We start from the raw sequence: 54,540 nt of genomic DNA on the forward strand, positions 1-54,540 counted from the left end.
TCAGGCTGCTGGCGCTTGAGGTTGCCGAAACGGGTCGTGTTCGCGTCGAAGGCAAGGGTGACGCGGCCAATCGGGCCGTGACGCTGCTTGCCAATGATGACTTCAGCGGTGCCGAGAACCTCATCCATACGCTGGCGCCATTTGGTCCATTTCTCCGCAGATGCCGGGTCCTCACCGCCAGACTGGGGCTCGGTCCGCTCCAGATAATAGGACTCACGGTAGACGAACATGACGACGTCAGCGTCCTGCTCAATCGAACCGGATTCGCGAAGGTCAGAGAGTTGTGGGCGTTTGTCCTCGCGCTGTTCGACCTGACGCGACAGCTGAGAGAGGGCTATGACCGGGACGTTCAGTTCCTTGGCGAGTGCCTTGAGACCCATCGTGATTTGCGTGATTTCCTGCACGCGGGAATCGCTGGCCTTGCCGGTCGTGGACGTCAGAAGCTGAAGATAGTCGATGACGACCATGTCGAGGCCGCTTGTACGCTTCAGGCGGCGGGCACGCGCAGCAAGCTGGCTGACCGAGATGCCGCCCTGGTCATCGATATAGAGCGGCAGGTTCTGAAGCTCTTCGGTTGCCTGGCGGATCTTTTCAAAATCGCTGGCATCAAGGTCGCCCTGACGGATGTGGTGAGCGTTGAGGCCTGTGCGGTCTGCGATGATACGCGTGGCGAGCTGCTCACACGACATTTCGAGAGAAAAGAAAGCAACGACAGCGCCTTCGACGGTCTTTTTCGAACCGTCAGGTTGCGCTTCGCGGCGGCAGGCCTGCGCAGCGTTGAAGGCAATATTGGTGGCGAGCGTCGTCTTACCCATGGAAGGGCGGCCAGCGAGGATGACGAGGTCAGACTTGTGAAAGCCGCCAAGCATCGTGTCGAGGTCGTCCAGCTGGGACGCGACACCAGCAATCTTGCCGTCACGCTTGAAGGCCGCTTCAGCCATGGCGAGCGACTCTTTGAGAGCCGTCGAGAAAGAATGGAAGCCGCGTCCGGAAGAGCCGCGGTCTGCTAGGTCAAAGAGCTGGCGCTCGGCGAGCTCCAGCTGCTTGTCGCCGTCTTCTTCAGGGGCTGGCTTGAAAGCGCGGTGCTGGACTGTCGCCCCGATGTCGATCAGGTCGCGGCGCATCGCGAAGTCTCGGATCATGCGGGCGTAGTCTGAGATTTCCGGACCAAAGGCGGCCGAGTCGAGCAGCTCTGCCAGATAGGACGCGCCTCCGATTTCCTGCAGCTTGTCGGCTTTCTCAAAATGCTCGCGCAACGTGATGCCATCAGCGACACGGCCGCCCTGGATCATGGTCGAGCAGACTTCGAAAATTTCCTGATGGGGGATCGAGTAGAAGTCAGTAGAGCGCAGGATGTCTGCGACGCGCTGGAACGCATTATTGTCGTAGAGGATCGCACCAAGGACGCCAGCTTCTGCCGACAGGTTGTGCGGTGCTTCGACCGACTTGGGCGTATTGGACATATCGTTCATGCGCGTGTCCTCGAAAAGGTTCTTACCGATGGGTTAACTTTACGCCTGAGCGGGGAAAGATTGCAGGCTTGACTTGCACACAAACTGCCATCGTCCACAGCTCTAATGGGACCTGTGGAATACCGCGATTCGGGCGTGAATGATTCGTGGCTGCTTTTGCGGGGAGGCCGGTTCAGGGCTTTAGCTCTCCGCAAAGAAAAAGGCCGCACCCGATGGGCGCGGCCTTGATTAAAGTCTGGCGTAAAACGCCTGGAGACTTATTCGTCGTCGCCGCCGTCGCGGGTGGCTTCCTCGCGCTCTGCGCTGGCTTCAGCCAGTTCAGCAGATTGCTCGGCAGCTGCGCCTTGCTGTTCGGCCTGAATCGTCTCGATGACATTCTCGCCTGCAGCCTGACGCTCAGCTTCTTCCATCGAACGGGCGACGTTCACGGTGATCTCGACGAGAACTTCCGCGTGAAGGCGAACGCCCAGCTCGTAGATGCCGATCGTCTTGATTGGCTGGTCGAGCTTGATCTGGCCGCGGCGGACCTTGAAGTCCTTCTCAGCCAGCGCATCAACGATGTCGCGGGTCGAGACGGAACCGTAGAGGTTGCCGGTGTCGGAAGACTGGCGGATAAGAACGACTTCTGCGCCGTCCATGCTGTTGCCGGTCGACTGTGCTTCGTCGCGTGCGTCTGCGTTGCGCTTCTCGATGAGCTCACGCTCTGCAGCGAAACGGGCGCGGTTGCGATCGTTTGCGATCAGCGCCTTGCCGCGTGGCAGCAGGAAGTTACGGGCAAAGCCGTTCTTCACGGTGACTTCTTCGCCAAGCTCGCCAAGGTTTTCGACGCGTTCAAGAAGGATGATGTCCATGTGTCAGTCCTCCTATTTAACGGTGAATGGCAGGAGCGCGAGCATACGGGCGCGTTTGATGGCGCGGGCAAGCTTACGCTGGTTCTTGACGTTCACTGCAGTGATCCGCGACGGGACAATCTTGCCCTTCTCGGAGATGTAGCGCTGCAGCAGTTTGACATCCTTGTAGTCGATCGCCGGGGCGCCTTCGCCCGAGAACGGATCAACCTTGCGGCGGCGGTTGAAGGTGCGCCGGGCAGGGATGTTGGTGATGTTGATATCACCCTGATTGTTTTCTGAAGACATAACTCTCGCTCCCTAGTCCTTGCGGCCCTTGCGGCCCATCATCGGGGACGGCTCTTCGTCCAGCTCTTCGACCTTGATCGTCATGTAACGGATGACGTCGTCGGAGATACGGTGACGACGCTCAAGCTCGTGCACGGCGGCTGCTGGACCGTCGATGTTGAGCAGGGAGTAGTGTCCCTTGCGCTGCTTGTTGATCGGGTAGGAGAGGTTGCGCAGACCCCAGTATTCGGTCTTGCCGACCTTTGCGCCCTGGCTTTCCAGCCATTGGCCGAGCTCTTCGATCTGGCTCTCGACCTGTGCAGGCGAAATGTCCGGACGCGAGATCAGCACGTGTTCATAAAGTGCCATAATGGTCTTTCCCTGGTGTTCAGAATGCGGCGCTGGAACGCGGGAAGACGTTCCGGCGATGGCCCCCAGTCATCCGGCTCATTCCGGACACCAGGACCGCACCCCGTGTGAAGAGGCGGCTTAAAGCCCAAACTGCCAAAAGAATCAAGCAGACTTGCGAGTCTGCGAGCAGCCATCTAGGCAGTCGGCCAAATCAGAATCCAGAGATCAGACTGAAGGGCAGGACCGCATGACCAAGTTCGCGTTCATTTTTCCCGGACAGGGCAGCCAATTCATCGGCATGGGCAAGGACCTTGCCGCTGCGTATCCAGAAGCGCGTGAAGTCTTCGAGACGGTGGACGCGGCGCTCCATCAGGACCTTTCGAAATTGATCTGGGAAGGCGATGAGGAAGAGCTGAAGCTGACGGCTAATACGCAGCCAGCGCTCATGGCTGTCAGCGTTGCCGCCATCCGCGCGCTTCAGACCCATGGCATCGGTCCGGACAAGGCTGCTTTCGTGGCAGGCCACTCGCTTGGTGAGTATTCCGCACTGGCCGCGAGCGGTGCCATCGAGCTCGCAGACGCGGCGCGCATTCTGCGTATCCGCGGCAATGCCATGCAGGCGGCTGTGCCTCCCGGTGAAGGTGCGATGGCGGCCCTGCTTGGTGCCACGCCGGAACAGGCAGTCTCGCTTTGCGAGCTTGGCCGCGCTGATGGCGGTGCCTGTGAGATCGCGAATGATAATGCGCCCGGGCAAATTGTGATTTCAGGCGCGAAAGCGGCTGTTGAACTCGCTGCTTCCAAGACCGGAGAAGTCGGTATCAAGAAGGCAATGATGCTGCCAGTCAGTGCGCCATTCCACTGTTCCATGATGCAGCCTGCTGCCGACGAGATGATGAAGGCGCTTTCGGACATCGAGATCAAGGCGCCCTCCGTGCCTCTGATCGCAAATGTTACAGCAGAGCCGACGAGCGACCCGGTCGCGATCCGTAAGCACCTGATCGAGCAGGTTTGCGGCCAGGTCCGCTGGCGCGAGAGCGTTGAGTTCATGGCGGCCCAAGGTATTGAGCTGACGGTCGAGGCGGGCGCCGGAAAGGTGCTCAGCGTCATGAACCGCCGTACCGCCAAGGACATTGAGGGGCTGACACTGGGCACGCCAGAAGACATAGAATCGGTTGCTAAGCGTCTCGGCTAGGGCGACAAGGGTCGAAACCGAGAACGAGACGGCAGAAGCCGCAAGCAAGGAAGGACGAGAGCCGCATGTTTGATCTCAGCGGACGCACAGCGCTAGTGACCGGGGCCTCAGGTGGCATCGGCAGCGCAATTGCGAAATCCCTGTCTGAAGCAGGCGCCAAGGTTGCCCTGTCCGGCACGCGTGAAGGCGTTCTGGAAGAGGTGCGCTCCGGCCTGCCGGGTGAGGGCGTCGTCGTTACGGCAAACCTGTCAGACGCAGAATCGGTCGACAGCCTTGTCGGGCGCGCCGAAGAAGCGCTGGGCGGCGGTCTCGATATTCTCGTCGCCAATGCAGGCATCACGCGCGACAAGCTGCTCATGCAGATGAAGCCTGAAGACTTTGATGATGTGATGAACGTCAATCTTGGCTCTTACTATCGCCTGACCAAGTCAGTGGTGCGGGGCATGATGAAGCGCCGCCACGGCCGTATCATCGGTATCACGTCCATTGTCGGTGTGACCGGCAATCCGGGACAGGCAAACTACTGCGCGTCAAAGGCCGGCATGATCGGCTTCACCAAAGCGCTTGCCCAGGAAGTCGCGAGCCGCGGCATCACCGCGAACTGTATCGCGCCGGGCTTTATCGAATCGCCCATGACGGATGTGCTGCCAGACGCGCAGAAAGAAGCGCTGCTTGGTCAGATCCCGTCTGGAAAACTCGGCCAGGGCAGTGATATTGCTTCGGCTGCGGTCTATCTTGCTTCATCGGAAGCCGCCTATGTCACGGGGCAGACACTGCACGTGAATGGTGGCATGGCGATGATCTAGGCAAAGGCACCCAACAGTTGCAGCCCTTGGCGTTCTCTTTATCAGTGTGCTAACGGGCAACCCAAGACGAACAGTCTTCCTATCAGACATTATGAGAGAGGTTTTCCATGTCTGACGTTTTCGAGCGTGTAAAAAAGATCGTTGTCGAGAATCTCGACGTTGAAGCAGACAAGGTCACGGAATCGGCGAGCTTCATCGACGATCTCGGCGCTGACTCCCTCGACCTGGTCGAGCTGGTCATGGCTTTCGAAGAAGAGTTCAACATCGAAATCCCTGACGACGTTCAAGAGAACATCCGTACCGTTGGTGACGCTGTCACCCACATCAAGGCTCACGTCTCTTAATCGGGAGTAAGCTGATGCGCCGCGTAGTTATTACTGGAATCGGCCTGGTGTCGCCGCTCGCTAATGGGCGCGAGGCAACCTGGGAGAGGCTTCTTGAGGGCAAGTCGGGGGCAGGTCCTATCGACCTGTTCGATACCAAGGACGTGCCCTGCAAGATTGCCTGTCAGGTTCCGTGGAATGATGGACGCGGCGGCGGTAGTGCCGACGATCCTCACTCATTCGATCCGGACAAGGCGGCGAGCGCCAAAGAGCGCCGTCGCATTGACGAGTTCATTCTCTATGCACTCGCAGCAGCCGACGAATGTGTTGAGGATTCAGGCTGGAAGCCCGAAACCGACGAGCAGAAAGAGCGCACAGGCGTTCTGATCGGCTCTGGCATCGGTGGCCTACAGTCCATCTACGACACCGCCATTACACTGCACACACAGGGCGCACGCCGCGTGAGCCCGTTCTTCATCCCGTCCGCACTGATCAACCTCGCTTCTGGCCAGGTCTCGATCCGTCACGGGTTCAAGGGGCCGAACCATTCTGTGGTGACGGCCTGTGCAACCGGTGCCCACGCCATCGGCGACTCGGCCCGTCTCATCCAGTATGGCGACGCGGACCTGATGCTTGCTGGCGGTGCAGAGGCCGTGATCTGCGAGATCGGCATTGCCGGTTTCTGCGCAGCCAAGGCCATGTCCACCAGCTTCAATGACACGCCTGAGAAAGCATCCCGTCCTTATGACAAGGACCGCGATGGCTTCGTCATGGGCGAAGGCGCAGCGATCCTGATGCTCGAAGAGTATGAGCATGCAAAGGCACGCGGCGCGAAGATCTATGCAGAGGTCGCAGGCTATGGCCTGACGGGCGATGCCTATCACATCACGGCGCCTGCTGAAGGCTCCGAGGGCGGCTACCGCGCCATGAAAATGGCGCTGGATCATTCCGGCCTCGACGTGAGCGACATCGATTATGTGAACACGCACGGCACCTCGACGCCGAAAGGCGACGAAGGCGAGATCGGTGCGGTCGAACGTCTGTTCGGTGAGCATGCGAAGAACCTGTCGCTGTCATCGACCAAGTCCGCTGTCGGTCACCTTCTAGGGGCTGCTGGTGCGATTGAGGGCGCTTTCTGTGCGCTTGCGCTGCGTGACCAGGTCATGCCGCCGACGCTCAATCTCGACAATCCGAGCGTCGACACGCAGATCGATCTCATTCCGCACAAGGCCAAGAAGGGCAAGGTTCGTGCAGCCATGTCGAATTCCTTCGGTTTTGGCGGCACCAATGCGTGTCTTATCCTCAAACAGGCTGACTAGTTCCCTAAGCGATAAAGCTCAGGCAAGGTAAGGCCAGCCTGTATAGTGGGGGAGTAGATATGCGGTTCATCAAGGCGCTTCTGGCGATTGTATTCGTGCTGGTCGTGGTCGGCGCAGCTGCGGCTGTTGGCGGCTGGTTCTGGCTGCAGAACGAAATCAGCGAACCCGGGCCTCTCGCCGAGAGCGCTGTGTTTGAAGTGCGCCAGGGCGACCATGTCGGCGGCGTTGCCCAGCGGCTGGAAAGCCAGGGCATCATCTCCAATGCAGATGTGATGAAGCTGCATGCGCGGCTCTCTGAACAGCAGGCCGGGCTGAAAGTCGGAGAGTACGCCATTCCGCCCCGCGCGAGCATTGCCGGCATCATGGAGCTGCTCGTGTCCGGCGATGTCATCAAATATCGGATCACTGTGCCTGAGGGGCTTACCACGGCACAGGTGCTTCGCATCGTCGAGAACCATCCGGAGCTGGAAGGCGACATGCCGGAGCGTGAGATTGGCGAAGGCACGCTTCTGCCAGACACCTATATTTTCTCGGCCGACAAGTCGCGCGCCGCGATGATCGAGCGGATGGAGAAGGCCCAGGACGACCTGCTCGAAGAGCTCTGGCCGCAGCGCGCAGATAATCTTCCAATCTCGACCATTGAGGAGGCGATCATTCTGGCTTCCGTCGTCGAGAAGGAGACCGGAAGCGCCGATGAGCGCCCGCTCGTGGCTGGACTCTTTACCAACCGCCTTCGGCGCGGCATGCGCCTCGAGAGCGACCCGACGGTCATTTATGGCGTCTCCCGCGGTGAACCGCTTTACCGGACGCTGAACGGTCAACGCGTCCGCCGCACGCTCTATCGCTCTGAGCTCGACCGTGTCACCGACTGGAACACGTATGAGATTGACGGTCTGCCAAAGACGCCGATCTGCAATCCGGGGCGTGACGCGATCGCGGCTGTGCTGGATCCGCCGGAAACCGATTACATCTTCTTCGTTGCCGATGGCACGGGCGGACATGCCTTTGCCGAAACTCTGTCGGAGCATAACCGCAACGTCGCTGCCTATCGTGCCTATGAGCGCCGTGAGATCGCGCGTGAGCGAGGCCAGGAGTGAGCGCACGCGTTTCATCAATGACAGGCTTTGCCCGGGTCTCTGGCGAAGCAGACTGGGGCAGTTGGGCAATCGAGGCGAAAAGCGTCAATGGCCGCTCCCTAGATGTGCGCGTGAATGTGCCCGGCGGGTTTGAAGAGGTGGAGCGCGCGATAAAGCAGGCGGCATCCAAGCTGTTTGCGCGCGGGAATATCCAGATTGGCCTGCGGATAGAAGTGTCTGGCGGCGTAGAGACGCTTAGCGTGAATCACGATGCGCTGCAGCAGCTGCTACGGGCTTTTGAGAAGGCGTCCGGCCGGGCCGCAGACCTTGGGGCTATCGCTTCGCTCATGGGCATCAAGGGCGTCGTGGAGACGGGCCAGAGTTCAACCCGAGCTGTCGCGAGCGAGGAGGCTGTCGCGGCATTACAGGCTGGCGGTGATGATCTCGTGGCACAGCTCAACGCCGCGCGTCTGGAAGAGGGCGCCGCGCTGGAAGAGATGCTCAGCGGGTATCTCGCTGAAATGGCGCGTGTGGTTGATGAGGCAGAGGCGCTTGCAGCTGACCAACCCAAGCTTCTGAAAGCCCGGCTCGAGAAGCAGCTCGCAGAGCTGGATGCCAGCGACAAGGTAGATGGCGAGCGGCTAGCGGCTGAGATTGCGCTGTCGGTCGCCAAGGCAGATGTGCGCGAGGAAATCGACCGGCTTCGGGCCCACATTGAGAGCGGCAGGGGCCTCCTGAAACAGGGTGCACCGATCGGCCGCAAACTCGATTTTCTCGCGCAGGAGTTCAACCGCGAGGCCAACACGCTCTGCTCAAAATCGGCCAGCCTCGATTTGACGAATGCGGGACTCGCGCTCAAAGGGCTCGTAGATCAGTTCAAGGAGCAGGCAGCAAATGTCGAATAGCGGCCATCCGAAAGACGAGGGCGAGCGCAGAGGCCTGATGCTCGTCATTTCCTCTCCATCCGGCGCAGGCAAGACTACGCTCTGCAAGAAGCTGATGGAGGAGTTTTCCGACATCAAGCTGTCGGTCTCCGCGACGACGCGGCCAGAGCGGCCGGGCGAAGTCGATGGCAAGGACTATCACTTCAAATCGGTGGATGAATTCCGCTCGATGATTGCGCAGCGGGAGTTTCTGGAATGGGCGCTGGTGTTCGATAACCTCTATGGCACGCCGCGCGCAGATACCGAGGCGCTGCTTTCCAGCGGCCATGACGTTCTGTTCGATGTGGACTGGCAGGGCGCTGATGCGCTGCATGATCAGATGCCGCGCGATGTCGTGTCAGTCTTCATTCTTCCGCCAAGCATCGAGGCGCTGAAGTCGCGTCTCGCGGCGCGTCCAGGTTCAACCGATGAGATCGTCGAGCGGCGCATGCGCGATGCAAAAGCCGAAATGCGTCATTGGCGGCGCTATGACTATGCCATCGTCAATGATGACCTCGAGATTGCCTATCAACGACTGAAGCGCATCCTGCTGGTCGAGCGACTGAAGCGTCTGCGTCAGCTCAGCCTGGAAGACCATGTGCGCGAGCTGATGGGCGAGGCCTGAGCCTGTATTGGCTGACTGAAAGAAATTCTATTCTGGGGGGCGTAAGCCAAAGCAATGACGACATATTTCAATAGCCGCACACCAGCGCTGGACGGTATCTACACCGCGCTCTTTCTCGCATCAGAGAAGATCTATGCAGAGTTGAAGAAGGGCGCCGGGCTCAAATTCGCGACTTCAAGCAATGAGTCGGGCGACGACCAGATCGAACTCGACGTTATCGCGGATGAGGCGTTTTTCAACGCGCTCAAGACGGACAACAATGTGCGTTATGTCGTGTCTGAGGAACGTCCCGGTCTGAACAAGATTTCTGACGGACCTTATAGCGTTGCGCTGGACCCCCTCGATGGATCGAAATCTGCGCTCGTCGGCATTCCATCTGGGGCGATTTTTGCGATCTTTGAGAACGCCGAAACCGATGCCGATTTCAACGGCAGGAACATCGTCAGCGGTGGCTTCTTTGTCTTCGGGATGAATCTTGAGGCCTATTTCGCCGATGGTGACAAGGTTTACAAAGGTCTTTTCGACGGCACGGACTGGACCGTCATGCCGATTGAGGGCGGGCTTCCTTCGGCCGACGTGCTGGCCATCAATGGGCAGAACCAGATGGTCTGGCCCGAATGGCTGCAACGCCATTATGCCAGCCTGCTCGATACGAGGGGCGGCACGGTAAAGCCGCACAATATGCGTTGGTACGCCTCCATGGTGTCGGACATGAAGCGTATGGTGCTGCAGGGCGGCCTGTTTGCTTATCCATCGGCGAATATCAAAGGGTATGAAGAAGGAAAGCTTCGCCTCGTCTATGAAGCCATCCCGATGGCCTTCCTTATTCAGGCGATGGGCGGCGCATCAACGAATGGTGAGCAATCAATCCTGGAAATGCCGGTTGAAAAGCTGCACCAGAAGACACCTGTCTTCATCGGTGAGAAGAGCAAGATCGCTGCTGTCGAAGCGGCCCGGAAGGCCGGCCCAGTCTGATAACTCCACCACCATGCGATGCACGAGAGCTGGTGCGCGCTACTACTCGGTGGTGGGGTCAACGACTTCAGGGCGCATGAGCATATAGGACCGGTCCTCCAGAATGCGGTAGACACCGGCGATGTTCTGCGCGCGCCAGTCTTCGTAGTTGCGAAGGTCACTATATGCGTCGAGCCTGAGCTCCCCCTGCAGCGTTTCGAGAGACTGGCCGGCGATCATGCCGTTGCGGACACCGTCATAAAGCTGTGTAATGTAGCCAAGATAGTGTTCGACGCCCTCGCGCCCGCCAATGTCAGCATGGCCGCCGACGAACATGTCCCAGTCGAGCTTCAGGATGTCCTTCGTTGAGCGGATCATGCCTTCAATGTCGTAGCCCTTCATGTCCTCATAGGGCATCCGGCCGATCAGCGCCCAGTCGACCACGAACATGACGTCCTGATCTTCGAAATGCATGCTGACTGAGCCATAGCCATTATTGGGGCCATGATAGCGAAGGCGGAGCGTTTCACCGTCGAGTTTTAGCGCCAGCTCATCCTCGAATGTGATGTCGGGAAGTATCGTTTGCGCCCCGCTCATGGCCAGGTTTTCTGCAGCCATCTCATGCGCCACAAAGACGGTATTGGGGGCGTCAAAGACCTCGGCGCCATAGGCGTGGTCGTGATGGTTGTGGCTATAGACGACATAACGAACAGGCAAAGCGAACTGGCGGTCCAGTTCCTTCTTAAGCCACGTTGCCGCTTCGGTGTTGAGCGTATCGATGAGGAGGATTTCCTCATCTCCCACCCAGACCATCGACCGGTAGCTGCCCGCCACGAACCGGTAGAGATCTGGCTTCACCTCTTCGAGGGCGTAGGTCGTTTCGTCTGCCTGTGCTGAGGCCAGTTGGATGGGCGCAAGGGCGATGGCGATCAGGGCGAGGCTGGTGCGGGGCATTGAGGGCTCCTTGAAACGGGAATGACGTTTCTGGAGCTATGGCGGCGCGCTTGCCTCTCAAGCAGCAGAGTTAGCCGGCGTTCCCGAGATAGGTGGCGAGCGCCCTGAACTCATCCTGGGTCAACGTTTCGGCGCGGGCGGTGGGGTCGATGTTGCAGCTCTCCAGCCAAGTGGTGGCGTCAATGCCGCGCGTCTTGGCGAGCGCCTTCAGACTTGCGCGGAGCATCTTGCGGCGCTGGCCGAAGGCTGCGGTAGACACCTTCTCTAGCGTATCAAGATCAGCAAAGCGCCTGTCGGGCGCTAGCGGGGTTAGAACAGCGACGGCGCTGTCGACCTTGGGCGGCGGGCGGAAGGCACCGGGGGGCAGGGTGAAGGCGATATGAGCATCGCAGACAGCATGGGTGAGAACCGCGAGCCGGCCATAATGCGGCGTGCCAGGGCCAGCGACGATGCGCTCAGCCACTTCCTTCTGGAACATGAGCGCCATCTCACCGCGCCAGTCACCGGTCTTGAGCCAGTCGACCAGAAGGGGGGTGCCGACATTGTAGGGCAGGTTGGCGACGATCATCGCAGGCAAGGTGCCGCCTGACTCTTCGATGATGCTGGTCCAGTTTATTTTACGGGCATCGTGCTGGTAAACGTGCAGGCGTCCCTCTGCGGCTTCAGGCCAGGTTTCGAGTGCGTTGGCAAACCGCTCATCGGCCTCGACGCAGATCAGTTTGGCGACGCCTTCGTTGAGCAGCGCGCGTGTCAGGCCGCCGGGGCCGGGCCCGACCTCGATCACTGTGCGCCCTTCGACGGGGCCGGAGGCGAGCGCCGTGCGTCGCAATATGTCCGGGTCAAAAAGGAAGTGCTGACCGAGTGCCTTGCGGGCAGGGGCCTCAGTAAGGCGGGGTGTTTCATCCGTCATGGCGGGCTCTCTGTGCGGCCATCTCGCTGGCAAGGCGAATCGCGGCGATCAGGCTGTCGGGGCGCGCCTTGTTCTCGGCGGCTGCATCATAGGCCGTGCCGTGATCGGGACTGGTACGTATGACGGGTAGGCCAAGCGTCGTGTTCACACCGCCCCACATATCCAGCGTCTTTACGGGGATCAGGCCCTGATCGTGCGTCATGGCAATGACGGCATCGAAGCGGCCAACCAGCGTTTCTGCGAAGATCGTGTCCGCTGACCGCGCGTCGGACACGTCGATGCCCTCCTTGCGCAGGCGGTCTGCAACGGGGTTGATGATGTCGCGTTCTTCAAGGCCGATTGTGCCGCTTTCGCCCGCATGGGGGTTGAGGCCGGTCAGCCCGATACGCGGAGTGTCGATGCCAAAGTCTCGCGTCAGAGCCCGTGCTGTCGTGCGGATCACCGTCTCCAGCGTAGTCGGCGTGAGGTAATCGAGAATGCGCATGAGCGGAACATGGATGGTGGCAAGCGCAACCCGAAGCCCGCCGCCAACGAGCATCATGACGGGGGGACTGGCCTGACCGGTTTCAGCCTCACAGAGCTCGGCCAGGTACTCAGTATGCCCAGGGTGACGAAAGCCAGCGCTGTAGAGAACGGCCTTTGAAATCGGGTTCGTGACGACGCCGCCAGCGAGGCCAGCGAAAGTGTCGGCCATAGCCCGGTCGATACTCTCAACGATAGCCGGGGCTAGCGCGCTATCGGGCGTGCCAGTGGTAAATGGGGGCAGGGGGTTGCTGAGCGACAGGACGGGTAGCTTATGCTTGAAAACGCGCGAGGCATCGGCTGGACTTTCAATCGTAGCCGCAGCCTCCCCGTAGATGGCGGGATCACCGGTCACATAGAAGGGTGTGGTGCCAGGGTCTGCAGACAGGGCGTCCCAGGCGCGCAGCGTGATCTGTGGCCCGCAGCCAGCCGGGTCGCCCATGGTGACGGCCAGCGGCAGGTCCTCAGAATTGGCCATGGAAGTGTCCGGACTGCTTTAGCTGCCGCGCTGGATGATCGTCGCTTCACGGCGCAGGTTGCGCAGCGAGCGCTGGGAGATCATCTGCAGCTCACGGCCAAACAGACGGTCTTCCATCTCCTCACGGGTCGGCACGGCGGCGCCAGACTGGCGACGGTCGCAGACATACATGACGGCGAGCGTACCGGATGTCGCGAAGACCTGCGTAGGCTGACCAATACCGACTTCGGAGATCATGTTCTGGCCTTCAGAGCCGAGGTCCTCGACGCGAATGTCAGACAGCTCGTTAGCGCTGAGATTCGGGTCACCATCTGCGGCAGCGACAGCCGCCTCGCAGCTATTGGCCTGGCTTGCGGCATCGCGAAGGGCGTCTTCCGACCCGTCGACCACGGCGAGACGAACGAGGTCGACGCGGGTCTCAAGCTCGTTAGGGTCGCGCTTGGCCTTGTAATTGATCAGATAGATGCCGTCCGAAACGGTGATCGGTTTGGAGATACCGGGGCCGGACATGCCACGCACGGCATCGGCCACCTCAGGATCAATATCATCGAGAGCCACCCAACCCATATCACCGCCAGCGGCGGAGGTTGGCGCTGACGACAGGCGTTGCGCAGCCAGTGAGAACGGCGCGCCAGCTTCGAGCTGTTCGAGAATAGTGCCCGCGCCCTGAATGGCCTGTGCCTTGTCCTGCTCGGTCGGGGCGTAGAGGAAGATTTCGTCCAGATTGTATTGAACCTGCGTCAGCGCGGTGCGCTGCTGTTCGATGGCTTCATCGATCTGGTTACGTGAAACGCGGATGCGCGAACCGTAGAGACCGCCCATGATACGGCGCCATGCAATCTCTGCGCGCATCTGGTCTTCGAGGCTGGATGGGTTCACGCCGGACTGGAGCAGGACATTGACGAGGCCATCACGGTCGAGACCGGACTGGCGTGCCATGTCAGCGATTGCGCGGTTGATGTCGTCTTCGGACACTTCAACCTCGTACTCGGCCGCTTCCTGAAGCTGTAGCTTCTCGTCGATCAGTTCATCGAGTGCTTGCGATGTAATCTGCTGGATCTGCTGCTGCGTTGGCTGTTGCGCACCGAGGGTGAGCAGCAGAAGGCTGCCGCGCTCTCGCACGTCGCTGTAGGAGATCGGCTGATCGTTCACGATCGCCACAATGCCTTCAATTGTCTGCGTTTCTTCCTGCGCCATGGCTGGTGCTGAAAGAGAGACGGTTGTGACGGCGACGAGCGCGGACGTCATAAGTGTTTTCATCATCGCAAACCTCCAAGGTGACGCGGTAGACGGTGCTGTTCCCTTGCCCGCGCGAAGCATACCCAGCATCACATGACGCGCAACGGTGTGCGTTCAGTGATGCTGGATGAAGCGCATCGCGGACTAGTCGAAATTGCGGGACCCCAATTCACCGATGGTCTTGAAGCCAAAGCGGAACACGATGGATTCCGAAGGCCCAAGCTCCCGGTTCGTTGTGCCCTGGCGCTCATAGACGAGCTCGAAGCGCGAGCAATCGTCTTCATAACCAATGCCGATGCCCTGGCGGATGTTGAGGTTCTGCTCAAATTCGCGCTGAAGCTCGAACAGGATCAGGATATTGTCGCGCACGAACACTTCACCGAGTAGGAAGAGACCTTCCTGGCGCACGCCCGAGCGCGTGATGCTCTCGTCGATCCGGTAATAGATCGCTTTCGTACGGGCGATATCTTCGATGTTGACGTTCAGAGCGGTGTCGAGCCGGTTGATATCCAGGCTGTCATCGTCGAGGCGAAGCTTCGTATCGATGCTGAAATAGTCATTGAACTCAACCGACGCGCTGACCAGCCAATCGCTGACGGTACCGTCCAGATTGCTCGGAACGTCGAAAGCCGGGTCGGCTTCGCTGCGCCACCGACGACCAACGAGACCGGAAATCTCAAACCCGTTCTTCCAGCGAGCGGTTGCCGAAATCCCTGCGCCCAGCTTTTTGTCGCCTTCGTAAAGGTCGTAACCGGCCTGCGCATTGGCATCGAACAGAGAAGATGTATCGAGCTCGAAGAAGGCGCCATCCTCAATCGGGATTGGCTCATCGTTCGGTGTACCCGTCGACACCGCACCCATGACGATTGGTTCTACCAACAGGTCTACATTGCGGCCCGGACGATAGAAGGGCATCGACAGCTTGACGCCCGTGGAACCGACACCGCGTGTGATGGTGTTGCTCTCATCCACAGTCGGAAAGTCATTGATGTTGTAATAGTCGAAGCGTGCTTCGGCGAAAGGCTCAACGATGAGGCCGCCTGGAATGATGCGCTGGGTAGACCAGTCAGCACCCGCAGACGCGCGGCGGCTGTCCACGCCTTCAACGCGCTCGAGAAAGGCTGCGGAGCCAGTTAGGCTGAGATAGCCGTACTTGCCGAAATCGACATCATACTGCGAGTTGATCAGCGGCAGGACGTCAGCGATGCGATCCTCTGCAATGCCTTGCGCTTGCAGGTTGTCAAAGGTCTGGATGGACGCATCGACATACCAGTTCTTTGCTTGGCCTTGCGTGTAGAGCTGCGACAGCAGCGTCTTGGGCTGGCTGTAATAGATGCCGCGGCGATCGTTCTCACCGTCAACGTCGTAGCGGTCTGTGTAGAGGTCATCGCTGGCCTCTTCGACGGCGAAACCCCAGTCCCAGTCTTCGGAAATGCGGAAACGGCCATCGGCGAAGAAGTGTCCTCGGAAGGCCTTGTTGTTGAGCCGCTCACCATCATCATCGAAACGTGCTTCGTTGGTGAAGCTGAAGTTCATGTTCACATCGCCGCTATAGAAGCGTTTGCGATAGTCAAACTCCAGGCGCGGATCGATTTTGGTGTAGAAAGCTGGCGCGACGACGAGGTCCTGATAGGGCGAAATCGCCCAGTAATAGCGCGGCTGGAGGAAAGCACCGTACTTCGTGGATGCGCCAAAGCGAGGCACCAGGAAGCCGGAACGGCGCTCTGACTGCGGATCCGGGTGCGAGAAATACGGGAAGTAGACAACCGGAACGCCCGCAATCTCGAACACGGCATCCCGGTAAGTGAACATGCCGGTTTCTTCGTTCAGCACTGCCTTGCGAGCGCGGATCGACCAGGTCGGTGTGCTCTGGCCTTCGCAGAGCTCACACGCGGTGAAGACGGCGCGGTCCAGCTCAGTAATAGTTTCGTTGCGGCGCTCCGCCGTGTTTGCGGCGGCGGTTTCGCCTTCCGGGGTGCGAAGTGAGAAGCCCGTGGCGAAACCATCAACGAGGCGAGAGTCGGTTTCAATCTCTTCGGCGAAACGCTCGGTGCCATCAGGCTCGGTGATAACGATGTCGCCCTGAGCACGAACCCGTCCGGTTTCGCGGTTATAGGTCAGCTTGTCAGCGGTGAGAACGCGTTCACCATATTCAGCGCGGACGTTTCCTTCAGCGACAACCAGGTTTTCGTTTTCAAGTACGTAAGCATTGTCGGCGTCGAGAATGACGCGCTCTTCCACAACAGCATCGTCCTGTTCGGAAACCTCTTTCGTCTCCGTATCCTGGGCAATAGCCGGAAGGGCGGCTGTCGCGACAAGTAATGACGCAAGAGAAATCTTCAAACTGGCCATGCCGCCTCCCCTCGATACGAACAGGTTACCTTGAATTCGCATAAGCGCAGTCCCGGCACAGGTCTACACTTCTAACCAGCCTGAAAGGGACTTTCCTGAATTTCTAGCTGATTTGTAAGGCGCAGCTATTAACTATACCTTTGAGGCCAGTCCACCCGCATGGGTCAAGGCGCGTCCTTCCAATTCGAGCTCCATCAACCTCGCCGCGCACTGTCTGGCCGTGCAACCGCTGGCGCGTGCAATATCGGCGATGGGAAGAGGGGTTGGCGAAAGGGCTTCCACGATGCGCTCTGTCAGGCCGTCATCCTCTGCTTGAGAAGTGTCGGGCGGGTCTAGTGGTAGTGTCGGGTGGAAATGGACAGTCGTGTCCTCAATCTGTGAGGCGACGGCTTCGAGGACGTCCTCTGCATGGCGCACCAGGGTTGCGCCTTCGCGCAGCAGCCGGTTGGTGCCAGCCGCGCGCCTGTCCAGCGGTGAACCGGGGACGGCCATCACTTCGCGGCCCTGCTCACCAGCCATGCGGGCCGAGATGAGAGAGCCTGAGCGCTCTGTTGCTTCGATGACGACGGTGCCCACGGCGAGGCCCGTAATGATGCGATTGCGGCGGGGAAAATCCTGCGCAGTGGCGCGGCGGCCGAAGGCGCGTTCAGACACGACGAGGCCTGACTGCTCAATCTCATGGTAGAGCGCCTCGTGCTGCGGCGGGTAGATCTGGTCGACGCCGCCAGCGAGCACAGCGATTGTGCCCGTATTGAGGGCAGCCTGATGCGCTTCACCGTCAATGCCGCGGGCGAGGCCCGATGCGATGACGAGGCCTGCCTTGCCAAGCGCGGCAGCAAGTTCTCTCGCGATCTTGCGACCTGCAGCAGAGGCGTCGCGCGCGCCGACGAGCGCAATGGCGGGACGTTGTAACAGGGTGGTGTCGCCCAGCACGGTGAGCACGGGCGGCGGCGGCGACAGTTCGCCGAGAGCGACCGGATATTCCTCGTCTTCGGAGAAGATCAGCTTCGCGCCACGATTGGATGCTATGTCCATTTCGCGTCGGGCTGCATCGAGGTCAGCCCGGTTGCCGGCGCGTTTTACGGCGTCCTGCGGCGAGCCGTATTTTGCCAGCAGCTGGAAGAAAGTAACCGGCCCGACCTGCGGCGCCCGCGCTAGCGCGAGCCAGGAGACACGGCGCTCCTCGCTGGAGCCGCTGTTCAAGCGGCGTCCTTCTTCTTCTGTCCGAATTTCGGTTCGGTGCCAGAGAGAAGACGTTTGAGGTTGGCGCGGTGGGTCCAGAAGACCAGCGCACTCAGCACGACAAGCACGCCGACGGCGAACTGCGTCTCACCCAGTAGCCAGCCACCGATCGGGACCAGCGTTGCCGCTGTGAGGGCTGCCAGTGACGAGATGCGTGAGAAGAAGAAGACGGCCAGCCAGATCGGTGCGGCAATCAGGAAGCCTTTCCAGGAGGCGAACAGAAGCAGGCCTGCATATGTCGCAACGCCCTTGCCGCCCTTGAAGCGTAACCAGATCGGGTAGCAGTGGCCGATGAACGCGAAGACGCCAGCGATCAGTCCGACATTCCGGTCACCGAAAACGAGGGCGAAACCGACAATGGCAAGGCCCGCCTTGAAGCTGTCGAGGAGGAGGGTGGCGAGCGCCAGATCCTTGCGCCCCGTGCGCAGGACATTGGTCGCGCCGATATTGCCCGACCCAATCTCGCGGATGTCGCCTAGACCTGCGGCGCGCGTGATAAACAGGCCAAACGGGATTGAGCCGAGAAAATAGCCGCCGAGAGCAGCGATGATGAAGGCGATGCCATCCATGATATTGTGTCCTGACAGGATACGAGCGGCGGGGAGGGGTTTTGTGTGCGTGTCTGGGAGTGAGGTCAAGACGCGGTGCGAAAGACGCAAATGCCTTTAACCATCGCTTTGCCCTTGATCATTATAGGATCTGTCGATGATGACAGCTGACACTGAAGCCGTTCAGACTGTGCCTGCACGGGAGAAAATCCTGCAGGCGACCCTAGACCTCATTCCAGACTGGGGGCCGGACCGCATCACGCACCGGCTGGTTTCAGCCGAAGCCGATGTGTCTCCGGGCACGATCACCTACCATTTCGATACGATTGATGCGCTGCTGTCAGACGCCTTCCGGCTCTACATGGCTGACTATGAGGCCGGGCTGGATGAGGCGCTTGAAGCGCGACCATTGCGGTCATCCCGCGATGTCGTGCAATTCCTGATGATGCTGATCGCGACCTCGCCAGAGCGCGCTGACTTGGCGCGTATCGAATATGCGATGATCGCCTATGCGCAGCGTGACGAGCTTCTCCAGCAGGAGGTGACAGCTTGGGCGGAGCTCTTGCCAGCACGCCTGTTTGATGCGCTACGCCGGATTGGCGATCGGTATCCAGATGTGTCGGTGTCGCGGCTCGTGCGCTATTGCCGGGGCGTCGAATTTGACGTGCTCTCGCGCGGGCTCAGCATCGATCTTGTCGAGCTTGAGGGTGAGCTTCTTTCTCTGCTCGACGTCTGAGACCTATCTCTGAAATACGGTCTCGCCGCCGATAATTGTGTGCATGACGCGGCCAACCATCCGGCGCCCGTCAAAGGGCGAGTTGAGGGACCGCGATAGCAGGTTCTCGCGCTCGCAATGCCAGGGTTTGTCCGGGTCGAACAGGATGAGGTCTGCTGGCAGGCCCGCGGCAAGTCGGCCTTGTGGTACGCCGATGAGCTTGGCCGGTGAGGATGTGATGGGGCGCAGCGCGTCGAGCAGGCTGAGCCGCTCATCCTGAACCAGAACGAGGAGTGCCGAAAGGACCGTCTCAAGGCCGGCGGCACCAAAGGCAGCTTCGCCGAATGGGAGACGCTTTTCTTCGGGCGGCTGTGGGTCGTGGGCGGAGACGACAGCATTGATTTCACCGGCTGCGAGGGCATCGATCAGTGCCTGTCGATCATCCTCATTGCGGAAGGGTGGATTGACCTTGCAGTAGGTCAGGTAATCGCCGACGTCGGTTTCGTTGAAGAAGAGGTGATGGGCGGCAACGCTGACATAGACTTCGACACCGCGGTCCCGGGCCTCACGGATGATGTCGAGGCTGCGCGCGGTCGAGACCTGATCGACGAGAAGGCGGCAGCCTGTTGCTTCAGCAAGAAGCAGGTCACGGGAGAGGCCAATCCATTCGGCTTCGCGTGGCAGACCAGAGAGCCCCATTCGCGCGGCGCGGGCGCCTGAATTCATGACACCCTTCGCAGAAAGGGCGTATGTGTCGGCGCGGCTTGAGACCATGACATCGCAGCTGGCGGCATAGGCCATAGTGCGGCGAAGGACTGAGGTGTCCTCAATCGGCCAGTCGCCATTCGTGAAGAAGACAGCGCCAGAGCCCTGCATCAGGCTGATTTCGGACATGGCCTTGCCCTGAAGCCCCATGGTCAACGCGCCTGCTGGATAAATCCTTGTCTTAGATGTCTCGCGGCCGCGATTGGTGATGAACTGGACGAGGGCGACGTCGTCAATGACCGGTTCGGTGTCCGGCATGACGACCATGCTTGTCACACCGCCAGAAACGGCTGCGCGGGACGCGGTTTCGAGCGTTTCGCGTTGTTCGCCGCCGGGTTCACCGGTCTTGACGCGGAGGTCTACGAGGCCGGGTGAAAGGCAAAGGCCTGACGCATCGATCAGCGTATCGGCGCCGCCGCTGACGTCTCCAACAGCGGAGATTTTGCCGTCCTCAATGAGCAGGCTTCCCAAGTCATCGAGGCCGGATGCCGGGCAGAGCAGGCGGGCATTTGTGATCAGGGTCCGGCTCATACGCTTCTTCCTGCGAGCAGTTTGAGCACAGCCTCGCGGACCGCGACGCCCATCTCGACCTGCTGTGTGATGACAGAGCGCTCACCGTCAGCGATGGCGCTCTCGATCTCGATGCCGCGGTTCATTGGGCCTGGATGCATGACGGTCGCGTCGCTGGCGGCGCGAGCGAGGCGTTCTTTCGTGAGGCCGAAATTGCGGAAATATTCGCGCTGGCTTGGAAGATAGGCGCCGTTCATGCGTTCCATCTGCAGGCGAAGCATCATGACGACATCTGCGCCCTCAATGGCGTCATCGAAGCTATGCGTGGTGCGCGCGGCGCCCCAGTGTTCTGTGCCCGATGGCAGAAGCGTAGCCGGGCCGCAGAGTGTGACTTCGGCGCCAAGCAGGTGCAAGGCGAGTGTTGTCGAGCGGGCGACGCGTGAGTGCAGGATGTCCCCGCAGATCGTGACTTTCAGCCCTTCGATCCGCCCCTTGGTGCGCCGGATGGTGAGCGTGTCGAGCAAGCCCTGCGTCGGGTGCTGGTGGGTGCCGTCGCCGGCATTGATGACCGCGCAATCCACTTTCCGGGAGAGTAGCTTGACCCCGCCGGAGGCCGAATGACGGATCACGATCGCGTCGGGGGACATCGCATTCAGCGTCATCGCCGTATCGATCAGTGTCTCGCCTTTCTTGACGCTGGACTGGGCGATGGGCATCGCCACGACGTCGGCGCCAAGGCGTCTCGCGGCGATTTCGAAGCTGGACATGGTGCGGGTCGAATTCTCGAAGAAGAGATTGATGACCGTCATGTCCTTGAGGTGCGGCTCCGGCCGACGACCCGCGCGCGTTGCCTCGGCAAACTCTTCGGAAAGATCGAGAATATGTTCGATATCGAGCCGGGACAGATCCTCAATGCTCAATAGATGCTTGTGACCAAACTTGTAGCTGTAGCCCGGAATGGACATGCGCTGCCTTTCGATTTTCGGCGGTTTAGGCGCGTTTCCGCCCCCCCGCAAGGCCTAGAACAGCGCGAAGCTGAGACAGGCAAACCAGATGACCGGCATGGTGATGAGAGAGAGGACCGTCTGCATCGCGATGAGATTGGCGGCAAGCGGCGCATCACCGCCGAGCTGGCGGGCCAGGATGTAGGAGCTGGTCGCAGTCGGGACCGATGCACTGATGACGGCGATGGCGAGCGGCGTGCCGCTGATACCGAGGACGAGCGCGCCGCCTATGGCGAGTATCGGCAAGCCGATGAGGCGCACGAGCGACCAGGTTACGGTCTTGAGGCCCGAACGGCCAAGCGCGGCGATGTCCATTCCGGCACCTGCAGCGAGCAGGCCGAGCGCGATCGTTCCCTGACCAAGAAGATCTATGGTGAGGTCGAGGAGGGGAGGGATTTCGATGTTGAGCGCAGCAAGAAGGCCGCCCACGGCGCAGGCGATGATGAGCGGATTGCGCACGAGCTCCTTGACCGGGTTTCGCTTTGGCAGGCCTTCGCGTTCGGCGTGGCTGGTGAGTGCTGCGACGCTGAGCACATTGGCGGCCGGGATCATCGCGGCCGCTGCGATAGAGACGAGGGCGAGGCCTTCATCACCGAACAGGGCGCTGGCGATAGATAGGGCGACAAAGGTGTTCCAGCGAACATTCGACTGGATGATCGAGCCGACTTCCGGGCGTCTTATGCCGGGCCAGCGGCGGGCCAGCAGCCCGAACGCGCCGAGCAGGCCTTGCGCGGCGATCAGCAAGGCCATGAGTGCCCATGGCGCCTCTTCAAAAGGCGCGTTGGCCAGTGCGCGAATGATCAGGGCTGGAAAGAGGACGACATAGGCGAGGCGTTCGATCGCGCGCCACCCATCATCCGTGATGGTCTTGCGCCAGCCTAGAAACCGCCCCAGCGCGACGATCAGGATCACTGGAACGAGCGCTGAGAGGAAGGCGCTCATGAGGCGTTTGCCAGCCTGTCGATGGCCGTCTGAAGGATGATGGCGGCCGCCGAAGCGTCGATGAGTTCTGCGCGCCGCGCACGCGAGAGGTCGCCTGCGATCATGGCGCGCTCGGCCTCGCTGCTGGATAGTCGCTCATCCTGAAAGGCGATGGGAATGTCACGCCGCGCAATGATGTTGCGGGCAAGAGCGCGGGCCGACTGGGCGCGCGGACCTTCACTTCCATCCATATTGAGCGGCAGGCCCATGACGAGGCCGACCGTCTTTCTCTGATCGATGATTTCGAAGAGGCGGTCGAGGGAAGGGCCAAGCTTGCGGCCCTTCTTGATGGTCTCGATGGGCGAGGCGATCAGGCGGCCTGCGTCACAGGCGGCGATGCCCAGCGTTTTGGAGCCGGGGTCAATGCCGATCAGCGGCCCGCTGGGTGGAAGATCGAACAGGTCGATGGTCGCCATGTGAGGCTCTGTGCCCCCTTCTCTTGAATTTGCCCTGCCTAGCGCGTATCGCACGGTTCTGTCGATTGGAGACCCGCTCATGAGTGTCACGAAGGAAGATGTCCGCAAGGTAGCCCGCCTGTCGCGCATTGCCGTGAGCGAGGACCGTCTGGAGCCGTTGGCCAACGAGCTCACCTCCATCATGGGCTGGATCGAGCAGCTGAACGAAGTGGATGTCGATGGGGTCGAACCGATGACCTCTGTCGTCGATGCAACGCTGCCGATGCGCGATGACGTTATTACCGACGGCAACATTCAGGACCAGGTGCTGGCAAATGCGCCAAAGAGCGAAGACGGCTTCTTCGTCGTTCCGAAGTCGGTCGAATAAGAAAGTAATTTAGGCGTTTGCTCGGCACTTGCTTTCTGGGCGGTGCTGACCCGAAACCCCGTAACAGGCGCGCGGCGTGGCGCCGACCAACGATTTATTCGGTCGGATACTTCTGACAGCAATCAGAAAAAAAAAGCCCCGCAGACGTGAACGCGTCTGCGGGGCTTTCTCGTTTCAAATTGTTCAATTCTACTGGAGTGAAGCGACCTCAGTCGGCAACTGATGCTCGTTCCATTCATAGATCGCTTTGATCTTGCAGCTGCTCTGGAACCCTGAATCGGGAATACCAGCGGTGAAACCGCTATAGGACTGGGCCACAAGACGCTGTTGATTGCTCAGGCATTCGCCATTTCGTTCACGCTCAACAGCGAGATTCAATGTGCCAGCGAGCTCGCTGCATGGATCATCAGTTTCAATCAGATATTCCTGCCCGGTTGATGCTCTTACGATCACGGTCCGATCTGTCGTTTCGCGGTAGGCGAAGGTCGGTTGAATGCCACACACTTCCGCCCGTTCGGTGCCTATGCGAGAGTCTGCGAGGTACGACATGGATGCGACTGATGTTGGTGCAACTGCCTGAGTGTTCGTGCATGCTGCGAGCGTAGCTGCCGCAAATGTCGCTGGAATCAGAGTACGCATGGACGTCTCCTTTACTGAAGGCCTCAATCGACTGAAGCGACGTCCGTGCTCAGCGCGTCTTCATTCCATTCGTAAATGGCTTTGATGCGGCAGAGATAGGCCGGGTCGCTTGCGTTGCCAAAAGTGTTCTTGGAGGCGGAGAAGCGGTCATACGAGGTGACGCAGCGTCCGCTTGAAAAGGCGTTGTTGAGCGAGATTGTCTGCGCGCCGTCGAGTTCATTACACGGCTTGTCGGTCTGGATCAGGTAATCCTTCGCGCCGCGCTCGACGATGATCGTGCTCTCTGTGCCTTCGCGGAAATCGTTGATCTGATCGCGAAAGCAGATGCGGTCGACCTTTTCGCCGAGACGCACATCATTGAGATAGTCATCCGGTCCCGCATTCGGAGCTTCAGCCATCGCTGCAGCACCAAACATCATGGACGCCGCTGTTGCCGCGCTGATCGTTGCGAAGGTTTTCATGGGATAACTCCTCATTGCTCAAGAGCTGCAAACCGCTTGCGCTCAACCCCTAATGTATACCGAATAGCATAGGCATCAAAGCGATTAATCGAAATGTTAGGGTTTGACGGCCGTTGGGCACGACGATGCGCCAGCATCCACTTCGCTATTCCTGCTCGCCCTCAGCTGCATCTTCATTCCATTCATAGATGGCTCTGATTGGACAACGTGCCGGTGGAATGTCCGTCCGGTCAGGGCCAAATGCGCTGCGGTAAGCATAGATCGAATCGCCTTTCGTGACGCAGCTCGCACCGGGAAACGTGTCGAAGCTGAGCGAGTTGGCGCCGTCGAGGTCGTAGCAGCTGCCCACTGTCTCGATGAGGTATTCATCGTTCACGCCTTCTTCGACGATGACGCTATTGCGCGTTGTCATCCGGAAGCTGTCGATGTTCGACGCAAAGCAGACCCTGTCGACCTGTTCGCCAAGGCGTGCATCGGTTCGCCAGGCTTCAGGCTCGTCTTTGCCGGCGTCCGGCTGCGAGGTGCAGGCGGCAAGGGCGAAGAGGGCGCTGGCCGGAAGGGCGAAGAGAAGTTTCGTGCGGTTCATGTGTTTCCTCCGATCTGCAACTGGCGCGAGAGTGCGCAGTCTATATCGCAACTAAACGACTGGGTAGCATCTCCAGTTCAAATGCGTCGTTTCAGTCACCGGGACTTGAACTCTCCAGCCCGGCCAGCATACGAAGGCGCAAACCTATTCTTGTGGATCCTTGCCAGATGACCGACCTCACGAAACTCACGCTTGCTGCGGCCCTCGATGGGCTGTCTGCCAAGGCTTTTTCCTCGCGCGAACTGACCGAGGCTTTCATCAAGGAGATCGAGGCATCGAACGACACGCTGAACGCCTATGTCGTGAAGACGCCTGAAAAGGCGCTGGCAATGGCGGATGCGGCAGATGCGAAGATCGCTGCGGGTGAGGCACGAGCGCTCGAAGGCGCCCCTCTTGGCGTGAAGGACCTTTATTGCACCAAGGATGTCCGCACTACGGCATGTTCGAACATTCTGGGCGAATTCACCCCGACCTATGAGTCGACTGTGACGCAGCAACTCTGGGATCGCGGCGCAGTCATGCTCGGCAAGCTCAACATGGATGAGTTCGCCATGGGCTCATCGAACGAGACATCTCGTTTTGGCCCGCCGGCAAACCCTTGGCGCCGTGAAGGCTCTAACCAGAATTTGACCCCGGGCGGGTCTTCGGGTGGCTCTGCGGCAGCTGTGGCGGCAGATCTCTGTCTCGGTGCCACGGCGTCGGACACGGGCGGCTCCATTCGCCAGCCTGCAAGCTTTACCGGGACTGTCGGCATCAAGCCGACTTATGGCCGCGCGAGCCGCTATGGCATGGTCGCGTTTGCGTCCTCGCTTGATCAGGCTGGCCCGATCGCCAAGACGGTCGAGGACAGCGCCATCCTGCTGGAAGCCATGTGTGGCCATGACGCAAAGGATTCGACTTCGCTGCCAGAGCCTGTTCCGGCCTGGCGCGAAAGCGTAAAGCAGGGCGTCAAAGGCATGAAGATCGGCATTCCAAAGGAATACCGCGTCGACAACATGCCTGACGAAATCGAAGCGCTGTGGACCCAGGGCGTAAAGTGGCTGGAAGAGCAGGGCGCCGAGATCGTCGACGTTTCGCTGCCCCACACGAAATACGCGCTGCCAGCATATTACATCGTGGCCCCGGCTGAGGCCTCATCGAACCTCGCGCGTTACGATGGCATGCGCTATGGCACGCGCGTTCAGGGCGACAATCTGGTGAATACCTATGAGGGTACGCGCTCTGAAGGCTTTGGCGCGGAAGTCCAGCGCCGCCTGATGATCGGCACCTATGTTCTCTCGTCCGGCTATTACGACGCGTATTACCTGCGCGCGCAAAAGGTCCGCACGAAAATTCTCAATGATTTCATTGAGGCGTACGAGAAGTGTGATGCGCTCCTGACGCCGACCTGTCCATCTGCTGCCTTCGCTTATGGCGAGAAAGCCGACCCGGTTCAGATGTACCTCAACGACATCTTCACGGTGACCGCAAATCTTGCCGGCCTGCCGGGCATTTCGGTGCCTGCGGCGCTGGATAGCCAAGGACTTCCGCTCGGCCTGCAGGTCATCGGCAAGGCGCTGGATGAGGCGTCCTGCTTCCGCGTGGCTGGTGCCATCGAGGAAGCGGCAGGCTTCGTGGCAAAGCCTCAGAAGTGGTGGTAGTCTGGAGGCCATGTCGACGCGTGGCCACCGCAACTTTCTCGAAAAGATCACAACCGGCCTGTTCTCGCTGAGGCTTTTCCGCTCTCGCGCGGTCCGCTGGCCTCTCGCGGCATTGCTTGCTGGGCTTGGTGTTCATGCTGCCACTGTGCAGTCGGCGACGGATGGGCCGAGAGGCTTTGCCGTGCCTGCTATCCTGTTCCTGTTCGCGCTATTCCTGGTGCTGTTGCCTCTGCTGCCCATCGCCGATGGCTGGGACGAACGAGACTGAGCCTCGTAACGCATCTGTGAGCGTGACGGCCTGTGCAGGCGAATGCTAGAAGGTCTTCATGTCGAGAAAAACCAGAACCGCGCTCTACGCCGTCCTTGCCTTTGTCTTCATGGTCCTGCTGATCCTGTCGATGGCCTGGTACAATGGGGTGAACCCATTCCACCCACGCACGCGGATGTACTGGCTCGCTGCCGTTGTCGCTGCGCTTTACATCTCGCTACGCGGCGCAATCTTCGTTGAGCGGATCCAGTATCGCCGCGAACGCAAGGCTGAAGAGGCTGAGACGCCAAGCCGCCTTAGCGCTAATATCAAGGACCGGATGGCGGCCCGTAAGGCGCGTGTGGCGGCGGCGCAGAAGAAACAGGGCAAATAGGCCCTGCCGGGAACGTAATCGTGATTTGAGGTTCTGCTCCGCCCGGCCCACTTAGGTCGCAAATCTGGAGGCTGAACCATGAAATCCATTTCCTTGTTGCTGATGCGCGCTGGCACAGGTCTGTTGCTTGTGATCTGGGGGCTCATCAAGATCATGTCGCCCGCCGCTGCTGTTGGAGTCTCCGATAAGTATTATGGCGGCACCGTCAGTATGGACTGGTTGCAGCTGCCGTGGGGCATTCTGCAAGTGGTAATCGGTCTTGCCGTGGTCGCCGGACTGTTTCGCAAATATGTATACCCAGCCCAAGCGGTTATCCTAGGCCTCGGGGTTCTCGTAATCTGGAAGTACATCCTCGATCCTTTGGGGCTCTATCTCCTGGATGAAAGCTCCCGGCAGGTCCTGTTCTTCCCTTCACTCGCCGTTTTCGCTGGCACGCTCATCCTGATGGCTTTCCGGGAAGACGATACGCTCAGCCTCGACCGCAAATTCGGCCTCTGATCGAGCCGCAATTCGGGGTGGCACGGGCGCTATTCGCCCGTTATGTAGCAAGCAGAAACTGCTTGAAGGACCACGCAATATGAGCGAGCGGCCGACCTATACGCTGAAGGGCGATACCGGAGACTGGGAACTTGTGATGGGCCTTGAAGTCCACGCGCAGGTTGCGTCTGAAGCGAAGCTCTTTTCCGGCGCTTCGACCGAATTTGGCGCGGACCCTAACTGCAATGTTTCGCTCGTCGATGCGGCAATGCCTGGCATGCTGCCAGTCATCAACAAGAAGTGCGTTGAGCAGGCGGTGCGCACCGGCCTCGGCCTCAAGGCGAAGATCAACAAATGGTCCCGCTTTGACCGGAAGAATTATTTCTACCCGGATCTTCCGCAGGGCTATCAGATTAGCCAGTTCGACCACCCGATTGTGGGCGAGGGCGAGATTGAAGTGGATGTCGAGCCTGCGCATGGCGACCCGGCCTATTCCTTCCCTGTACGGATTGAGCGCCTTCACCTTGAACAGGATGCAGGTAAGTCCATTCACGACATGGACCCGACGGCGACCTATGTGGACCTCAACCGCTCCGGTGTTGCGCTTATGGAAATCGTCTCCAAGCCGGACGTCAGAACGCCTTTGGAAGCAGCGGCTTACGTCAAGAAGCTCAAGTCCATCGTGGTCGCTCTTGGCACCTGCGACGGTGACATGGAGAAGGGTAATCTGCGTGCGGACGTAAACGTGTCGGTCTGCAAACCGGGCGCGTACGAAAAATTCCGCGAGACGGGCGACTTCAGCCATCTTGGCACCCGCTGCGAGATCAAGAACATGAACTCGTTTCGCTTCATCCAGGCGGCAATTGAGTATGAAGCGCGCCGTCAGATCGAGATCCTCGAAAGCGGGGGCAAGGTCGATCAGGAAACCCGTCTGTTCGATCCGAACAAGGGCGAGACGCGCTCCATGCGCTCCAAGGAAGACGCTCACGATTATCGCTACTTCCCCGACCCGGACCTTCTGCCGCTCGAATTTGACGATCTCTTCATCGAGAACATCAAGGCGAGCCTTCCGGAACTGCCGGATGAGAAGCGCGCGCGTTTTGAAAGCGAGTACGGTCTGTCGCGCTATGATGCCGGCGTGCTGACCGCCGATAGCGAACGCGCAGAGTTCTTCGAAGCTGTCGCCAAGGGCCGTGATGCAAAGCTCGCCGCAAACTGGGTCAGCCAGGAGCTGTTCGGCTATCTCAATCGCGAAGACCTTGAGCTGTCAGATAGCCCGGTGTCCGCCGCCCAGCTGGGCGAGCTTGTCGACCTCATCTCGAACGACACGATTTCAGGCAAGATCGCCAAGGACGTCTTCGCCCGCATGATCGATGGCGAGGGCAACCCCGGCGATATCGTCGAAAAGCATGGCCTGAAGCAGGTGACGGACACGGGCGCCATTGAAGCCATCGTCGATCAGATCATCGCCGAGAACCCTGAGCAGGCCGCGGCCGTGAAGGAAAAACCGAAGTCGATGGGTTGGTTTGTCGGTCAGGTGATGAAGGCGTCCGGCGGCAAGGCCAACCCTCAAGCGGTGAACGAGATCCTGAAGCAGAAGCTGGGGCTTTAGCCTTGCAGTCACTTCAAGCGGAGGAGCCATCCGGCGTCCGCCTCGATGGCGATTGTTGATAGGGCAGGTGATGGACTCTCAGATGAGCTGCGCTCATCGAGAGGGACGCTGCTAATGGCGGGCCTGCTTACAGGTACGCCGCAATCTTGTCCGCGAGCGCTTTCAGCTCTTCAGTGTCGGCTGGCTCACCGCTGGCATGGGGGCGGCCGGTCTGGCCTTCCATGATGGGCAGGATATGGAAGTGGAGGTGGTAGACCGTCTGGCCCGCGGGTGCTCCGTTGAACTGCAGGATGCGAAGGCCATCGGGCTCCAGCGCCTTTTCCACTGCCTTCGCGACCGTCTGGACGCGCTCCATATAGGGCCCGATTTTCTTCGGCTTCAGCTCAAGGAAGTTGCGCGCCTTTACGTCCTTCGGAATGACCAGCGTGTGGCCAGTCGTCTGCGGGAAGATGTCCATGAAGGCGAGGGCCACATCGTCTTCGAACACTTTCACGCATGGCATCTCTCCGCGCAGCATTTTGGCGAAGATGTTGTCCTGATCGTACTTCCCGTGAAGTGTCATTCAGCGTCGTCCTCAATATCTGCCTTAGGCTTTATCAGGCGGTCTGCCATGAAGACAAGGATCACGAAGAAGACGAACAGGAAGCCCTCAGCGTTCCAGTCCGCCGCGATTATTGGGTTGAAGTTGCCTGCGGAGACTTCCGGAATCCAGTCTCGTCCCGATGGTGAGGGTTTGGCCCTGAACCAGATTTCCGGGAGTACCGCGCGGAGTAGCAGGATCACGCCGTAGAAGAGATACATCAGCACGAACAGGGCGATGCCCAGCTGGTGAAGGATCATGTACCAGAGTGCGGCGACTCCGTAGCGCCGAGGTTTTTGATAGGCGCCGAACTCAGCTCCGAGCGCGTCTGGGCCTGCTTCGGCAGCATCTATGATGAGGCGTTTTGCGGCGTCATAGTCCGTCGATGGCACAGCGACGCTGACGCCCTGCAGGCCGGGAATGAGCAGCCAGTCATTCGATGCGTGGTAGTAGTTCTCGACCGCGGCGTGGATGCCCGCTGCTTCGAGTAGGCTTTTGCACACCAGCGCTTCAGGCAAAGTGGCGCAGCGCCGAATCGTGACGAGAGAACTCATCCGTCTTTCTTAAACGGCGTTCTCTCACGTAGAAAGTCGGCTTCCCTTTCAACCATCTGGCGTTCGCGGCCGAGATATTCCCCAACGGCGTCGGCGAGGCCTTCATGGGCGATCCAGTGGGCTGAATAGGTGGTTTCCGGCACATAGCCGCGCGCGAGCTTGTGGCCGCCTTGGGCGCCTGCCTCGACCGTCTTCAGGCCGCGCGCAATGGCAAAATCGATGGCCTGATAGTAGCAGGTTTCAAAATGCAGCATGGGCCGCGCAGAGACAGTGCCCCAATAGCGACCGAGCAACCGGTCGCCGCCAATCATGTTCAGCGCGCCTGCGATAGGTTCACCATCCTCTTCGGCGAAGATCAGCAGGATATCGTCGGCAAGGCGTTCGCCAAGCAGCGAGAATGTTTCCCGGTTGAGATAGGGCGAGCCCCATTTGCGCGCGCCGGTGTCCATGTAGAACTCATAGAAGATGTCCCAATGGTCCTCGGTGATGTCGCTGCCGGTGATGTGGCGGAAGGTCAGGCCTTCCTGCGCGCGCCGCCGCTCTTTGCGGAGATTCTTGCGTTTCGCCGATGAGAGCGCGTTCAGGAAATCGTCGAAACTTTCATAGCCATCATTCTTCCAGTGGAATTGCTGGTCGGTGCGGATGAGGAGGCCTGCTGTGTCGAGGCGCAGCGCCTCTTCGCCTGTCAGGAAGTTGATGTGCAGCGAAGAGATATCGTTGTCGGCGGCGATCTTCACAGCCGCGCCAAGCAGAGCCTCGCTGATGCGCACGGCATCCGGCCCCGGACGCACGAGCCGCCGCCGTCCTGTCACTGGCGTGAACGGAACGGCGGAGAGAAGTTTTGGATAGTAGCGCCCACCTGCGCGCTCGTAGGCATCGGCCCAGCTATGATCGAAGACGAACTCACCTTGTGAGTGGGACTTCAGGTAAAGCGGCATCGCCCCGCATAACCCGCGTCCCGCCTGCTCGATTATGATATGATGGGGTGCCCACCCGGTCTCAGGCGACGCTGCGCCGCTCTCCTCCATGGCTTGCAGGAATTGCCAGCTCAGGAAGGGGTCATAGGGCTCGCTAGGCGGGTTGGCGACCGCGTTCCATTCCTCGGCGCTGACCTCATCGAGGCTGTTGATCAGTCTGATTTCCAGGCGCGGTTCATCCATGGAGCGGAATCTAGCTCACGCCTCCGGCCTGACAAAGGCGGGATCGAAGCCCTCAAATATCTGCGCGATGGGAAGGGATTTCAGCTCTTGCGCACGCTCGGCCGTGTCGACTGTCCAGACAACGAGAGGCAGGCCGTAGTCTGTCGCCGTCGTCTGGGCCTCGCGCGCGTCCGACCAGTGGGCGGCGATATAGTCAGGCATGAGGGCGGCAGATGTGCTGACGAGCGCCTGAAGTGTGATGTCCTGCGACATGCGGCTGGGTAGGATCAGCGCGCCTTTCATGATGCTGGACGGGATAGCGGAGACCGCGCGGCGGCTGAAGCTCATCAAGGCCGCGCGCCCGTCAAAGGCCTCTACGCGCTCTGCCACAAGTGCCGTGAACCCTTCAGCGTCAGTTTCCCCATCGATTTTCATCTCAATGAGGAGCGGGGTGTCTGCGGTCCAGGCATCCAGAAGCTGATCCAGCGTCGCGAATGTGCCATTGCCCTTCAGGGTTAGCTTGGTGAGCTCTTCAGCTGAATGGTTTGCGACAAGCCCTTTGGCGTCGGTCATCCGCTGCAGTGTTGAGTCGTGGAAAACGACGGGCGTGCCGCAGGCCGCCGGGCGAACATCAATCTCGCAGCCGATTCCACCGCCCCCTGCAGCCAGGATCGCCTCAAGGCTGTTCTCTGGATAGGTGTCTGCGGACCAAAGTCCGCGATGAGCATAGTGGTAGTCGAGCAGATTGAATCGTTCGGCCAAATCGGTCCTCAGTTTGTAATTTCAAAAATCCCGTCGATTTCCACGGCAACGCCGAGGGGCAAGGTCGGGCAGGCCACTGCGGAGCGCGCATGACGCCCGGCATCACCAAACACATCGACCATGAGGTCAGAGCAGCCATTGATGACCTGTGGGATGTCCGTGAAAAGCGGGTGGGCGTTCACAAAGCCGCCGAGTTTTACAACGCGGCTGACCTTCGAAAGGTCTCCCAGCGCGGCCTTGCATTGCGCCAGCAGGTTGATGCCACAGCGGCGTGCGGCTTCCTGCCCTGCGGGCAGGTCCATGGTTTCACCAAGGCGGCCCGTTACAAGGCCATCCGGGGTGGAGCTAACCTGACCAGAGACAAACAGATGCTGGCCGGAGATGACGAAGGGCACATAGTTGGCGACCGCCTTCATGGGCTCTGGTAGCGTGATGCCGAGATTGATCAGGCGGGCTTCAGGTGTGCTCATGGACGGGCGACTCCGGTAGTTGATACGCGTGACCCTCTTAGACATATGCCTTGGTACCGGGCAAGGCGAGGTTCAGTCGGGCGTGTTTTTTCGTCGCTCCAGCCGCATGGCGCGACCTGTCTGCACGGCCTGATTGCCGAACTTGCCGCGCGCCTTGTCCATCGCGCGCTCTGCAGCGGCCCGTTTGGCGACGCCCGGATCGATCAGGTCGATCTGGTCGTGGCCCGCAGGATGCAGGTCTGAAATGCCGATGCCGATCAGCCGGTAGGCTGTCGTTCCCGCAGTCTCACGCTGCAGCAGCGGGCGGGCGACCCGGAACAGCGTCTGGGCGAGCTGAGTAGGCTCGGAAAGCGTGACACTTCGGGTCAGGCTCCGGAATGTCTTCGTCTTGAGTTTCAGTGTCACGACATAGCCTGCCACGCCGTGAGCCTTGGCGCGGGTGGCTGTTTCCTCGCAGACCGACCACAGGCGGTCGTCGAGAATCTGCGGGTCAGAGATGTCACTGTTGAAGGTCCGCTCCGAGGAGACTGATTTTCTTTCCCTGTCAGGTGAAACGCGGCGATTGTCTATCCCATGCGACCGGTCCCACAGGTGCTGGCCGCTTTCACCATATTTGCGCATCATGTCGGCGCGGTCTTTGCGCTGGACATCGCCGATCAGGTTCAGGCCGTCTTTCGAGAGGCGCGAAGCGAAAGCCGGTCCGACGCCATGAATGGCGCTTACCGGCATGGGGCCGAGAACATCCTTGGCATCCGCGCGGGAGAAGGCTGCGAAGCCGCGCGGCTTGTCGATCTCGCTCGCCATCTTTGCGAGAAAGCGATTCTCTGACAGGCCGATCGAGATGGTGATCTGCAGATCCCGTTCGATATCGCGCGCCAGCGTGGCGAGGAGGGCAGCGGGCAAATGCGCGTGAAGCCGCTTGGTGCCGGAGAGGTCGATGTAGCCTTCATCAATGCTCACCATCTGCACCATTGGGCTCAGAGCTCCGAGCTTTTGCCTGATCTCGAGCGAAACGGCCGAATACTTGCGAAAGTCGGGCCGGACGACGACAGCATTCGGGCAGGCCTTGAGCGCCTTGAACATCGGCATGGCGGAGCGGACACCGTCAAGGCGGGCAATATAGCAGCAGGTCGCGACGACGCCGCGCTGACCGCCGCCCACAATCACCGGGCGATTCCTTATCTCCGGATTGTCTCTTTTTTCTATAGCGGCGTAGAAGGCGTCGCAGTCGATGTGGGCAACGCAAAGCTCCTCCAGCCGCTCATGAAAAATGATCCGGTCGCTGCTACAGGACGGGCACTTAACGATTTTTGAGAAGTGGACTGCTGAACAGTCACGGCAAAGCGACGCCATGAATGTTCTTCTCATGTTCCGGGTCTTCAGGCAAGTTCGGGCGACGACTTAAAACATAGATTAAGACTCTTATGGGTAAGTATGCCGTTGAGGAATTGTTCAATTTTGGGGGATTAGACGGGGACATGATGAGCGGCGCACGCAAAAAGGTACTCGTTGTTGAAGACAACGAACTGAACATGCGCCTGTTCTGTGACCTGCTCGATGCCTTTGGATACGATACGCTGCAATGCCGCGATGGCGCGCGCGCCGTCGAACTAGCGCGCGAGCACAAGCCGGCCCTGATCGTCATGGACATCCAGCTGCCGGATGTTTCTGGTCTCGATATAACCCGCTGGATAAAGGATGACGAGACGATAGCGTCTATTCCGGTCCTCGCGGTGACTGCCTTCGCCATGCGCGCCGACGAGAAGCTGGTGCGCGAAGCAGGGTGTGAAGCCTACCTCTCCAAGCCAATACAGATGCGGTCTTTCCGGTCGACTGTTGATAGTCTGATCTCAGACAGGCAGGCCGCATGAGCGCACGTATCCTTGTCGTAGACGATATTCTTGCCAACCGGCGCCTCATGCAGGCCAAGCTGGAAGCCAAGTACTATTCGGTCCTTCTGGCTGAAAACGGCCCGCACGCGCTGGAGGTCGCACACAGTTCTGCGCCTGAAATCATTCTGCTCGACGTGATGATGCCCGGCATGGATGGCTATGAAGTCTGCCGCCAGCTGAAGGCCTCGCCTGAAACGGCCCACATTCCGGTCGTCATGCTGACTGCGTTGAGTGAGACCGCTGACCGCGTGCGCGGGCTCGATGCGGGCGCCGATGATTTCCTGACCAAGCCTGTCGATGACTTCGCCCTTATGTCGCGGCTCAATGCCTTGCTGCGCTATAATGCGGTGACCAACGAGCTGCGCCAGCGCGAGGCAAGCGGGGTCAAGATCGGTGCATTCAGCGAAGACGAAGCATCGACGCTGAACCGGCCGGTAAACGTCCTCGTTGTCGATACCAGCCCGTACAACATAAAGCGCCTGCGCGACCCGCTGGAACAGGCCGGGCACCGCGTCTTTACGCTGGACCAGGCAGATGGCCTGAAACAGTCCGGCAATGAGAAACTCGACGTGGTCCTCCTGGGGATGAGCAATCAGGGTTATGACCCGCTTCGGCTCTGCGCCCATTTGAGAACGAATGATGCCACGCGCGCCCTGTCCATCATTGTGACGGTGGACGAGCGCGATGTTGATCTTGCGGGAAGGGCGCTGGAGCTCGGAGCGAGCGATGTTATTCAGCAGCCGCTCGCCGTAGAAGAATTGCTCGCGCGTATTCGTACGCAGACCCGTCGGTCGCGTTACGTTGAGATCCTGCGGAACAGGGTCGACCGCGGACTGGAGCTGTCGGTCATTGACCAGCTCACCGGGCTCTACAACCGACGGTATATGAACAATCAACTGAGCCTCTGGATGAAGCGCTCTTCCATGGGCGGCACGCCGCTGTCCGTCGTGTCGGTGGACATCGACCATTTCAAAAAGGTCAACGACGTCTATGGTCACGAAGCCGGTGATCGCGTGTTGAAGGAATTTGCTGAGCGGATCATGGCCAATGTCCGCCCGAAGGATATTGTCTGTCGTCCAGGCGGCGAAGAGTTCCTCGTCATCATGCCGGAGACAGGCGGCGATCTCGCATGCTCGGCTGCTGAGCGTATCCGGCGTGCCATTGCGGCGGAAACGTTTGATGGCGGTACCCGTAGTGCCAGCGCGCTGGAAGTGACGGTCAGCGCTGGTGTTGCGACCTTCCTGGGCGATGAGGACACCATTGCCGATATGATGCGCCGCGCGGATGACGCGCTCTACAAGGCGAAATCGGCTGGCCGAAACCAGGTCAAGAGCCTCGCGGCCTAAGCTGCGGCGCCAAGGACGCTGTTAAGCGCCCAGACGTTTCGTGTAGGCCTCTGTCACCACAAAGACCGCGCACGGCGCTTCACGCAGCATGTCAGAGCTTTCTGAGCCCAGAAGCAGGCGCTTCCACCATGTCTTCTGATGCGAACCGATCACGATCAGGTCAGCATCGATCTTCTTCGCATAACTTGCGGCATCACGTGATGGATCGCCGTCGAGGACAGCGACGGTTGCGGCCGGAGAGTATGTGGCGGTGAGAGCCTCCATCGCTTCCTGGCGCCTGTCTGCGTCGGCCTGATGGGCCTTCGCATCAGCTTCGATCGCACCTGCCGCATATGGCGACTCAAACGTCGTGATAAACGGGTTCGAATCGATGGCATGGAGCTCGCCAGACGACGCGGTGAGCGACGCGGCGGTTTTCATGATCATGGGGGCAAGGTGGTCATCAATGTCGATGACGGCGATAACCTTGTTGAATTCGAGAGCCATGGGACACCTCCTGTCTTCAGTTACATAACAACTGAGACGGGCAGTGAGTCCATAAGCGCAATTACGTAACGCGAAAAAGAAAAAGCCGGACACTCGGCCCGGCTCGTTCAGAATTCGTCTTCAGGAAGATCCTACTTGATCTTGCCTTCCTTGAATTCGACGTGCTTCTTCGCAACTGGGTCGTACTTCCGCATCACCATTTTTTCGGTGATGTTGCGCGGGTTCTTTTTCGTGACGTAGAAAAAACCCGTCCCGGCAGTCGAGTTCAGGCGAATCTTGATGGTTGTCGGCTTTGCCATGACGGTTGCTCTCGCGAGTGTTCTGAGAAATCGAAGGGCGCTTAATGGAGGGGTGGCCGTGTAAAGTCAAGCGCCTGTCCGCAGGCTATGCCACCCAGTAGCTCAGATACGATCCTGTGAGTGGCCACCGGCTGTCCAGCGAAGGAATGGCGGGCGCAATTCGCTCACATCCTTCTGCTTCAGGCGCTCACCGATTTCGCCCAGCATGAAGCGTGTGACGTTCGGCAGATCGAGCGCGAGGGCGTCCGAAAGAGTCACCCATTGCAGGTCGTGCAGCTCGGCACCGTCCACCGCTGGGCGCTCATCGATGAGGACATCCTCGGCCTCTGCCATGAAGAAGCGCGCATCGAAGCGCTTCGGCCGATAGGGCGGGGTGATTGCGCGCCCGATCATGGTGAAGCCCTGAAGACACGGTGCTGCGCCTTGTTCAGCGTATTTCTGCCAGTCGCTTGCTGGCTGGCCGGGAAAGTCGCTGGCGCGGCCGACGATCAGGCCGGTCTCCTCGAAGGTCTCGCGGATCGCGGTCAGGCCAAACGCGCGTGGCTTGCGGCGCGTCTTGTGCGCCACTTTCTGGTGTTCGGTTTCCCGCAATTCGCTGAGCGAAGGGACACGCCCATCTGCGGTATCCACGCGGCCGCCCGGAAAGACGTATTTGTCCGGCATGAAAGTGTGCTTGCCAGAGCGCTTGCCCATAAGCAGTCGCGGCTGTGCCTGATCGCGCCGCACGAGAATGAGCGTTGCGGCGTCCTTGGGGCGGGGCGTTGGACGGTCCGTCTGGATGACGTCGCCGTCCCCTTCCTTGTCGAAGGCTGTGCCGAGTTTTCCGGCCATCAGCTCTTTCCTCCCTTGGCTCCCTTTTTACGGGAGGCTTTCTGTCGCGTCTTTTTGCGCGCTTTGGACATCTTGCCACGCGAGCGGCCCGGCGGACCAGACCTGCCCCCGCGCGAGGAGGGCGGCTTTTCTCCGGGCTTTCTGGGACGCGGAGGAGACAGCACCTTGAGCAGGAGGCCGCCTTGTAGCGGCGTCACCTCAGCAAGTTCTACCTTCACGACCTGACCCATCTCGAAGCGTTTGCCGGATCCGCGCGCGATGAGGGCCATCGCCCCTTCATCGTGCACCCAGTAATCATCGGAGAGCTTCGAAATCGGCGAGAAGCCGTCTGCGCCCGTGCTGCCCAGCCGTATGAAGAGACCGGCAGGTGTGACGCCTGTGATTCGGCCTTCGAACTCTGCGCCGACCTTGTCTGCGAGGTAGAGGGCGAGATAACGGTCCGTGGCTTCGCGCTCTGCCGCCATGGAGCGGCGCTCGGTTGCGACTAGGTGGCTGGCAATGTCTTCGAGCGAGGCCGCCATTTCCTTGGTCAGGCCATCCTCACCCATACCGAGCGACGAGATCAGCGCCCGGTGGACGATAAGGTCGCTGTAGCGGCGGATCGGCGAGGTGAAGTGGGCATATTTTGTCAGGTTGAGACCGAAGTGCCCATTATTCTCCGGCGAATAGACGGCCTGTGCTTGCGACCGCAGGACAATCTCGGAGATCGTGCCGGCATGTTCGCCTTCGGCATGGTCGTTCAGCAGCCGGTTGAAGCGGTGGGTCTGCGGACGCTCGCCGAGCGGCCACTTGATATCCAGCGTTTGCAGGAAGTCAGACAGGGCGGCGAGCTTTGAATCAGACGGCTGGTCATGGACGCGGTAGAGCAGGGGAGAGCCTAGCTTTTCCAGCGTCTCTGCGGCCGCAACATTGGCCTGGATCATGAACTCTTCGATCAGCTTATGCGCGTCGAAGCGTTCTTTCTCGATGATGCCGGTAACCTTGCCGTCCTCACTGATTTCAACGCGTTTCTCAGGCAGGTCGAGCGCAAGCGGCGCACGCAGGGCTCGGGCCTCTCCAAGCGCCTCATAGGCGCCCCAAAGTGGCTTCAGCACTGGCTCCAGCCATTTCTCGCCTTCGCCGCCTGTCTTTCCGTCAATCGCGGCCTGCGCTTCCTCATAGGAAAGCTTGGCATGCGAGCGCATCGTGCCGCGGATGAAGCGGTGCGAGCGTTTGGTACCTGATTTGTCGAATTTCATTTCGACCGCCATGCAGGGGCGGTCCTGATTGTCGACGAGAGAACAGGCGTCAGCCGAGAGCTCAAAAGGCAGCATCGGCACGACCCGGTCCGGGAAATAGGTCGAGTTACCGCGTTTCTGTGCTTCGCGATCAAGAGCGGTACCGGGCCTCACATAGGCCGCGACGTCAGCAATCGCGACAATGACCTTCCAGCCATCTTTGACCTTTTCGGCATAGACCGCGTCGTCATGGTCGCGCGCATCGTGCGGGTCGATCGTGATCAGCGGTATGTGGGTCAGGTCCTCGCGCGGGCTGTCCAGCGGTTTGATCGTCTGGGCTTCGTTGAGGACGTCGTTTGGAAATTCGACCGGGATATCGTGGCCATGGATCGCGAGCAGGGACGCCGCGCGAGGGTCGTCCATTCGCCCGATGATCTCTGTCACGACGCCGAAGGCTGGACCGTTTGGTCTGCCAGGCTTCGGCATGGCTGTGACGAGGTCGCCGTCCTCAGCACCCTTGGCATCCGTGCCGTCGATCAGGAAGGTACGCTTGTCCTTGCGGCTCGCCGGGACAACCCGGCCGCCGCGCGGCGTCTTCTCAAAACGGCCGGTGAGTGACGTCTCCTCGTCGCGCTGCTCAAACAGCTTCAGGAGCTTTGCGTGGTATTCGCCATTCGCCTCATTGATGCGGGCAAGGCCTTTGTCGCCGACTCCGGGGGCAGGCCCCTTGGTGCGGCCGCTATAGCCTGCATAGCGAATAGGGGGGCCGAACGCGCCATCGCGTCCAACACTGCGTCCGATCAACTCGCCATCGGAGTCGATCTCTTCAAAAACAATGACGCCTGTCGGCGGCGGCGTGTCTGTCTTCGCCCAGGCGCGTTTGCCTGTGCGCTCCAGCGTGCCGTCATTCTCAAGGTCTTTGAGCACCTGACGCAATGTCTGGCGCTCACGACCTTTTACCTTCAGCCCACGCGCAATTTCCTGCTTCGTGGTGGCTGAAGGATTGTCGGCGATGAATTGGAGAACTGTTTCTCTATCGGGAAAACTCATGCGACCCATATAAGGGATTCTGCGCGATTTGCCCGTATTCATTCAGGCTCGAAGCCTGAAATCAGACGACGAAGGCGAAGATCAGGCCGAGTGCGACCACTGCGGCAATGGTGGAAACGATGAGGACGTAACGCACGCCTTTGCCCGTTTCGCCCTGGCGTGCTTCTTCTTCCGGCAGTTTCGGTTCAGTCATCTTCAATATCCTGTCTTTCAGGTGCGGACAGACGCCCACACCGGGAATTAAGTTACTGGCCTACATCTGGTTCGACGAAGCAGATTGTAAAGCGATTCAACCGCCTATCCGTCGTCCTTCTTCGATTTCGTCGTCGTCTTCTTTGCCGCAGGCTTTTTCTTGGCGGTTGGCTTCTTTTTCGCGGGAGCTTTCTTCTTCGCGGGCTTTTTCGCCTTTGCATCAATCAACTCGACAGCCTGTTCAAGCGTGACCGTATCTGGTGTCACGTCCTTTGGCAGGGTCGCGTTTGTTTTCTTGTGCTTCACATAGGGCCCGTACCGGCCTTCATAGACGTGGATCGGCTCGTCATCGGCAGGGTGTTTGCCAAGCTCCTTAAGCGGGGTTGCCCCACGTCCACCGCCTCGCTTGGCCTTCTTGTCTTCGATCAGCGTCACTGCGCGGTTGAGGCCAATATCGAATAGTTCTTCGATGGTCTGCACATTCGCGAAGGTGCGTTGGTGCTGCACGTACGGGCCATACCGGCCGAGATTGGCGCGGATCATCTCGCCATCATCAGGGTGCTCACCGACGTCGCGAGGTAGAGACAGCAGCTTCACGCCCTGGTCCAGCGTAACTGCTTTGGCGTCCCATCCCTTCGGCACACTGGTCCGCTTGGGCTTGTCGTCCTCGCCACCGGCCATTTCAACATAAGGGCCAAACCGGCCCGTCTTGAGGAAGACCGGCTCTCCGGTTTCGGGATGCAGGCCGAGTTCTTCGCCCTCCGGATTGATGGCGCCTTCCTGCTCGCTGTCGGCAGAGAAGGGACGGGTGAACTTACAATCGGGATAGCGCGAACAGCCGACGAAAGCGCCGTGACGGCCCAGCTTCAGCGAAAGTTCGCCTTCGCCGCAAAGCGGACATTCGCGCGGGTTCTCTTTCGGATTGCCGTTCTCGTCCGTCTTTGGGAAGACGTAAGGACCGAGCGCCTCATTCAACGCGTCCAGAACGTTGGAAACGCGGAGCTCTTTCGTCTCCGCGATCGCTGCCTGAAACTGGACCCAGAACTCACGCAGAAAGGCTTTCCAGTCGAGCTTGCCGTCGGAAATGACGTCCAGTTGCTCTTCAAGCTCGGCCGTAAAGTCGTATTCAACATAGCGCGCGAAAAAGTTTTCGAGGAAGGCGGTGACGAGACGGCCCTTGTCCTCTGGAATCAACTGCTTCTTCTCGAGGCGTACATAGTCGCGGTCTTCGAGTGTCGACAGGGTGGACGCATAGGTCGATGGACGCCCGATGCCGAGCTCTTCCAGCCGTTTCACGAGCGACGCCTCAGTAAAACGCGGTGGCGGCTGGGTGAAGTGCTGGTCAGATTTGGCTTCGATGAGGTCGGCGTGGTCACGCTCGTTCATCTTTGGCAGGCGGCCTTCTGCGTCTTCATCCTCGTCGCCATCATCGCGGCCCTCAGTGTAGAGCTTGATGAAGCCGTCAAACTGGACGACCTGGCCGGTTGCGCGAAGCTGGGCGCGGCCATCTTTCGACATGAAGTCGAGCGTGGTGCGCTCAAAAATCGCCGCTTCCATCTGTGAGGCGACCGCGCGGCGCCAGATGAGCGTGTAGAGCTTTTTCAGGTCCCCATCGCCGCGATACTCTTCGGGGCGGATGGAGAAATCGGTTGGGCGGATGGCCTCGTGAGCTTCCTGCGCATTCTTGGCTTTGGAGGAATAGCGGCGTGGCTTTTCCGGCAGGTAGCGGGCGCCATAGTCGCTTTCGATCTGCTTGCGCGAGGCGTGATAGGCCTCTTCGGCCATATTGATGCCGTCGGTCCGCATATAGGTGATGCGGCCTTCCTCATAGAGCTTCTGAGCCGCGCCCATGGTCCGCTTGGCCGTAAAGCCGAGCTTGCGGGAGGCTTCCTGCTGCAGGGTCGAGGTGATGAAGGGCGGCGGCGGGTTGCGTTTGACCGGCTTCGATTCAACCGAGCTGACGGTATATCCGCCGACTTTGACCGCTTCGAGCGCCGCGGTCGCGCTCTTCTCATCGGGAAGCGAGAATTTCTTGAGGTTGTCGCCATCAAGGGCGTGAAGGCGGGCCTTGAAGCTCGTCCCGTCCTTGGCTCGTAGGTCAGCCTCGATGGACCAGTATTCCTGCGGCTGGAAAGTCTCGATCTCAAGCTCGCGCTGGCAGATGATGCGCAGGGCGACAGACTGGACGCGGCCAGCGGAACGAGACCCCGGTAGCTTGCGCCAGAGAACCGGAGAGAGATTGAAGCCGACGAGGTAGTCGAGCGCACGGCGGGCGAGATACGCATCCACCAGCTCCTGGTCGATCTCGCGCGGCTGCTCCATGGCAGTGGTCACCGCATTCTTGGTGATCGCGTTAAAGACGACGCGCTCGACCGGAATTCCTTTTAGCGCCTTGCGCTTTTCCAGCGCCTCAAGCAGGTGCCAGCTGATGGCTTCACCTTCGCGATCAGGGTCAGTTGCGAGAATGAGCTTGTCGGCGGACTTGGTCGCCTCGGCGATATCGCGAATGCGGCTCGCCGATTTGGAATCGGCCTGCCATACCATTTCGAAGTCATTGTCAGGATCGACCGAGCCGTCCTTGGAGGGAAGATCACGGACATGGCCGTAAGAGGCGAGGACCTTGTAGTCCTTGCCAAGATACTTGTTGATCGTCTTCGCTTTCGCCGGCGACTCGACAACGACAACTTTCATATAGGGTGACCTCCAGAGCGCGGCGGAACTTGTGTGCGGTGGCGGCCAGTGTCAACAGGACCGCGGAATCTCAACCGTCTTCGCGGTATGCCAGTACAGCCAGGCTAGCAAACAGCGCAAAGACCGCAGGTGCCCATGCCGCAATCAGCGGCGGCAGCGCACCCGACGCGCCAAGACTGGAGGAGAACTGCATGATGAAAAAGACACCAGCTGCAGCAAGCGATCCAGTAGCCACCAGACGGCTCGTCCCGCCAAGGCGCGACATGCGCAAGCAGACGAGTGCACCGATCAGCCCCATCGCCGTGAAAAAGAGCGGCATCGCTGTCAGCCCGTAGAGGCGAACCTTGAACCGCGAGGAGTCGAGGCCAGCCTGACTGGTCTGATGGATAAAGCCCGGCAGGCGCCAGAAGCCGATCGTGTTTGGCGAAGTGAACCGATCAAGCAGTCGGTCGGGGTCGAGATCGGTTGGAATGGCGAGCGCATCCATCCGCTCCGGTGAGCGGCCGGGAATGTTCTCGACCAGATTTTCAATCTGCCAGAACCCGTCGGTGATCCGCGCCCGCTCAGCATCAATGCGCCGGACAAATTCATAGCGATCCGTCGGCCGGCCATCCTGGAAAACCCGGCTTTCCTCGATCATCTTCACGTCCTGAAAGATCTGTCCGGTTTCATCGACAGACTGGGCGCTGATCACGATCTGCGAATTGCCATCGCCCTGCCGAAGCCAGACGTCATTGCGGCTCGAATCAACCCGCACCCCGCCTGTAATCAGGATTGAGTTGCGCGACTGTTCGAACTGGCTCGATAGCTGGGCACCGAGTGGGTTCAAGACCATCATTGAGAACAGGCCAAGCGCTACCGCCAGCACCATGACAGGTGCCAGAAACTCCCATGCAGACAGGCCACTCGCGCGAATGACGGAGAGTTCAGACCGTGTGTTGAGGCGGTTGTAGGCGATCATGGCCGCCACCAGGACAGCAAAGGGCAGGGTCTGCTCAATCAAGCCCGGAAGCTTCATGAAGGAGAGGCCGACCGCCTCAAGCGGGGACAGTTCGACGTCGCCGCCAACGGTCCGAAGCTGTTCGACGACGTCGACCAGCATGATCGTTGCAGTGAAGATGGCCAGAACGAGGGCGAGCCCGCTGAGGAGCTGCCAGATAATGTATCTCTGGATGCGGGTCATAAGCATCAGCGCGCCGCTCCCAGGATACGTGATGGCACTTTAAGACGCCATTTGAAGAAGATGAGTGAAAGCACAGCCGCAGTACCAAGTGGCACAAACCACTGGGCTACATTGGCGCCAATGCTGCTGCGGCTGGCCGATTGCACAACCAGCTGAACGATCACGAGAAGGAGCGCGCCGCCCGTGGCGAAGGCTATGCGCCGCGAATAGCCGCGTCGGCTAAAGTCCCCACCAAGCACCGCCATCACGGCGATGAGCGCCATTGCGATAGAAACTAGCGGTGTGGTCAGGCGTGCATTGGCCTCGGACAGGAAGGCTTCCTGGTCCTGAAGCTCCTGATAGCTTGTCGTGTCGATATAAAGCAGCTCGTGCAGGTACCGGTCGGATGCCTTCAGCACGACGGCGGCATTGTCATCAACGAATGGCGTCAGATCAAATGTGGACTGGTCGAAGTTGAGAACTGACAAGGCGTCATTTTCGTCGATCTGATGGATCTGGCCTTCCCACATGATGATGCTTGGCACGCCGTCGACTTCGACGAAGCGGCCGCGCTGGGCGAGATAGTCACGCGAATCAGTTTCGGTCTCGCGATTGTCGGAGATGAGTACGCCGATCAGGTCTCCGCCGCGCGATTCGCGCGCAAAAACTGTGAGACCCTCACCGGCAGTCGTGAACTGGCCGGGGCGGACGAGTGATGTGGCGAGATCTGTGCGCGCGTCCTGTACGGTTTCTCGCAAGAGACGCTGCGCTGTCGGCTGGACCCAGAGATTGACACCCAGATGGACAATGGCGGCTAGCACGGCGAGACGCAGGATTGGAGACGCGATATCCCAGCGCGTCATGCCTGCGGCGCCTGCCACGACGACTTCATTATCCCTGTGCAGTTTATTGAGCGACCAGATGGTCGCTACAAACACTGCGAGCGGCGTAAGAAGCGCAATGACCTGCGGCGCGCCGAGCGCGACGATGGTGAAATAGGTCAGGGCCGACTGGCGGTTTTCGACGATGATGTCCGTCTGCGACAGGCCCTGCGCCAGGATCGCCAGGAGGGTCAGGCCACCCACAATGATCAAGACAGAGCGAAACACTTGCCTGAAAAGATAGCTCTGAATGCGTTTCATTGCGCCTTTGAATACAGTTTTTTGTGTGCGTGGCACTGCCTAGCGAGTTGATTGGCGCGCGTCGATGCTTAGTTTTCGCGTCAAACGGAGTTTATTCATGAAAATCACATTTGCTGAACAAGCAGAAACCGAAATTGTCGCATTCGTAGTCGATCTGGATGGCGGTCTACCCGGCGCGGCCAAGTCGCTCGACGAATCAAGCGGCGGCCTGCTGAGCGAAGCGCTCGGCCAGACCCGCTTCACGGGCAAGCATGGCCAGACGGCCGTTGTCGTCCTGCCGAAAGGCGCATCCGCTCGCCGCGCCGTTCTTATCGGCGGCGGCAAGCCAGAGGGCCGCGATGCCCGCGCCCAGGAAAAGATCGGCGCGCTTCTCGTCAAAAGCCAGGCTGGCAGCGGCTTCAAATCGCTCGCGCTTCATGCTGACGACGCTGAGTTCGCGGCGCGCGCCGCGATTGGCGCTAAGCTCGCGTCTTATCGTTTCGACAACTACTTCACGAAGCTGAAGGATGACGACAAGCCAAGCCTTGAGACACTCACGCTCGTAACCAGCGACGCTTCGGCGGCCGCTGACAAGTGGGTACCGCTCGAAGCTGCCGCAGATGGCACCTTCATGGCGCGTGACCTCATGAACCTGCCGCCGAACATTCTCTACCCGGCCAGCTTCGCCGACCGCATCAAGGAACTCGAGAAGCATGGTCTCGAAGTTGAGGTGCTCGGTGAAAAGGAAATGGAAGCCCTTGGCATGGGTTCACTGCTCGGCGTCGGGCAGGGCTCTGTAAAGGAATCCAAGCTCGCCATCATGAAGTGGATGGGCGGCAAGGACGGTGACGCACCAGTGGCTCTCTGCGGCAAGGGCGTTTGCTTCGACACGGGCGGCATCTCCCTGAAGCCTGGCCCAGGTATGGAAGCGATGCGCGGCGATATGGGCGGCGCAGCAGCCGTCACCGGCGCCATGCTTTCGCTCGCCAAGCGCAAGGCCAAGGCAAACGTCGTGGGTCTGGTTGGCCTCGTGGAAAACATGCCGGATGGCAACGCGATCCGCCCGGGTGATATCCTCACCTCGGCCTCCGGTCAGACGATCGAAGTTCAGAACACGGATGCCGAAGGCCGTCTCGTTCTTGCTGACGTGCTCTGGTACGCTCAGAAAGAGTTCAAGCCGAAATCCATCGTCGACCTTGCAACCCTGACGGGCGCCATCGTGATTTCGCTTGGCCACCATCATGCCGGTCTCTTCACCGATAACGACGAGATGGCAGACCAGCTGACCAAGGCTGGCCTTGCGGAAGGTGAGCGCGTCTGGCGCCTGCCGATCGGTCCGGAATATGACCGCCAGCTGAAGTCGCAGTTTGCTGACATGAAGAATATTGGCGGCAAGTCTGCTGGCTCCATCACAGCGGCCCAGTTCCTGAAGCGCTTCATCAATGAAGGTCAGGCCTGGACCCACCTCGATATCGCAGGCGTCGCCTGGGTCGAGACAGAGAAGTCGCCGCTCGACCCGAGCTGGGCATCTGGCTACGGCCCGCGCCTGCTCGATCGTTGGATTGCCGACAATTACGAGGGCTAGACTTGGACGCGGCCAGTAAACCTGAATGGTGGTTCTACCACCTTAAGCGGACGACGCTTGAGCAGGCCGCTGGCCCACTCCTCGAAAAATGTCTGGAGCGGGGCTGGCGCGTACTCGCTGTCAGTCCCGACATCCGCCGCCGCGGGGCGCTGGATGCGGCTCTATGGACATATGACGACCAGAGCTTCCTGCCTCACGGCCAGGCTGAAGCAGCGGGCCTTGACCCGGCGCGCCAGCCAGTTCTGATCGCTGAGAAGCCCGATAACCTGAACGAGGCTGCCGTTGCGCTGCTGATGGACGGCGCCGACATGCCGGTGGATGCGTCCTATACGCGGTGCATGGTGATGTTCGACGATGGCGACACGCCAGTGCGCAACAAGGCGCGCAAGATGTACAAGGCGGCGTCGGACGCAGGGCTCACCACCCGCTATTTCCAGCAGACAGAGCAGGGCGGCTGGAAAGAGGCTGGCTAGGCCTTTGGTGGGCTGTTCGGCCTCGAAATCAGCAGGATGATGAGCGAGACGACGGTGAGGATGCCGAGTGTCCCCATAATCTCTGCACCATATGCCGGAATGGTGCCGGTCCAGAGCCAGATCAGCGCGTAGACTGCGGAGATCAGTACAGCCAGCGCGATCATCAATCTCAAAATACCGGTCATGGGCCATCGTCCCCTTCTCAAGTGGCAATCCTGCCTGACTCTAGTGGTTGAAGCCCAGTCTGTCAGCAGGAGTTGCCCGACTGCAGCCTGCTCGCTATAGGCCGCGCGAGAGTTTCACCCAAAGCAAGACTATTGAAGGAGCCATTCATGGCTATCCAACGCACATTTTCGATCATCAAGCCGGACGCGACCGAGCGTAACCTGACCGGCGCCGTCAACGCTGTCATCGAGAAGGCTGGCCTGCGTATCATCGGCCAGCGCCGTATCCAGATGACCCGCGCGCAAGCTGAGCGCTTCTACGACGTCCACAAAGAGCGCCCGTTCTTTGGTGAACTCGTTGACTTCATGACGTCCGGTCCGGTCGTCGTTCAGGTTCTCGAAGGCGAGAACGCCGTGAAAGCGTACCGCGATGTCATGGGTGCAACCAACCCGGCAGACGCCGAAGAGGGCACGATCCGCAAGCTCTACGCAAAGTCGATCGGTGAGAACTCGGTTCACGGCTCCGACAGCGAAGAGAACGCTGCGATCGAGATCCGCCAGTTCTTCTCTGAGGCTGACATCGCAGGCTAATCGCCCGTCAGCACCGATGAACTGGGAGCCCTCTCGTCCTCGGCGGGAGGGCTCTTTTCATTTGGTAAACGCAAGTTAACCGTTATCGCGCGATAGTTGATTCGTCTGAGCCTGGAGGATCCGCGCGGATGAAACGTTTGATCTATCTGTCGAAAGCCCGCCCGTCGCTGCGCGATGATGCGCTGTACGACATGCTTGCCGCTGCGCGCGACCATAATCGCGACGCATCAATCACAGGTCTGCTGATCCATCAGGAACAGCTCTGTTTGCAAGTGATTGAAGGCGACGAGGCCGCCGTTCGCGATTGCTATGCCCGCATCCGGAGGGACTGGCGCCACGAAAACTGTCAGGTGATCTTCCATGACGACGTGCCGGGCCGGATGTTCACAGGCTGGCCGCTCGCTTACCGGGCTGGACGTGATCTTGAGCGCGGGCAGGTCCGTCAGCTGGCAGACATCGTCGAATGTGCGACGCGTCTTGCGGCAAAGCCGACCGATTCCGATCGCTGGGCTATGGATGTGTATCTGCGGGCATTGATCGACAGCTTCAGCGCACTGACGGTGCAGTAATCATTCTGCAAGCGTCAGCAAGCGCGCGCGGGTAAAGCTCGTGCTCGGCAATCAAGACGCGTGCGGCCAGGCTATCCGGCGTATCGCCGGCCTTCACGGGCACGCGGGACTGTCCGATAATTGCGCCCTCATCGACGCCTTCACTGACCCAGTGCACCGTGCAGCCTGCTTCGCTATCGCCTGCCTCAATCGCGCGGGCGTGGGTATCAAGTCCCGGATAGGCGGGAAGCAGCGAGGGGTGGATATTCACCATCCGGCCTTCCCATTTGCCGACGAACCATGGCGTCAGCACGCGCATGAACCCGGCGAGCGCAATGATGTCGATCTCGTGCTGCGTCAGCGTCTCGTGAAGCGCTTCCTCAAAGGCGCGGCGGTCATTGTATTGCTTGTGCGGAATAAGCGCAGCTTCGACGCCGAAGCGCCTTGCGGTCTCAAGCCCCGGCGCACCTTCCTTGTTCGCGATCACCAGTCTTGGCTTTGCCGGATACGCCTCACCCACAGATGCGTTCAGCAGGCTCTCCATATTGGAGCCGCGGCCTGAAATCAGGATGCCGAGATTGAGCCGGGTCATGCGGGAACGAGATCACCAATGACAACCGGATTCTCGCCGACAGCTTCGAGGTCTGCGATCGCACGTTCTGCCTGATCAGGTGAGACGGCGAAGACGAGACCAATGCCCATATTGAAGGTGCGGTGCATCTCGTCCTCGGCGACGTTGCCTTCTTCCTGAAGCCAGCGGAAAATATCCGGCAGCGGCCAGGCCGCCCGGTCGAAACGCGGGGTCACGTCATCCGGCAGCATGCGAGGCACGTTCTCGGTCAGGCCGCCGCCCGTGATGTGAGCAAGCCCCTTGATCCGCTCATTGCGGATCAGCGGCAGCGCGGCGTGAGAATAAAGACGCGTTGGCGTGAGCAGGGCCTCGCCAAGCGGTTTGTTGCCGAACGGTGCAGTCGCATCCCACTTCAGACCTGTCCGCTCCACGATCCGGCGGATGAGCGAGTAGCCATTGGAGTGCGGGCCAGAAGACGCAATCCCGATCAGGACGTCACCGGCTTTCATTTCGGCAAAGCGAGGCAGGACATTCTCACGCTCAACAGCCCCGACGACAAACCCCGCAAGGTCATAGTGGCCCGGCGGATACATGCCCGGCATCTCGGCAGTCTCACCACCAACCAGCGCGCAACCGGCCTGTCTGCAGCCTTCAGCGATACCGGAAATCACGGCCTCGGCAATGCCCGCATCGAGCTTACCGCAAGCAAAATAGTCGAGGAAGAACAGCGGCTCTGCTCCCTGCGCCAGCACGTCGTTCGCGCACATGGCAACGAGGTCGATCCCGACCGTGTTGTGGATGCCGGTTTCGAAGGCCAGCATGAGCTTTGTGCCCACGCCATCCGTGCCGGAGACGAGGATCGGATCCTTCCAGTTCTCCTTTTTCAGGTCGAACAGCGCACCGAAGCCACCGAGGCCGCCCATGACGCCTGCACGACGTGTTGCCTTGGCCAAAGGAGAGATCGCATCGACGAGGCGTTCGCCTGCCTCAATGTCGACACCAGCGTCCTTATAGGAGAGAGAGGGTTTGTCTTTTGAAGTCATGGGCAAGCGCGTTACCATGTGGATGAATGTTCGGCCAGCCGACATGGCGGTTCCATCGTGCCAGCGGCCTTGCTAAGGACATTTCCAACCGGAGTCGGAAAGGCGACCAAATGACCAGACGAATCCTTCTGATGTTTGCTGTGGTATTTTTTGCGGCAGGCACAGCGGCGGCCCAGCTGCGCGATATCTATACGATCCGGGAGATCGAAGTCGAGGAAACCGCTGGCAGCGTGATCCAGGCCCAGCAGGAAGCCTTCGCCTCCGCTCGCGTCAAAGGCGCCTACCGGCTCTTCGAACGCCTCACGCTCCCTGAGGACCGCTCCGGCAAGCTTTCCTCAGGCGCGGTCAGCGCGGCGGTTGCAAACCGTCTCGCTGTGGCAGTCGACGTTGAAGAAGAAGAGCGCGGCGGCGGCAAATATGTCGGCAAGCTCGCTGTGGTCTACAATCCGACCAATGTTCGCGAATTCCTGGATGAACGCTCGATCCCCTATATCGATCAGCTGGCGCCGAAATCAGTTGTCTTCCCGGTCCGCAGCTCTGCGAACGCCGTTGCATGGAACTCAGCCTGGCCGAATTCTTCGCGCGGACGACTTGCGCCATTCGATACATCCCGCGGCACGTCGGCGACGACCTCTTCTGTCTGGCGGGAATTGCAGGGCGACGTCATGGCGGCAAATGCCCGCCGCGCCATCAAGGCAGAGCTTCTTGGCGATGCGGGTAGCTACCGCGTCCGTTTGATCAGCGTCACGGCTGCGGGCGAAACCGATCTCGGCACGACAGGGTCAGCTGCCACACTGGAAGCGGCCGCTGAAAACGCCGCTGACCTTCTTGATACCGTCTGGAAGCGTTCGGCGATCATCCGTTCGGGTGAGCGCACGCCGGTTGAGGCTACCGTTCTGTTTACATCGCTTCCTGAGTGGAATTCGCTGCGCAGCGCGCTGGCACGTTCCCCTCTGGTGTTCGGCTTCGAGATTGTCGGCCTTTCGCGTCAGGGCGCCGTGGTGCGGTTTGCCTATGCAGGTGAACGTGACCAGTTCATTGCCGGTCTGCGTGAGCGCGGCCTCATGGCCGACACTGACGATATGGGCTGGGTGATGACCTCTGCGGTAACGCGCGCGCCGAGCTAGTTCTTGTGTCACGCACGGATCATCCCCAACGGAAAAGCCGTCAGCTCAAGTTCGAATTCCCCGGCAAGGGGCATACGCTGGACACGCTGGCGGTCACCGACGCCAACAGGACCGCGGTCGCGCTCCTGAAGCGCTGGCCTGACTGGCGCACAGCCGCGTTCTGCCTCGTGGGGGATGAACTGTCCGGCCTGACGACAGCTGCTCAAGCCTGGTGTGAGCTCGCTGGCGGTTCGATGCTGGGGGCGAAGGCGCTATCCAAGCTTTCGCACAAGAAGATCGACGCAATCGCGAGCACGCCTGTTGCCGTTGACCGGGCCGATCTTGTCGAGAATGACGATAACCTCCTGTCACTCATCAACCTGTCTGCCAGTCATGGCGGCTCATTGCTACTGACAGGCCGCGTTCCACCTGCCCGCTGGCGCACACGACTTCCCGATCTGCAATCGCGGCTTAGCGCGATGACCTTGATTGAGCTTGGGCCGCCGGACGATGAAATGATCTCGATCCGTCTCAGGGCTGCAATGAAACGCCGCTATCTGAAACTGCCGGACGAGGTGGAGTCCTATCTGATCATCCGGCTCGAGCGTAGCTATGCGGCCATTGAAAACTTCGTGGAAAATCTTCACGAAATGAGTGACGGGCGTGAGGTAACAGTTCCTCTCGCGCGGGAAATTCTGGACGAGATGGACGGCACGCGCCCGCTATTTGAAGACTAGATGGGACAGACAAGAGGCAGTCGATGAGCACGACCGAAACGACGTCCCCGGCAAAAGCGTCCGCGCGACCCGATAAACCGTTGATGGAGCAGCCCCAGCGCTATCTGAACCGGGAACTGTCCTGGCTGAAATTCAATGAGCGCGTGCTCGAAGAAGCGCACAATATCTCGCATCCGCTGCTGGAGCGTCTGCGCTTCCTGTCCATCTCCGCCAATAACCTCGATGAATTCTTCATGGTCCGCTATGCTGGCCTGCGCGAGCAGCTACGTGCTGGCATCATGCGTATCAGCCAGGAGGGGATGACGCCGTCCCAGCAGGTTGAAGCCATCGAGAAACAGTCAGCGAAACTGATGGAGTCCCAGCAGGCCTGCTGGCGAGAGCTGCGCGGTCTGCTCGATGAAGAGAAGATCGAAGTCAAACGGATCGGCGAGCTTACCAAGACTGATCTTGGCTGGTTGCGTGATCACTTCGAGAGCCACGTCTTCCCGATCCTGACGCCGCAGGCGGTCGATCCGGCTCATCCATTCCCATTCATTCCGAACCTTGGCTTCGCGGTGGCTTTCCAGCTCGTGCCAGAAAGCACGGGCGAGGCCATGGTCGGCCTTGTGCCCATGCCGGCTTTCTCGCCGCGCTTCATTCGCCTGCCGGACAGAAACCGACAGTCGATCCGGTTTGTCCGCCTTGAAAGCGTCATCGCGACCTTCATGGACATGCTGTTTCCAGGCTATCGCTCCCTCGGGCATTGCGTCTTCCGCATCGTTCGCGACAGCGATATCGAGATCGAGGAAGAGGCCGAAGACCTCATCCACGAATTCGAGATCCTGCTGAAGCAACGCCGGCGGGGCCGGATCGTACGCATCCATATCGATGGCGACGCGCCCGAAGAGCTCGAGAAATTCATCACCCGCGAAATCGGCTCAGAGCCCCGCGATGTGATGATCCTTCATGGCCTGCTTGGCATGAAGAACCTCTCAGAGCTTATCATCGAAGACCGGATGGACCTGCAGTTCAAACCGTATGAACCGCGCTATCCCGAACGTATCCGCGAGATGGGCGGGGATTGTTTTGCCGCCATCAAAGCCAAAGACTTTGTCGTCCACCATCCGTACGAGTCGTTCGATGTCGTTATCCAGTTCATCCGTCAGGCGGCGATTGACCCGGACGTGGTGGCGATCAAGCAGACCCTCTACAGAACAACGCTGAACTCACCTATCGTCGCGGCGCTGCAGGAAGCGGCTGAGATGGGCAAGAACGTCACGGCTCTGGTCGAGATCAAGGCACGCTTCGACGAGGAGACAAACCTGCGCCTCGCCCGTGATCTGGAGCGGGCAGGGGTGCAGGTCGTCTATGGCTTCCTCGACTACAAGACCCACGCAAAGGTCTCACTCGTGGTGCGACGCGAAGGCGGTAAGCTTGTTTCCTACACCCATTTCGGAACGGGCAATTACCACCCCGTCACGGCGCGGATTTATACCGACCTTTCGCTCTTCACGTCTGACCCGGCCCTTGGCCGCGATGCAAACAAGCTTTTCAACTACATCACAGCTTACCGCGAGCCGCCTGAAAAGGCACCGGATTTCGACAAGATCGCCATGTCGCCCCGCACGCTTGAACCATACCTCGTCGAGATGATCGACCAAGAAGCGGAGAATGCGAAAGCCGGTAAGCCGAGCGGTGTCTGGGCGAAGATGAATTCGCTCGTCGATGGCGATGTCATCGATGCGCTTTACCGCGCCAGTCAGGCAGGCGTGCCGATTGTCCTGATTGTGCGCGGAATATGCTGCTTGCGCCCCGGCGTCCCCGGCCTGTCGGAAAACATCCAGGTCAAAAGCCTGATTGGCCGCTTCCTCGAACACTCGCGGATTGTATGCTTTGCGAATGGTGAGAATTTGCCATCGGCACGGGCGAAGGTGTGGATTTCCTCGGCTGACTGGATGCAGCGAAACCTCAAACGCCGCGTGGAAGCGCTGGTCCCGGTTGAAAACCCGACGGTGCATCGTCAGGTGCTGAACCAGATCATGATCGCAAACCTCAATGACGACGAACAAAGCTGGGAGATGGACGGCGACGGCGAGTTCCACCGCCTGCGCCCACCAGAGCGCGGCAAGGGGTTCAGTGCGCACCGCTACTTCATGGAGAATCCGTCGCTGTCGGGTCGCGGCAACGCACTGGTCGTCTCGATCCCGCCGAGGCTCGCGCCGAAGAAGCGGGGCTCTAAATGAGGCTAGCGCTGCAGCCTGAAAAAGCTGCCGTTGTAGATATCGGCTCCAACTCCGTCCGGCTCGTCATTTACGAGGTCACGGGCGCTGCGGCGCTTCCTTACTTCAACGAGAAAGTGCTGGCCGGGCTAGGACGAGGTTTGCCAGAGACGGGCAGGCTGTCGCCCGAAGGTGTTGTCGAAGCCGTTGCAGCCATCCGGCGTTATCGCGCGATCCTGACAGGTCTTGGCGTGACGCAGGTGACGGCAGTCGCCACGGCGGCGGTCCGTGATGCAGAAGACGGACCTGAATTTGCGCGCATGGCTGCGACCGAGCTGGGTGCGCGCCTTCGTATCCTCCCCGGCCCGGAAGAGGGCCGCCTTTCAGCGCTTGGGGTGCGCACAGGCTTCGACCAGCCGGATGGGCTTGTCGGCGATCTGGGCGGCTCCAGCCTAGAATTCCAGCCCATCTCGCCAGCAGGTCAGGACGGGCAGGGCGAAACTCATAAGCTCGGGCC

The 54,540-nt window shown here is 59.9% G+C and carries 60 protein-coding genes (2 of these 60 running past the window's edge); 25 read left to right on the plus strand and 35 right to left on the minus strand.

Features of this window, described 5'->3' with window-relative positions; translation table 11 throughout:
* From D1222_RS09930 to rpsF, 4 genes are all read right to left on the minus strand, one after another.
* Positions 1-1,472, minus strand: partial view of a replicative DNA helicase gene (locus tag D1222_RS09930; protein ID WP_119454117.1) — the 5' portion only. The gene continues 16 nt to the left of window position 1, outside the view; the window shows 1,472 of its 1,488 coding nt (coding positions 1-1,472); the start codon lies at positions 1,470-1,472; its stop codon lies off the left edge, out of view.
* Positions 1,473-1,729: 257 nt separating this feature from the next.
* A complete protein-coding gene (rplI, locus tag D1222_RS09935; RefSeq protein WP_119454118.1) occupies positions 1,730-2,323 on the minus strand; it encodes a 50S ribosomal protein L9 in 594 nt (197 codons plus the stop codon).
* Positions 2,324-2,335: 12 nt separating this feature from the next.
* Positions 2,336-2,608: a 30S ribosomal protein S18 gene (gene rpsR / locus D1222_RS09940; protein WP_119454119.1), complete on the minus strand. Its 273-nt coding sequence runs from the start codon at positions 2,606-2,608 to the stop codon at positions 2,336-2,338.
* A 12-nt stretch (positions 2,609-2,620) separates the two neighbouring features.
* Complete coding sequence (gene rpsF, locus D1222_RS09945; RefSeq protein ID WP_119454120.1) at positions 2,621-2,956, minus strand: 30S ribosomal protein S6; 336 nt, start codon at positions 2,954-2,956, stop codon at positions 2,621-2,623.
* A gap of 229 nt (positions 2,957-3,185) precedes the next feature.
* On the opposite strand from rpsF, the gene fabD reads away from it, so the two are divergent.
* The 8 genes from fabD to D1222_RS09985 all read left to right on the plus strand — a co-directional run bounded on the left by fabD (position 3,186) and on the right by D1222_RS09985 (position 10,177).
* The gene (gene fabD, locus D1222_RS09950; RefSeq protein WP_119454121.1) at positions 3,186-4,130 is read left to right on the plus strand and encodes an ACP S-malonyltransferase; all 945 of its coding nucleotides are present in this window, start codon (positions 3,186-3,188) and stop codon (positions 4,128-4,130) included.
* Positions 4,131-4,195: 65 nt separating this feature from the next.
* The gene (gene fabG, locus D1222_RS09955; protein WP_119454122.1) at positions 4,196-4,936 is read left to right on the plus strand and encodes a 3-oxoacyl-[acyl-carrier-protein] reductase; all 741 of its coding nucleotides are present in this window, start codon (positions 4,196-4,198) and stop codon (positions 4,934-4,936) included.
* A 107-nt stretch (positions 4,937-5,043) separates the two neighbouring features.
* Positions 5,044-5,280 carry an acyl carrier protein gene (locus D1222_RS09960; protein ID WP_119380175.1) on the plus strand — a complete coding sequence of 79 codons (237 nt, stop codon included), beginning with the start codon at positions 5,044-5,046 and terminating at the stop codon, positions 5,278-5,280.
* Between the two features lie 14 nt (positions 5,281-5,294).
* A complete protein-coding gene (gene fabF, locus D1222_RS09965; RefSeq protein WP_119454123.1) occupies positions 5,295-6,578 on the plus strand; it encodes a beta-ketoacyl-ACP synthase II in 1,284 nt (427 codons plus the stop codon).
* A gap of 59 nt (positions 6,579-6,637) precedes the next feature.
* Positions 6,638-7,675 carry an endolytic transglycosylase MltG gene (gene mltG / locus D1222_RS09970; RefSeq protein ID WP_119454124.1) on the plus strand — a complete coding sequence of 346 codons (1,038 nt, stop codon included), beginning with the start codon at positions 6,638-6,640 and terminating at the stop codon, positions 7,673-7,675.
* Positions 7,672-8,559 carry a YicC/YloC family endoribonuclease gene (locus tag D1222_RS09975; RefSeq protein ID WP_119454125.1) on the plus strand — a complete coding sequence of 296 codons (888 nt, stop codon included), beginning with the start codon at positions 7,672-7,674 and terminating at the stop codon, positions 8,557-8,559. The genes mltG and D1222_RS09975 overlap by 4 nt, the downstream gene beginning before the upstream one ends.
* Positions 8,549-9,202, plus strand: a complete 654-nt coding sequence (gmk, locus tag D1222_RS09980) for a guanylate kinase (RefSeq protein WP_119454126.1) — start codon at positions 8,549-8,551, stop codon at positions 9,200-9,202. The genes D1222_RS09975 and gmk overlap by 11 nt, the downstream gene beginning before the upstream one ends.
* Positions 9,203-9,256: 54 nt before the next feature.
* A complete protein-coding gene (locus tag D1222_RS09985; protein ID WP_119454127.1) occupies positions 9,257-10,177 on the plus strand; it encodes a class 1 fructose-bisphosphatase in 921 nt (306 codons plus the stop codon).
* Between the two features lie 42 nt (positions 10,178-10,219).
* On the opposite strand, the gene D1222_RS09990 is transcribed toward D1222_RS09985, so the two are convergent.
* From D1222_RS09990 to plsY, 7 genes are all read right to left on the minus strand, one after another.
* A complete protein-coding gene (locus D1222_RS09990) occupies positions 10,220-11,110 on the minus strand; it encodes an MBL fold metallo-hydrolase (protein ID WP_119454128.1) in 891 nt (296 codons plus the stop codon).
* Positions 11,111-11,180: 70 nt separating this feature from the next.
* Complete coding sequence (gene rsmA / locus D1222_RS09995) at positions 11,181-12,020, minus strand: 16S rRNA (adenine(1518)-N(6)/adenine(1519)-N(6))-dimethyltransferase RsmA (RefSeq protein WP_119454129.1); 840 nt, start codon at positions 12,018-12,020, stop codon at positions 11,181-11,183.
* On the minus strand, positions 12,010-13,020 hold the full coding sequence (gene pdxA, locus D1222_RS10000) for a 4-hydroxythreonine-4-phosphate dehydrogenase PdxA (RefSeq protein WP_119454130.1): 1,011 nt from the start codon (positions 13,018-13,020) through the stop codon (positions 12,010-12,012). Before pdxA ends, rsmA begins: the two co-directional genes overlap by 11 nt.
* 18 nt (positions 13,021-13,038) lie before the next feature.
* The gene (locus tag D1222_RS10005; protein ID WP_119454131.1) at positions 13,039-14,283 is read right to left on the minus strand and encodes a peptidylprolyl isomerase; all 1,245 of its coding nucleotides are present in this window, start codon (positions 14,281-14,283) and stop codon (positions 13,039-13,041) included.
* A 120-nt stretch (positions 14,284-14,403) separates the two neighbouring features.
* Positions 14,404-16,611, minus strand: a complete 2,208-nt coding sequence (locus D1222_RS10010; RefSeq protein ID WP_182481944.1) for an LPS-assembly protein LptD — start codon at positions 16,609-16,611, stop codon at positions 14,404-14,406.
* 132 nt (positions 16,612-16,743) lie between these two features.
* Positions 16,744-17,814 (minus strand): DNA-processing protein DprA, encoded by a 1,071-nt coding sequence (gene dprA / locus D1222_RS10015; RefSeq protein ID WP_119454133.1) that lies wholly within the window; start codon positions 17,812-17,814, stop codon positions 16,744-16,746.
* Entirely contained in the window at positions 17,811-18,422 is a 612-nt protein-coding gene (gene plsY, locus D1222_RS10020; RefSeq protein WP_119454134.1) for a glycerol-3-phosphate 1-O-acyltransferase PlsY, read from the minus strand. Before plsY ends, dprA begins: the two co-directional genes overlap by 4 nt.
* A 136-nt stretch (positions 18,423-18,558) precedes the next feature.
* Here plsY and D1222_RS10025 point away from each other — a divergent pair, with 136 nt between their 5' ends.
* Entirely contained in the window at positions 18,559-19,137 is a 579-nt protein-coding gene (locus D1222_RS10025; protein WP_119454135.1) for a TetR/AcrR family transcriptional regulator, read from the plus strand.
* Positions 19,138-19,140: 3 nt separating this feature from the next.
* Here D1222_RS10025 and D1222_RS10030 read toward each other — a convergent pair whose 3' ends face one another.
* Genes D1222_RS10030 through ruvX form a run of 4 tightly spaced genes read right to left on the minus strand, consistent with a single transcriptional unit; the run spans position 19,141 to position 22,792 of the window.
* Positions 19,141-20,412, minus strand: coding sequence for a dihydroorotase (locus D1222_RS10030; RefSeq protein ID WP_119454136.1), 1,272 nt, complete (start codon positions 20,410-20,412; stop codon positions 19,141-19,143).
* Positions 20,409-21,356, minus strand: coding sequence for an aspartate carbamoyltransferase catalytic subunit (locus D1222_RS10035; RefSeq protein ID WP_119454137.1), 948 nt, complete (start codon positions 21,354-21,356; stop codon positions 20,409-20,411). The genes D1222_RS10030 and D1222_RS10035 overlap by 4 nt, the downstream gene beginning before the upstream one ends.
* A gap of 54 nt (positions 21,357-21,410) precedes the next feature.
* Positions 21,411-22,337 (minus strand): AEC family transporter, encoded by a 927-nt coding sequence (locus D1222_RS10040; RefSeq protein WP_119454138.1) that lies wholly within the window; start codon positions 22,335-22,337, stop codon positions 21,411-21,413.
* Positions 22,334-22,792 carry a Holliday junction resolvase RuvX gene (ruvX, locus tag D1222_RS10045; protein ID WP_119454139.1) on the minus strand — a complete coding sequence of 153 codons (459 nt, stop codon included), beginning with the start codon at positions 22,790-22,792 and terminating at the stop codon, positions 22,334-22,336. Before ruvX ends, D1222_RS10040 begins: the two co-directional genes overlap by 4 nt.
* 79 nt (positions 22,793-22,871) lie before the next feature.
* On the opposite strand from ruvX, the gene gatC reads away from it, so the two are divergent.
* On the plus strand, positions 22,872-23,159 hold the full coding sequence (gene gatC, locus D1222_RS10050) for an Asp-tRNA(Asn)/Glu-tRNA(Gln) amidotransferase subunit GatC (protein WP_119454140.1): 288 nt from the start codon (positions 22,872-22,874) through the stop codon (positions 23,157-23,159).
* A gap of 189 nt (positions 23,160-23,348) precedes the next feature.
* On the opposite strand, the gene D1222_RS10055 is transcribed toward gatC, so the two are convergent.
* From D1222_RS10055 to D1222_RS10065, 3 genes are all read right to left on the minus strand, one after another.
* Positions 23,349-23,798: a DUF6491 family protein gene (locus D1222_RS10055; RefSeq protein WP_119454141.1), complete on the minus strand. Its 450-nt coding sequence runs from the start codon at positions 23,796-23,798 to the stop codon at positions 23,349-23,351.
* A gap of 23 nt (positions 23,799-23,821) precedes the next feature.
* The gene (locus tag D1222_RS10060; protein ID WP_119454142.1) at positions 23,822-24,259 is read right to left on the minus strand and encodes a DUF6491 family protein; all 438 of its coding nucleotides are present in this window, start codon (positions 24,257-24,259) and stop codon (positions 23,822-23,824) included.
* A 145-nt stretch (positions 24,260-24,404) separates the two neighbouring features.
* A complete protein-coding gene (locus D1222_RS10065; RefSeq protein ID WP_119454143.1) occupies positions 24,405-24,845 on the minus strand; it encodes a DUF6491 family protein in 441 nt (146 codons plus the stop codon).
* 167 nt (positions 24,846-25,012) lie between these two features.
* Between D1222_RS10065 and gatA the strand changes: the two genes are divergently transcribed.
* The 5 genes from gatA (at position 25,013) to gatB (ending at position 29,215) form a co-directional block, all read left to right on the plus strand.
* The gene (gene gatA / locus D1222_RS10070; protein WP_119454144.1) at positions 25,013-26,485 is read left to right on the plus strand and encodes an Asp-tRNA(Asn)/Glu-tRNA(Gln) amidotransferase subunit GatA; all 1,473 of its coding nucleotides are present in this window, start codon (positions 25,013-25,015) and stop codon (positions 26,483-26,485) included.
* A 10-nt stretch (positions 26,486-26,495) separates the two neighbouring features.
* Positions 26,496-26,753 (plus strand): hypothetical protein, encoded by a 258-nt coding sequence (locus D1222_RS10075; RefSeq protein WP_119454145.1) that lies wholly within the window; start codon positions 26,496-26,498, stop codon positions 26,751-26,753.
* Positions 26,754-26,811: 58 nt separating this feature from the next.
* Entirely contained in the window at positions 26,812-27,126 is a 315-nt protein-coding gene (locus D1222_RS10080; RefSeq protein WP_119454146.1) for a hypothetical protein, read from the plus strand.
* A gap of 78 nt (positions 27,127-27,204) precedes the next feature.
* On the plus strand, positions 27,205-27,624 hold the full coding sequence (locus tag D1222_RS10085) for a hypothetical protein (RefSeq protein ID WP_119454147.1): 420 nt from the start codon (positions 27,205-27,207) through the stop codon (positions 27,622-27,624).
* Positions 27,625-27,703: 79 nt separating this feature from the next.
* Positions 27,704-29,215, plus strand: a complete 1,512-nt coding sequence (gene gatB / locus D1222_RS10090; protein ID WP_119454148.1) for an Asp-tRNA(Asn)/Glu-tRNA(Gln) amidotransferase subunit GatB — start codon at positions 27,704-27,706, stop codon at positions 29,213-29,215.
* Between the two features lie 127 nt (positions 29,216-29,342).
* Here the strand turns inward: gatB and D1222_RS10095 are convergent, their stop codons facing one another.
* From D1222_RS10095 to D1222_RS10120, 6 genes are all read right to left on the minus strand, one after another.
* The gene (locus D1222_RS10095; RefSeq protein ID WP_119454149.1) at positions 29,343-29,777 is read right to left on the minus strand and encodes an HIT family protein; all 435 of its coding nucleotides are present in this window, start codon (positions 29,775-29,777) and stop codon (positions 29,343-29,345) included.
* Complete coding sequence (locus D1222_RS10100; RefSeq protein WP_119454150.1) at positions 29,774-30,349, minus strand: hypothetical protein; 576 nt, start codon at positions 30,347-30,349, stop codon at positions 29,774-29,776. Before D1222_RS10100 ends, D1222_RS10095 begins: the two co-directional genes overlap by 4 nt.
* Positions 30,346-31,509, minus strand: coding sequence for a GNAT family N-acetyltransferase (locus D1222_RS10105; RefSeq protein WP_119454151.1), 1,164 nt, complete (start codon positions 31,507-31,509; stop codon positions 30,346-30,348). Before D1222_RS10105 ends, D1222_RS10100 begins: the two co-directional genes overlap by 4 nt.
* 15 nt (positions 31,510-31,524) lie before the next feature.
* Complete coding sequence (locus D1222_RS10110; protein WP_182481945.1) at positions 31,525-32,250, minus strand: glycerophosphodiester phosphodiesterase family protein; 726 nt, start codon at positions 32,248-32,250, stop codon at positions 31,525-31,527.
* 8 nt (positions 32,251-32,258) lie between these two features.
* The gene (locus D1222_RS10115) at positions 32,259-32,720 is read right to left on the minus strand and encodes a RidA family protein (RefSeq protein WP_119454153.1); all 462 of its coding nucleotides are present in this window, start codon (positions 32,718-32,720) and stop codon (positions 32,259-32,261) included.
* A gap of 72 nt (positions 32,721-32,792) precedes the next feature.
* Positions 32,793-34,073: a DNA polymerase IV gene (locus tag D1222_RS10120; RefSeq protein WP_119454154.1), complete on the minus strand. Its 1,281-nt coding sequence runs from the start codon at positions 34,071-34,073 to the stop codon at positions 32,793-32,795.
* Between the two features lie 125 nt (positions 34,074-34,198).
* Here D1222_RS10120 and D1222_RS10125 point away from each other — a divergent pair, with 125 nt between their 5' ends.
* Together D1222_RS10125 and D1222_RS10130 are read left to right on the plus strand one after the other, a co-directional pair.
* Positions 34,199-34,591 carry a response regulator gene (locus tag D1222_RS10125; protein ID WP_119454155.1) on the plus strand — a complete coding sequence of 131 codons (393 nt, stop codon included), beginning with the start codon at positions 34,199-34,201 and terminating at the stop codon, positions 34,589-34,591.
* Complete coding sequence (locus D1222_RS10130; RefSeq protein ID WP_119454156.1) at positions 34,588-35,958, plus strand: PleD family two-component system response regulator; 1,371 nt, start codon at positions 34,588-34,590, stop codon at positions 35,956-35,958. Before D1222_RS10125 ends, D1222_RS10130 begins: the two co-directional genes overlap by 4 nt.
* Positions 35,959-35,979: 21 nt before the next feature.
* Here the strand turns inward: D1222_RS10130 and D1222_RS10135 are convergent, their stop codons facing one another.
* The 8 genes from D1222_RS10135 to D1222_RS10165 form a co-directional block, all read right to left on the minus strand.
* Positions 35,980-36,444, minus strand: a complete 465-nt coding sequence (locus D1222_RS10135; protein ID WP_119454157.1) for a universal stress protein — start codon at positions 36,442-36,444, stop codon at positions 35,980-35,982.
* Between the two features lie 131 nt (positions 36,445-36,575).
* Complete coding sequence (gene rpmG / locus D1222_RS10140; protein ID WP_119380140.1) at positions 36,576-36,743, minus strand: 50S ribosomal protein L33; 168 nt, start codon at positions 36,741-36,743, stop codon at positions 36,576-36,578.
* Positions 36,744-36,845: 102 nt separating this feature from the next.
* Positions 36,846-37,574: an NUDIX hydrolase gene (locus D1222_RS10145; protein WP_119454158.1), complete on the minus strand. Its 729-nt coding sequence runs from the start codon at positions 37,572-37,574 to the stop codon at positions 36,846-36,848.
* Positions 37,574-39,841, minus strand: coding sequence for a ribonuclease R (rnr, locus tag D1222_RS10150; RefSeq protein WP_119454631.1), 2,268 nt, complete (start codon positions 39,839-39,841; stop codon positions 37,574-37,576). Before rnr ends, D1222_RS10145 begins: the two co-directional genes overlap by 1 nt.
* A gap of 61 nt (positions 39,842-39,902) precedes the next feature.
* Complete coding sequence (locus D1222_RS15905) at positions 39,903-40,034, minus strand: hypothetical protein (protein WP_267896088.1); 132 nt, start codon at positions 40,032-40,034, stop codon at positions 39,903-39,905.
* Positions 40,035-40,138: 104 nt separating this feature from the next.
* A complete protein-coding gene (gene topA, locus D1222_RS10155) occupies positions 40,139-42,724 on the minus strand; it encodes a type I DNA topoisomerase (protein ID WP_119454159.1) in 2,586 nt (861 codons plus the stop codon).
* Positions 42,725-42,794: 70 nt separating this feature from the next.
* The gene (locus tag D1222_RS10160) at positions 42,795-43,913 is read right to left on the minus strand and encodes an LptF/LptG family permease (RefSeq protein ID WP_119454160.1); all 1,119 of its coding nucleotides are present in this window, start codon (positions 43,911-43,913) and stop codon (positions 42,795-42,797) included.
* Positions 43,913-45,028 (minus strand): LptF/LptG family permease, encoded by a 1,116-nt coding sequence (locus D1222_RS10165; protein WP_119454161.1) that lies wholly within the window; start codon positions 45,026-45,028, stop codon positions 43,913-43,915. Before D1222_RS10165 ends, D1222_RS10160 begins: the two co-directional genes overlap by 1 nt.
* A gap of 97 nt (positions 45,029-45,125) precedes the next feature.
* On the opposite strand from D1222_RS10165, the gene D1222_RS10170 reads away from it, so the two are divergent.
* Positions 45,126-46,592: a leucyl aminopeptidase gene (locus tag D1222_RS10170; protein ID WP_119454162.1), complete on the plus strand. Its 1,467-nt coding sequence runs from the start codon at positions 45,126-45,128 to the stop codon at positions 46,590-46,592.
* Positions 46,593-46,594: 2 nt separating this feature from the next.
* Positions 46,595-47,065: a DNA polymerase III subunit chi gene (locus tag D1222_RS10175; RefSeq protein WP_119454163.1), complete on the plus strand. Its 471-nt coding sequence runs from the start codon at positions 46,595-46,597 to the stop codon at positions 47,063-47,065.
* Here D1222_RS10175 and D1222_RS15660 read toward each other — a convergent pair.
* The gene (locus tag D1222_RS15660) at positions 47,062-47,250 is read right to left on the minus strand and encodes a hypothetical protein (protein WP_147371859.1); all 189 of its coding nucleotides are present in this window, start codon (positions 47,248-47,250) and stop codon (positions 47,062-47,064) included. The genes D1222_RS10175 and D1222_RS15660 overlap by 4 nt on opposite strands.
* 147 nt (positions 47,251-47,397) lie before the next feature.
* Between D1222_RS15660 and ndk the strand changes: the two genes are divergently transcribed.
* Positions 47,398-47,820, plus strand: coding sequence for a nucleoside-diphosphate kinase (gene ndk, locus D1222_RS10180; RefSeq protein WP_119454164.1), 423 nt, complete (start codon positions 47,398-47,400; stop codon positions 47,818-47,820).
* 128 nt (positions 47,821-47,948) lie between these two features.
* Positions 47,949-48,389, plus strand: a complete 441-nt coding sequence (locus D1222_RS10185; protein WP_119454165.1) for a BLUF domain-containing protein — start codon at positions 47,949-47,951, stop codon at positions 48,387-48,389.
* On the opposite strand, the gene purN is transcribed toward D1222_RS10185, so the two are convergent.
* Complete coding sequence (gene purN / locus D1222_RS10190) at positions 48,367-48,960, minus strand: phosphoribosylglycinamide formyltransferase (protein WP_119454166.1); 594 nt, start codon at positions 48,958-48,960, stop codon at positions 48,367-48,369. The two genes, D1222_RS10185 and purN, sit on opposite strands and share 23 nt — an antisense overlap.
* Positions 48,957-49,982, minus strand: coding sequence for a phosphoribosylformylglycinamidine cyclo-ligase (purM, locus tag D1222_RS10195; protein ID WP_233348664.1), 1,026 nt, complete (start codon positions 49,980-49,982; stop codon positions 48,957-48,959). Before purM ends, purN begins: the two co-directional genes overlap by 4 nt.
* Positions 49,983-50,092: 110 nt before the next feature.
* Here purM and D1222_RS10200 point away from each other — a divergent pair, with 110 nt between their 5' ends.
* The 4 genes in view from D1222_RS10200 to D1222_RS10215 are tightly spaced (at most 23 nt apart) and all read left to right on the plus strand, a layout consistent with a single transcriptional unit that may run on beyond the window.
* The gene (locus D1222_RS10200; RefSeq protein WP_119454168.1) at positions 50,093-51,109 is read left to right on the plus strand and encodes a hypothetical protein; all 1,017 of its coding nucleotides are present in this window, start codon (positions 50,093-50,095) and stop codon (positions 51,107-51,109) included.
* Between the two features lie 5 nt (positions 51,110-51,114).
* Positions 51,115-51,825, plus strand: coding sequence for an HdaA/DnaA family protein (locus tag D1222_RS10205; RefSeq protein ID WP_119454169.1), 711 nt, complete (start codon positions 51,115-51,117; stop codon positions 51,823-51,825).
* A 23-nt stretch (positions 51,826-51,848) separates the two neighbouring features.
* Positions 51,849-54,047 (plus strand): RNA degradosome polyphosphate kinase, encoded by a 2,199-nt coding sequence (locus tag D1222_RS10210; RefSeq protein ID WP_119454170.1) that lies wholly within the window; start codon positions 51,849-51,851, stop codon positions 54,045-54,047.
* Positions 54,044-54,540: the start of a Ppx/GppA phosphatase family protein gene (locus tag D1222_RS10215; RefSeq protein ID WP_119454171.1), read on the plus strand. Its footprint extends 1,003 nt past the window's final position; the window shows 497 of its 1,500 coding nt (coding positions 1-497); its start codon is at positions 54,044-54,046; its stop codon lies beyond the right edge, outside the window. Before D1222_RS10210 ends, D1222_RS10215 begins: the two co-directional genes overlap by 4 nt.

It is taken from the genome of Henriciella algicola (assembly GCF_003576245.1).
GTDB classification, from domain to species: domain Bacteria; phylum Pseudomonadota; class Alphaproteobacteria; order Caulobacterales; family Hyphomonadaceae; genus Henriciella; species Henriciella algicola.

Excerpts from the sequence above, each read along its gene's own strand:
- D1222_RS09990 (WP_119454128.1), bottom strand. The coding sequence starts at position 11,110 with ATGCCCCGCACCAGCCTCGCCCTGATCGCCATCGCCCTTGCGCCCATC.
- rsmA (WP_119454129.1), bottom strand. The coding sequence starts at position 12,020 with ATGACGGATGAAACACCCCGCCTTACTGAGGCCCCTGCCCGCAAGGCA.
- D1222_RS15660 (WP_147371859.1), bottom strand. The coding sequence starts at position 47,250 with ATGACCGGTATTTTGAGATTGATGATCGCGCTGGCTGTACTGATCTCC.
- D1222_RS10025 (WP_119454135.1), top strand. The coding sequence starts at position 18,559 with ATGATGACAGCTGACACTGAAGCCGTTCAGACTGTGCCTGCACGGGAG.
- D1222_RS10115 (WP_119454153.1), bottom strand. The coding sequence starts at position 32,720 with ATGAGCACACCTGAAGCCCGCCTGATCAATCTCGGCATCACGCTACCA.
- D1222_RS10005 (WP_119454131.1), bottom strand. The coding sequence starts at position 14,283 with ATGATGAAAACACTTATGACGTCCGCGCTCGTCGCCGTCACAACCGTC.
- D1222_RS10055 (WP_119454141.1), bottom strand. The coding sequence starts at position 23,798 with ATGCGTACTCTGATTCCAGCGACATTTGCGGCAGCTACGCTCGCAGCA.
- D1222_RS10165 (WP_119454161.1), bottom strand. The coding sequence starts at position 45,028 with ATGAAACGCATTCAGAGCTATCTTTTCAGGCAAGTGTTTCGCTCTGTC.
- gmk (WP_119454126.1), top strand. The coding sequence starts at position 8,549 with ATGTCGAATAGCGGCCATCCGAAAGACGAGGGCGAGCGCAGAGGCCTG.
- ndk (WP_119454164.1), top strand. The coding sequence starts at position 47,398 with ATGGCTATCCAACGCACATTTTCGATCATCAAGCCGGACGCGACCGAG.
- D1222_RS10065 (WP_119454143.1), bottom strand. The coding sequence starts at position 24,845 with ATGAACCGCACGAAACTTCTCTTCGCCCTTCCGGCCAGCGCCCTCTTC.
- D1222_RS10210 (WP_119454170.1), top strand. The coding sequence starts at position 51,849 with ATGAGCACGACCGAAACGACGTCCCCGGCAAAAGCGTCCGCGCGACCC.
- mltG (WP_119454124.1), top strand. The coding sequence starts at position 6,638 with ATGCGGTTCATCAAGGCGCTTCTGGCGATTGTATTCGTGCTGGTCGTG.
- D1222_RS10030 (WP_119454136.1), bottom strand. The coding sequence starts at position 20,412 with ATGAGCCGGACCCTGATCACAAATGCCCGCCTGCTCTGCCCGGCATCC.
- D1222_RS10060 (WP_119454142.1), bottom strand. The coding sequence starts at position 24,259 with ATGAAAACCTTCGCAACGATCAGCGCGGCAACAGCGGCGTCCATGATG.
- purN (WP_119454166.1), bottom strand. The coding sequence starts at position 48,960 with ATGACCCGGCTCAATCTCGGCATCCTGATTTCAGGCCGCGGCTCCAAT.
- plsY (WP_119454134.1), bottom strand. The coding sequence starts at position 18,422 with ATGGATGGCATCGCCTTCATCATCGCTGCTCTCGGCGGCTATTTTCTC.
- D1222_RS09960 (WP_119380175.1), top strand. The coding sequence starts at position 5,044 with ATGTCTGACGTTTTCGAGCGTGTAAAAAAGATCGTTGTCGAGAATCTC.
- D1222_RS10075 (WP_119454145.1), top strand. The coding sequence starts at position 26,496 with ATGTCGACGCGTGGCCACCGCAACTTTCTCGAAAAGATCACAACCGGC.
- D1222_RS10095 (WP_119454149.1), bottom strand. The coding sequence starts at position 29,777 with ATGACACTTCACGGGAAGTACGATCAGGACAACATCTTCGCCAAAATG.
- D1222_RS10085 (WP_119454147.1), top strand. The coding sequence starts at position 27,205 with ATGAAATCCATTTCCTTGTTGCTGATGCGCGCTGGCACAGGTCTGTTG.
- rnr (WP_119454631.1), bottom strand. The coding sequence starts at position 39,841 with ATGAGTTTTCCCGATAGAGAAACAGTTCTCCAATTCATCGCCGACAAT.
- topA (WP_119454159.1), bottom strand. The coding sequence starts at position 42,724 with ATGAAAGTTGTCGTTGTCGAGTCGCCGGCGAAAGCGAAGACGATCAAC.
- D1222_RS10200 (WP_119454168.1), top strand. The coding sequence starts at position 50,093 with ATGACCAGACGAATCCTTCTGATGTTTGCTGTGGTATTTTTTGCGGCA.
- D1222_RS10080 (WP_119454146.1), top strand. The coding sequence starts at position 26,812 with ATGTCGAGAAAAACCAGAACCGCGCTCTACGCCGTCCTTGCCTTTGTC.
- D1222_RS10125 (WP_119454155.1), top strand. The coding sequence starts at position 34,199 with ATGATGAGCGGCGCACGCAAAAAGGTACTCGTTGTTGAAGACAACGAA.
- gatC (WP_119454140.1), top strand. The coding sequence starts at position 22,872 with ATGAGTGTCACGAAGGAAGATGTCCGCAAGGTAGCCCGCCTGTCGCGC.
- rpsR (WP_119454119.1), bottom strand. The coding sequence starts at position 2,608 with ATGTCTTCAGAAAACAATCAGGGTGATATCAACATCACCAACATCCCT.
- rpmG (WP_119380140.1), bottom strand. The coding sequence starts at position 36,743 with ATGGCAAAGCCGACAACCATCAAGATTCGCCTGAACTCGACTGCCGGG.
- D1222_RS10120 (WP_119454154.1), bottom strand. The coding sequence starts at position 34,073 with ATGGCGTCGCTTTGCCGTGACTGTTCAGCAGTCCACTTCTCAAAAATC.
- purM (WP_233348664.1), bottom strand. The coding sequence starts at position 49,982 with ATGACTTCAAAAGACAAACCCTCTCTCTCCTATAAGGACGCTGGTGTC.
- D1222_RS15905 (WP_267896088.1), bottom strand. The coding sequence starts at position 40,034 with ATGACTGAACCGAAACTGCCGGAAGAAGAAGCACGCCAGGGCGAAACG.
- D1222_RS10160 (WP_119454160.1), bottom strand. The coding sequence starts at position 43,913 with ATGCTTATGACCCGCATCCAGAGATACATTATCTGGCAGCTCCTCAGC.
- D1222_RS10145 (WP_119454158.1), bottom strand. The coding sequence starts at position 37,574 with ATGGCCGGAAAACTCGGCACAGCCTTCGACAAGGAAGGGGACGGCGAC.
- rplI (WP_119454118.1), bottom strand. The coding sequence starts at position 2,323 with ATGGACATCATCCTTCTTGAACGCGTCGAAAACCTTGGCGAGCTTGGC.
- ruvX (WP_119454139.1), bottom strand. The coding sequence starts at position 22,792 with ATGGCGACCATCGACCTGTTCGATCTTCCACCCAGCGGGCCGCTGATC.
- D1222_RS10100 (WP_119454150.1), bottom strand. The coding sequence starts at position 30,349 with ATGAGTTCTCTCGTCACGATTCGGCGCTGCGCCACTTTGCCTGAAGCG.
- gatA (WP_119454144.1), top strand. The coding sequence starts at position 25,013 with ATGACCGACCTCACGAAACTCACGCTTGCTGCGGCCCTCGATGGGCTG.
- D1222_RS10170 (WP_119454162.1), top strand. The coding sequence starts at position 45,126 with ATGAAAATCACATTTGCTGAACAAGCAGAAACCGAAATTGTCGCATTC.
- D1222_RS09985 (WP_119454127.1), top strand. The coding sequence starts at position 9,257 with ATGACGACATATTTCAATAGCCGCACACCAGCGCTGGACGGTATCTAC.
- fabG (WP_119454122.1), top strand. The coding sequence starts at position 4,196 with ATGTTTGATCTCAGCGGACGCACAGCGCTAGTGACCGGGGCCTCAGGT.
- D1222_RS10185 (WP_119454165.1), top strand. The coding sequence starts at position 47,949 with ATGAAACGTTTGATCTATCTGTCGAAAGCCCGCCCGTCGCTGCGCGAT.
- D1222_RS10135 (WP_119454157.1), bottom strand. The coding sequence starts at position 36,444 with ATGGCTCTCGAATTCAACAAGGTTATCGCCGTCATCGACATTGATGAC.
- pdxA (WP_119454130.1), bottom strand. The coding sequence starts at position 13,020 with ATGGCCAATTCTGAGGACCTGCCGCTGGCCGTCACCATGGGCGACCCG.
- gatB (WP_119454148.1), top strand. The coding sequence starts at position 27,704 with ATGAGCGAGCGGCCGACCTATACGCTGAAGGGCGATACCGGAGACTGG.
- D1222_RS10035 (WP_119454137.1), bottom strand. The coding sequence starts at position 21,356 with ATGTCCATTCCGGGCTACAGCTACAAGTTTGGTCACAAGCATCTATTG.
- D1222_RS10010 (WP_182481944.1), bottom strand. The coding sequence starts at position 16,611 with ATGGCCAGTTTGAAGATTTCTCTTGCGTCATTACTTGTCGCGACAGCC.
- fabF (WP_119454123.1), top strand. The coding sequence starts at position 5,295 with ATGCGCCGCGTAGTTATTACTGGAATCGGCCTGGTGTCGCCGCTCGCT.
- D1222_RS10105 (WP_119454151.1), bottom strand. The coding sequence starts at position 31,509 with ATGGATGAACCGCGCCTGGAAATCAGACTGATCAACAGCCTCGATGAG.
- D1222_RS10130 (WP_119454156.1), top strand. The coding sequence starts at position 34,588 with ATGAGCGCACGTATCCTTGTCGTAGACGATATTCTTGCCAACCGGCGC.
- fabD (WP_119454121.1), top strand. The coding sequence starts at position 3,186 with ATGACCAAGTTCGCGTTCATTTTTCCCGGACAGGGCAGCCAATTCATC.
- D1222_RS10040 (WP_119454138.1), bottom strand. The coding sequence starts at position 22,337 with ATGAGCGCCTTCCTCTCAGCGCTCGTTCCAGTGATCCTGATCGTCGCG.
- rpsF (WP_119454120.1), bottom strand. The coding sequence starts at position 2,956 with ATGGCACTTTATGAACACGTGCTGATCTCGCGTCCGGACATTTCGCCT.